The organism is Domibacillus mangrovi, from assembly GCF_001906925.1.
Taxonomy (GTDB): Bacteria; Bacillota; Bacilli; order Bacillales; family Domibacillaceae; genus Domibacillus; species Domibacillus mangrovi.
In genome coordinates this window covers 288,358-345,163 of record NZ_MRWQ01000006.1, presented here as the reverse complement: position 1 = coordinate 345,163, position 56,806 = coordinate 288,358, and the positions used below count along the sequence as shown (strand labels likewise).

63 protein-coding genes and 2 pseudogenes (2 of these 65 running past the window's edge) are annotated in these 56,806 nt (G+C 38.8%); 42 read left to right on the top strand and 23 right to left on the bottom strand.

Annotated elements, in window-relative coordinates; all coding sequences use genetic code 11:
- Together BLL40_RS08985 and BLL40_RS18210 are read right to left on the bottom strand one after the other, a co-directional pair.
- Positions 1–9: the 5' portion of a LysR family transcriptional regulator gene (locus BLL40_RS08985; RefSeq protein WP_073711571.1), read on the bottom strand. It extends 318 nt beyond the left edge of the window; only the first 9 of its 327 coding nucleotides appear in the window; it begins with the start codon at positions 7–9; the stop codon falls past the left edge of the window.
- A complete protein-coding gene (locus BLL40_RS18210; protein ID WP_159434214.1) occupies positions 3–128 on the bottom strand; it encodes a LysR family transcriptional regulator in 126 nt (41 codons plus the stop codon). The genes BLL40_RS08985 and BLL40_RS18210 overlap by 7 nt, the downstream gene beginning before the upstream one ends.
- A gap of 156 nt (positions 129–284) precedes the next feature.
- Between BLL40_RS18210 and BLL40_RS08975 the strand changes: the two genes are divergently transcribed.
- Positions 285–1,052 (top strand): TSUP family transporter, encoded by a 768-nt coding sequence (locus BLL40_RS08975; RefSeq protein ID WP_073711570.1) that lies wholly within the window; start codon positions 285–287, stop codon positions 1,050–1,052.
- Positions 1,053–1,450: 398 nt separating this feature from the next.
- Positions 1,451–1,774 (top strand): ImmA/IrrE family metallo-endopeptidase, encoded by a 324-nt coding sequence (locus BLL40_RS08970; protein ID WP_073711569.1) that lies wholly within the window; start codon positions 1,451–1,453, stop codon positions 1,772–1,774.
- A 412-nt stretch (positions 1,775–2,186) separates the two neighbouring features.
- Here BLL40_RS08970 and BLL40_RS08965 read toward each other — a convergent pair whose 3' ends face one another.
- Both BLL40_RS08965 and BLL40_RS08960 read right to left on the bottom strand, forming a co-directional pair.
- Positions 2,187–3,509 (bottom strand): ATP-binding protein, encoded by a 1,323-nt coding sequence (locus tag BLL40_RS08965; protein WP_073711568.1) that lies wholly within the window; start codon positions 3,507–3,509, stop codon positions 2,187–2,189.
- Between the two features lie 957 nt (positions 3,510–4,466).
- A complete protein-coding gene (locus tag BLL40_RS08960) occupies positions 4,467–4,592 on the bottom strand; it encodes a YjcZ family sporulation protein (protein WP_073711567.1) in 126 nt (41 codons plus the stop codon).
- Positions 4,593–5,404: 812 nt separating this feature from the next.
- Here BLL40_RS08960 and BLL40_RS08950 point away from each other — a divergent pair.
- Complete coding sequence (locus BLL40_RS08950) at positions 5,405–5,932, top strand: dUTP diphosphatase (RefSeq protein ID WP_073711565.1); 528 nt, start codon at positions 5,405–5,407, stop codon at positions 5,930–5,932.
- A 285-nt stretch (positions 5,933–6,217) separates the two neighbouring features.
- Here BLL40_RS08950 and BLL40_RS08945 read toward each other — a convergent pair whose 3' ends face one another.
- Positions 6,218–6,652 (bottom strand): hypothetical protein, encoded by a 435-nt coding sequence (locus BLL40_RS08945; RefSeq protein ID WP_073711564.1) that lies wholly within the window; start codon positions 6,650–6,652, stop codon positions 6,218–6,220.
- Between the two features lie 261 nt (positions 6,653–6,913).
- Positions 6,914–7,600 carry a C40 family peptidase gene (locus BLL40_RS08940; protein WP_073711563.1) on the bottom strand — a complete coding sequence of 229 codons (687 nt, stop codon included), beginning with the start codon at positions 7,598–7,600 and terminating at the stop codon, positions 6,914–6,916.
- A 571-nt stretch (positions 7,601–8,171) separates the two neighbouring features.
- Between BLL40_RS08940 and BLL40_RS08930 the strand changes: the two genes are divergently transcribed.
- Positions 8,172–8,765, top strand: coding sequence for a YiiX/YebB-like N1pC/P60 family cysteine hydrolase (locus BLL40_RS08930; protein ID WP_073711562.1), 594 nt, complete (start codon positions 8,172–8,174; stop codon positions 8,763–8,765).
- Positions 8,766–9,078: 313 nt separating this feature from the next.
- Here the strand turns inward: BLL40_RS08930 and BLL40_RS17550 are convergent, their stop codons facing one another.
- The gene (locus BLL40_RS17550) at positions 9,079–9,219 is read right to left on the bottom strand and encodes a hypothetical protein (protein ID WP_173799912.1); all 141 of its coding nucleotides are present in this window, start codon (positions 9,217–9,219) and stop codon (positions 9,079–9,081) included.
- 82 nt (positions 9,220–9,301) lie between these two features.
- On the opposite strand from BLL40_RS17550, the pseudogene BLL40_RS08925 reads away from it, so the two are divergent.
- The 3 genes and pseudogenes from BLL40_RS08925 to BLL40_RS08915 all read left to right on the top strand — a co-directional run.
- Positions 9,302–9,538, top strand: a pseudogene (locus tag BLL40_RS08925) (helix-turn-helix domain-containing protein); the annotation flags it as partial.
- 251 nt (positions 9,539–9,789) lie between these two features.
- Positions 9,790–10,776, top strand: a complete 987-nt coding sequence (locus BLL40_RS08920; RefSeq protein WP_073711561.1) for a diaminopimelate dehydrogenase — start codon at positions 9,790–9,792, stop codon at positions 10,774–10,776.
- Between the two features lie 335 nt (positions 10,777–11,111).
- Entirely contained in the window at positions 11,112–11,504 is a 393-nt protein-coding gene (locus BLL40_RS08915) for a hypothetical protein (protein ID WP_073711560.1), read from the top strand.
- Between the two features lie 28 nt (positions 11,505–11,532).
- Here the strand turns inward: BLL40_RS08915 and BLL40_RS17545 are convergent, their stop codons facing one another.
- Positions 11,533–11,676 (bottom strand): hypothetical protein, encoded by a 144-nt coding sequence (locus tag BLL40_RS17545; RefSeq protein WP_173799911.1) that lies wholly within the window; start codon positions 11,674–11,676, stop codon positions 11,533–11,535.
- A 369-nt stretch (positions 11,677–12,045) separates the two neighbouring features.
- Positions 12,046–12,345 carry a hypothetical protein gene (locus BLL40_RS08910; RefSeq protein WP_073711559.1) on the bottom strand — a complete coding sequence of 100 codons (300 nt, stop codon included), beginning with the start codon at positions 12,343–12,345 and terminating at the stop codon, positions 12,046–12,048.
- Between the two features lie 658 nt (positions 12,346–13,003).
- On the opposite strand from BLL40_RS08910, the gene BLL40_RS08905 reads away from it, so the two are divergent.
- Positions 13,004–13,210 (top strand): hypothetical protein, encoded by a 207-nt coding sequence (locus tag BLL40_RS08905; RefSeq protein ID WP_073711558.1) that lies wholly within the window; start codon positions 13,004–13,006, stop codon positions 13,208–13,210.
- 404 nt (positions 13,211–13,614) lie between these two features.
- A complete protein-coding gene (locus BLL40_RS08900; RefSeq protein ID WP_073711557.1) occupies positions 13,615–14,532 on the top strand; it encodes a DnaD domain-containing protein in 918 nt (305 codons plus the stop codon).
- 186 nt (positions 14,533–14,718) lie between these two features.
- On the opposite strand, the gene BLL40_RS08895 is transcribed toward BLL40_RS08900, so the two are convergent.
- Positions 14,719–14,994: a hypothetical protein gene (locus BLL40_RS08895; protein ID WP_073711556.1), complete on the bottom strand. Its 276-nt coding sequence runs from the start codon at positions 14,992–14,994 to the stop codon at positions 14,719–14,721.
- Between the two features lie 279 nt (positions 14,995–15,273).
- Between BLL40_RS08895 and BLL40_RS08890 the strand changes: the two genes are divergently transcribed.
- Positions 15,274–15,570: an IDEAL domain-containing protein gene (locus tag BLL40_RS08890; RefSeq protein ID WP_073711555.1), complete on the top strand. Its 297-nt coding sequence runs from the start codon at positions 15,274–15,276 to the stop codon at positions 15,568–15,570.
- Between the two features lie 91 nt (positions 15,571–15,661).
- Here BLL40_RS08890 and BLL40_RS08885 read toward each other — a convergent pair whose 3' ends face one another.
- Positions 15,662–15,925 (bottom strand): hypothetical protein, encoded by a 264-nt coding sequence (locus BLL40_RS08885; protein WP_159434213.1) that lies wholly within the window; start codon positions 15,923–15,925, stop codon positions 15,662–15,664.
- 172 nt (positions 15,926–16,097) lie between these two features.
- The gene (locus BLL40_RS08880; protein WP_073711553.1) at positions 16,098–16,298 is read right to left on the bottom strand and encodes an alpha/beta-type small acid-soluble spore protein; all 201 of its coding nucleotides are present in this window, start codon (positions 16,296–16,298) and stop codon (positions 16,098–16,100) included.
- Positions 16,299–16,517: 219 nt separating this feature from the next.
- Here BLL40_RS08880 and BLL40_RS08875 point away from each other — a divergent pair, with 219 nt between their 5' ends.
- The gene (locus BLL40_RS08875) at positions 16,518–17,456 is read left to right on the top strand and encodes a DUF2971 domain-containing protein (RefSeq protein ID WP_073711552.1); all 939 of its coding nucleotides are present in this window, start codon (positions 16,518–16,520) and stop codon (positions 17,454–17,456) included.
- Positions 17,457–17,562: 106 nt separating this feature from the next.
- On the opposite strand, the gene BLL40_RS08870 is transcribed toward BLL40_RS08875, so the two are convergent.
- Entirely contained in the window at positions 17,563–17,667 is a 105-nt protein-coding gene (locus BLL40_RS08870) for a YjcZ family sporulation protein (RefSeq protein WP_073711551.1), read from the bottom strand.
- Positions 17,668–18,009: 342 nt separating this feature from the next.
- Here BLL40_RS08870 and sigH point away from each other — a divergent pair, with 342 nt between their 5' ends.
- The 8 genes from sigH (at position 18,010) to BLL40_RS08830 (ending at position 25,813) form a co-directional block, all read left to right on the top strand.
- Positions 18,010–18,660, top strand: coding sequence for an RNA polymerase sporulation sigma factor SigH (gene sigH, locus BLL40_RS08865; RefSeq protein ID WP_073711550.1), 651 nt, complete (start codon positions 18,010–18,012; stop codon positions 18,658–18,660).
- A gap of 365 nt (positions 18,661–19,025) precedes the next feature.
- A complete protein-coding gene (locus BLL40_RS08860; RefSeq protein ID WP_073711549.1) occupies positions 19,026–19,322 on the top strand; it encodes a hypothetical protein in 297 nt (98 codons plus the stop codon).
- 84 nt (positions 19,323–19,406) lie between these two features.
- Positions 19,407–19,700, top strand: a complete 294-nt coding sequence (locus BLL40_RS08855; RefSeq protein WP_073711548.1) for a Dabb family protein — start codon at positions 19,407–19,409, stop codon at positions 19,698–19,700.
- A gap of 809 nt (positions 19,701–20,509) precedes the next feature.
- Positions 20,510–20,815 (top strand): hypothetical protein, encoded by a 306-nt coding sequence (locus BLL40_RS08850; RefSeq protein ID WP_073711547.1) that lies wholly within the window; start codon positions 20,510–20,512, stop codon positions 20,813–20,815.
- A 207-nt stretch (positions 20,816–21,022) separates the two neighbouring features.
- Positions 21,023–22,999 carry a methyl-accepting chemotaxis protein gene (locus tag BLL40_RS08845; RefSeq protein ID WP_073711546.1) on the top strand — a complete coding sequence of 659 codons (1,977 nt, stop codon included), beginning with the start codon at positions 21,023–21,025 and terminating at the stop codon, positions 22,997–22,999.
- Between the two features lie 224 nt (positions 23,000–23,223).
- Entirely contained in the window at positions 23,224–24,240 is a 1,017-nt protein-coding gene (locus BLL40_RS08840) for an ABC transporter ATP-binding protein (protein WP_073711545.1), read from the top strand.
- Positions 24,233–25,024 carry an ABC transporter permease gene (locus tag BLL40_RS08835; protein ID WP_073711544.1) on the top strand — a complete coding sequence of 264 codons (792 nt, stop codon included), beginning with the start codon at positions 24,233–24,235 and terminating at the stop codon, positions 25,022–25,024. The genes BLL40_RS08840 and BLL40_RS08835 overlap by 8 nt, the downstream gene beginning before the upstream one ends.
- 3 nt (positions 25,025–25,027) lie before the next feature.
- Positions 25,028–25,813 carry an ABC transporter permease gene (locus tag BLL40_RS08830; protein ID WP_073711543.1) on the top strand — a complete coding sequence of 262 codons (786 nt, stop codon included), beginning with the start codon at positions 25,028–25,030 and terminating at the stop codon, positions 25,811–25,813.
- A gap of 81 nt (positions 25,814–25,894) precedes the next feature.
- On the opposite strand, the gene BLL40_RS08825 is transcribed toward BLL40_RS08830, so the two are convergent.
- The 3 genes from BLL40_RS08825 to lexA form a co-directional block, all read right to left on the bottom strand.
- The gene (locus BLL40_RS08825) at positions 25,895–26,125 is read right to left on the bottom strand and encodes a hypothetical protein (RefSeq protein WP_073711542.1); all 231 of its coding nucleotides are present in this window, start codon (positions 26,123–26,125) and stop codon (positions 25,895–25,897) included.
- A gap of 169 nt (positions 26,126–26,294) precedes the next feature.
- Positions 26,295–26,471 carry a hypothetical protein gene (locus tag BLL40_RS17400; RefSeq protein WP_159434212.1) on the bottom strand — a complete coding sequence of 59 codons (177 nt, stop codon included), beginning with the start codon at positions 26,469–26,471 and terminating at the stop codon, positions 26,295–26,297.
- Positions 26,472–26,759: 288 nt separating this feature from the next.
- Positions 26,760–27,377, bottom strand: coding sequence for a transcriptional repressor LexA (lexA, locus tag BLL40_RS08820; RefSeq protein WP_073711541.1), 618 nt, complete (start codon positions 27,375–27,377; stop codon positions 26,760–26,762).
- A 154-nt stretch (positions 27,378–27,531) separates the two neighbouring features.
- Between lexA and yneA the strand changes: the two genes are divergently transcribed.
- From yneA to BLL40_RS08790, 6 genes are all read left to right on the top strand, one after another.
- Positions 27,532–27,843, top strand: coding sequence for a cell division suppressor protein YneA (gene yneA / locus BLL40_RS08815; RefSeq protein ID WP_073711540.1), 312 nt, complete (start codon positions 27,532–27,534; stop codon positions 27,841–27,843).
- Between the two features lie 6 nt (positions 27,844–27,849).
- Positions 27,850–28,503: a YneB family resolvase-like protein gene (locus BLL40_RS08810; protein WP_073711539.1), complete on the top strand. Its 654-nt coding sequence runs from the start codon at positions 27,850–27,852 to the stop codon at positions 28,501–28,503.
- 72 nt (positions 28,504–28,575) lie between these two features.
- Entirely contained in the window at positions 28,576–28,809 is a 234-nt protein-coding gene (locus BLL40_RS08805) for a DUF896 domain-containing protein (RefSeq protein ID WP_073711538.1), read from the top strand.
- A gap of 129 nt (positions 28,810–28,938) precedes the next feature.
- Positions 28,939–30,942, top strand: a complete 2,004-nt coding sequence (gene tkt / locus BLL40_RS08800) for a transketolase (RefSeq protein WP_073711537.1) — start codon at positions 28,939–28,941, stop codon at positions 30,940–30,942.
- 132 nt (positions 30,943–31,074) lie between these two features.
- The gene (locus tag BLL40_RS08795) at positions 31,075–31,290 is read left to right on the top strand and encodes a YneF family protein (RefSeq protein ID WP_073711536.1); all 216 of its coding nucleotides are present in this window, start codon (positions 31,075–31,077) and stop codon (positions 31,288–31,290) included.
- A 172-nt stretch (positions 31,291–31,462) separates the two neighbouring features.
- On the top strand, positions 31,463–31,696 hold the full coding sequence (locus tag BLL40_RS08790; protein ID WP_073711535.1) for a hypothetical protein: 234 nt from the start codon (positions 31,463–31,465) through the stop codon (positions 31,694–31,696).
- Between the two features lie 311 nt (positions 31,697–32,007).
- On the opposite strand, the gene BLL40_RS08785 is transcribed toward BLL40_RS08790, so the two are convergent.
- Both BLL40_RS08785 and BLL40_RS08780 read right to left on the bottom strand, forming a co-directional pair.
- Complete coding sequence (locus BLL40_RS08785; RefSeq protein ID WP_073711534.1) at positions 32,008–33,642, bottom strand: Na/Pi cotransporter family protein; 1,635 nt, start codon at positions 33,640–33,642, stop codon at positions 32,008–32,010.
- 733 nt (positions 33,643–34,375) lie between these two features.
- Positions 34,376–34,720, bottom strand: coding sequence for a hypothetical protein (locus BLL40_RS08780; RefSeq protein ID WP_073711533.1), 345 nt, complete (start codon positions 34,718–34,720; stop codon positions 34,376–34,378).
- 327 nt (positions 34,721–35,047) lie between these two features.
- On the opposite strand from BLL40_RS08780, the gene BLL40_RS08775 reads away from it, so the two are divergent.
- Positions 35,048–35,227: a YjzC family protein gene (locus BLL40_RS08775; protein WP_073711532.1), complete on the top strand. Its 180-nt coding sequence runs from the start codon at positions 35,048–35,050 to the stop codon at positions 35,225–35,227.
- 157 nt (positions 35,228–35,384) lie between these two features.
- A complete protein-coding gene (locus tag BLL40_RS08770; RefSeq protein ID WP_073711531.1) occupies positions 35,385–35,903 on the top strand; it encodes a hypothetical protein in 519 nt (172 codons plus the stop codon).
- A gap of 45 nt (positions 35,904–35,948) precedes the next feature.
- On the opposite strand, the gene BLL40_RS08765 is transcribed toward BLL40_RS08770, so the two are convergent.
- The gene (locus BLL40_RS08765; protein ID WP_073711530.1) at positions 35,949–36,128 is read right to left on the bottom strand and encodes an aspartyl-phosphate phosphatase Spo0E family protein; all 180 of its coding nucleotides are present in this window, start codon (positions 36,126–36,128) and stop codon (positions 35,949–35,951) included.
- A 157-nt stretch (positions 36,129–36,285) separates the two neighbouring features.
- Between BLL40_RS08765 and BLL40_RS08760 the strand changes: the two genes are divergently transcribed.
- The gene (locus BLL40_RS08760; protein WP_073711674.1) at positions 36,286–36,993 is read left to right on the top strand and encodes a cytochrome c biogenesis CcdA family protein; all 708 of its coding nucleotides are present in this window, start codon (positions 36,286–36,288) and stop codon (positions 36,991–36,993) included.
- 13 nt (positions 36,994–37,006) lie between these two features.
- Positions 37,007–37,519: a CcdC family protein gene (locus tag BLL40_RS08755; protein WP_425429407.1), complete on the top strand. Its 513-nt coding sequence runs from the start codon at positions 37,007–37,009 to the stop codon at positions 37,517–37,519.
- Between the two features lie 16 nt (positions 37,520–37,535).
- On the opposite strand, the gene BLL40_RS08750 is transcribed toward BLL40_RS08755, so the two are convergent.
- On the bottom strand, positions 37,536–37,961 hold the full coding sequence (locus BLL40_RS08750) for a DUF2621 domain-containing protein (protein ID WP_073711529.1): 426 nt from the start codon (positions 37,959–37,961) through the stop codon (positions 37,536–37,538).
- A gap of 401 nt (positions 37,962–38,362) precedes the next feature.
- Between BLL40_RS08750 and BLL40_RS08745 the strand changes: the two genes are divergently transcribed.
- From BLL40_RS08745 to ald, 6 genes are all read left to right on the top strand, one after another.
- Positions 38,363–39,478 (top strand): exonuclease SbcCD subunit D, encoded by a 1,116-nt coding sequence (locus tag BLL40_RS08745; protein WP_073711528.1) that lies wholly within the window; start codon positions 38,363–38,365, stop codon positions 39,476–39,478.
- Between the two features lie 2 nt (positions 39,479–39,480).
- On the top strand, positions 39,481–42,594 hold the full coding sequence (locus BLL40_RS08740; protein WP_073711527.1) for an AAA family ATPase: 3,114 nt from the start codon (positions 39,481–39,483) through the stop codon (positions 42,592–42,594).
- A 101-nt stretch (positions 42,595–42,695) separates the two neighbouring features.
- Positions 42,696–43,283: an SCO family protein gene (locus tag BLL40_RS08735; protein ID WP_083566440.1), complete on the top strand. Its 588-nt coding sequence runs from the start codon at positions 42,696–42,698 to the stop codon at positions 43,281–43,283.
- A 183-nt stretch (positions 43,284–43,466) separates the two neighbouring features.
- Positions 43,467–43,646 carry a hypothetical protein gene (locus BLL40_RS08730; RefSeq protein WP_073711526.1) on the top strand — a complete coding sequence of 60 codons (180 nt, stop codon included), beginning with the start codon at positions 43,467–43,469 and terminating at the stop codon, positions 43,644–43,646.
- Positions 43,647–43,832: 186 nt separating this feature from the next.
- Entirely contained in the window at positions 43,833–45,059 is a 1,227-nt protein-coding gene (locus BLL40_RS08725; protein WP_073711525.1) for a PucR family transcriptional regulator, read from the top strand.
- A gap of 249 nt (positions 45,060–45,308) precedes the next feature.
- Entirely contained in the window at positions 45,309–46,421 is a 1,113-nt protein-coding gene (gene ald / locus BLL40_RS08720) for an alanine dehydrogenase (RefSeq protein ID WP_073711524.1), read from the top strand.
- 50 nt (positions 46,422–46,471) lie between these two features.
- Here the strand turns inward: ald and BLL40_RS08715 are convergent, their stop codons facing one another.
- Entirely contained in the window at positions 46,472–47,164 is a 693-nt protein-coding gene (locus BLL40_RS08715) for a L,D-transpeptidase family protein (RefSeq protein WP_245797927.1), read from the bottom strand.
- 352 nt (positions 47,165–47,516) lie between these two features.
- Here BLL40_RS08715 and BLL40_RS08710 point away from each other — a divergent pair, with 352 nt between their 5' ends.
- The 3 genes from BLL40_RS08710 to BLL40_RS08700 all read left to right on the top strand — a co-directional run bounded on the left by BLL40_RS08710 (position 47,517) and on the right by BLL40_RS08700 (position 51,352).
- A complete protein-coding gene (locus BLL40_RS08710) occupies positions 47,517–49,022 on the top strand; it encodes a hypothetical protein (RefSeq protein WP_073711523.1) in 1,506 nt (501 codons plus the stop codon).
- A gap of 106 nt (positions 49,023–49,128) precedes the next feature.
- Positions 49,129–50,640 carry a glycine betaine uptake BCCT transporter gene (locus BLL40_RS08705; protein ID WP_073711522.1) on the top strand — a complete coding sequence of 504 codons (1,512 nt, stop codon included), beginning with the start codon at positions 49,129–49,131 and terminating at the stop codon, positions 50,638–50,640.
- A gap of 118 nt (positions 50,641–50,758) precedes the next feature.
- Positions 50,759–51,352: a lytic transglycosylase domain-containing protein gene (locus BLL40_RS08700; protein WP_095532837.1), complete on the top strand. Its 594-nt coding sequence runs from the start codon at positions 50,759–50,761 to the stop codon at positions 51,350–51,352.
- A gap of 68 nt (positions 51,353–51,420) precedes the next feature.
- Here the strand turns inward: BLL40_RS08700 and BLL40_RS08695 are convergent, their stop codons facing one another.
- A complete protein-coding gene (locus BLL40_RS08695) occupies positions 51,421–51,705 on the bottom strand; it encodes a hypothetical protein (RefSeq protein WP_083566435.1) in 285 nt (94 codons plus the stop codon).
- Positions 51,706–52,064: 359 nt separating this feature from the next.
- Here BLL40_RS08695 and BLL40_RS08690 point away from each other — a divergent pair.
- The 4 genes and pseudogenes from BLL40_RS08690 to cobT form a co-directional block, all read left to right on the top strand.
- Positions 52,065–52,256 (top strand): annotated as a pseudogene (locus BLL40_RS08690) (RNA-guided endonuclease TnpB family protein); the annotation flags it as partial.
- Positions 52,257–52,549: 293 nt separating this feature from the next.
- Entirely contained in the window at positions 52,550–55,276 is a 2,727-nt protein-coding gene (gene acnA / locus BLL40_RS08685; RefSeq protein WP_073711520.1) for an aconitate hydratase AcnA, read from the top strand.
- 133 nt (positions 55,277–55,409) lie between these two features.
- Positions 55,410–55,550 carry an FbpB family small basic protein gene (locus BLL40_RS08680; protein WP_073711519.1) on the top strand — a complete coding sequence of 47 codons (141 nt, stop codon included), beginning with the start codon at positions 55,410–55,412 and terminating at the stop codon, positions 55,548–55,550.
- A gap of 169 nt (positions 55,551–55,719) precedes the next feature.
- On the top strand, positions 55,720–56,772 hold the full coding sequence (gene cobT / locus BLL40_RS08675; RefSeq protein ID WP_073711518.1) for a nicotinate-nucleotide--dimethylbenzimidazole phosphoribosyltransferase: 1,053 nt from the start codon (positions 55,720–55,722) through the stop codon (positions 56,770–56,772).
- 15 nt (positions 56,773–56,787) lie between these two features.
- Here the strand turns inward: cobT and BLL40_RS18005 are convergent, their stop codons facing one another.
- Positions 56,788–56,806: the 3' end of a hypothetical protein gene (locus tag BLL40_RS18005; RefSeq protein WP_281247245.1), read on the bottom strand. It continues 104 nt past the right edge of the window; only the last 19 of its 123 coding nucleotides appear in the window; the start codon falls outside the window, past its right edge — the gene reads right to left on this strand; the stop codon is at positions 56,788–56,790.

The window sequence follows — 56,806 nt, the reverse complement described above, 5'->3', positions numbered from 1 at the left end:
AATCAGCAAAGGAAACCCAAGTTCGGATTCGAGATAGAATAACTAATAGCAGACTGAGTTAAATTTAAAGCCTCCGCCGCTCTCGTTAGACTAACAGTGTTGAAAACCTCATATTTTGTAAGGCTCATTTTTGTCATCCCTATCCATAAATTTTATTCATGTTATGTATTTAAAATTTTGATTTTATTTATATATATTTTACCTTTATAATTTGAGGGAACAAAACTACATGGAGATGAAAAGATGAAACAAAGTAATTTTATTAAATTGAAAGGCTGATTGGAATGCATCTTGAAATAGACTCAACGTTATTAATTATTTTGATTATTTTAGGCTTTTTAGCTGCCTTTATAGACTCGGTTGTAGGTGGTGGCGGCCTCATTACATTGCCTGCGTTATTATTTACAGGGATGACTCCATCAGCAGCAATTGCTACCAATAAATTAGTGGGAACAATAGGCTCTTTGACAAGTACATTAATGTTTTATCGTTCTGGCAAAATCGATTTAACATCAGTGTATAAGTTATTTCCACTTGTTTTTATTGGCTCGATGATCGGTGCATGGACTGTTCATTTAATGAATCCGGAAGTACTAAAGCCATTAATGCTGATCATGCTCGCGGCTGTTGCGATTTATACCATTTTCAAGAAAAATTGGGGTAGTGTTTCAACTTATAAAAAATTATCTGTCCACCGCTTTATTCTATTTACAGCACTAATTTTTGCGATTGGTTTTTATGATGGATTTCTCGGACCTGGAACTGGTTCGTTTTTAATGTTTGCTTTTTTAATGATTGGATTTGATTTCATCAAGGCAGCTGGAAACGCAAAATTTTTAAACTTTGGAAGTAATATTGCTGGATTATTAATGTTTATGTATTTGGGACAAGTCAATTATGTTTATGGTTTACCAATGGGACTTGCCGGAATTGCTGGCGCGATTTGCGGTTCGAAATTTGCGATTAGAAAAGGAAGCAGCTATGTTCGTTTATTGTTTATTACAGTAACCTTTTTACTCATAGCGAAAAATATTTATGATTATATTCATTAATATTTCAAGTATATGTTTCTAAAGGTTCGTAATTCTATTAAAGAGTAAGGATCCATTATTTGAAATACAATATTGCGATCTTGTTTTTCTGCATTCAACTAACGTGTACAAAACCTTGAAGAAAAATGAACAGGCGGTCTAAACCGCCCGTTCATTTTAAAAACCTCTATTCCGTAACCTAGAGCTCACGGAACAGGGGTTTTTTAACACACTGAAGACTAATTAATTAGTTTTGGCTCTTATTTTCAAAAAAACGTACTAAAGCTTTTGAATGTATTTAGCGTGAAAAATAGCACTTAAAACATGCGCAAATTAGCATTCAAAGTGACACACAAAAGCAGGTGACAGGGCTTCGTGTCTTTTCATAATATGTTAAAAACCGGAGGGGTGGAAAGCACATGTTGCCAAACAAGGTGAAGATCGGTGGGATTAAATATAAGATCGAGGAAGTGGAAGGAATGGAAAATGAATTTGACATTTTAGGACAGATCTTATATACAAGAGGAACCATCAAAGTGGATGCTAACTTAGCGGCGGATAGAAAAGAACAGGTGCTGGTACATGAAATCCTACATGGGGTTTTCTTTGAAGCCGGGATTGAAGAGCAGGATGAAGATATGATCAACCGTGTCGCGATGATTTTATACCAAGTATTGAAGGATAACGATTTACGGTTTAATGATAGAAAGAATAAAACCCTGTCACATGACAGGGATAAATAATCTTCTTCATTCCGCATTTACGGTACTCACGTAAGAAGATTGCACTCTTGATTGAACGTTTAAATTGTATTTTTCTTCTATGCTGAATCCTCCTTTGAAGTCACTTGAACATGTTCAATAGGAATGAGTGCATAAAAAAAGCTAGGTTGCCCTAGCTATACTAAAGAAAAGACTAATGGGGTTTGGGTATGACGGGAAATCATCGTACAAAAACAGTATATCCATTTTAAAACAGTTTATACAAAAAAGCCGGGGAAAGTCCCCGGCTGCAAGTATTGGAAGGAACATACTCAAGGGGAGAGTTGGACATTTAGAGTGATACTGTCAATTATCCTGTAAAAAGAGGGGATTCCAAATAATTCATTCGATAAATACTAACAGTTATAATATCCTCGCTAGCCCTGCACTCTTTCTATAGAGAGGGGCTGGATAACTTACCTAACAGATTATCCTCTGCGGGAGACAGCGAGTTTTCAGCTATAGGAAGAAGAATAGAGAAGCTAGTTCCTTTGCCTATTTCGCTTTTTACTACAACTTCCCCTCGCATCGTTTTAATGATACTATATGCAACCATTGTACCAAGCCCAGTGCCAATATCTTTTGTTGTGAAAAAGGGACTTCCTAAACGTTCGAGTTGTTCCTCATCCATCCCGATCCCTGTATCTGTCACAGTGATCATGGCATTGTCTACAACACGTCGCAACTCAATTAGTAATTTTCCTCCTTGAGGCATTGATTCAATGCCATTTTTTACGACATTTATAAGACACTGGTGAAGCTTTTGATCTTCACCAGCAATATAGATATCTTCTTGAAGATGCACTTCAATTTGTACATTGTTCATAGCTGCATAAGGATCAATGAAATTCTCGATGTATATTAGTTCTTTGTGTAGATCCAATAACTTTATGTTTTCTAATGAAGGTTTTGCAAAGGTGAGGTAATCAGTAATCGTAGATTCTGCCTGATCTAAAGCATCAACTGCAATATCTATGTAACCAATCTTCTTTTCATCTGTGAGATCGGGATCTTTTAATAATTGAAGAAATCCCTTTGTTACAGTCAATGGATTGCGTACTTCGTGAGAAATACTTGCGGCAAGTTCGCTGACTGTTTTTAGTTTTTCAAGCTTGCCTATTTCATTCTCGAGGGTGACATCCCTTCTTGCTTTTTCGTTAAAAATCACAAAAAATGTGCTCCCTATTGATTGAAGGAATAAGGTGAAAATGAAAAACTCGATGTATTCTGTAACAGTTTCTTCTGATAAAAATAGAAACATCATGGCCATTATAGATAATACTCCAAATAGAGAAGCTAACACGGCAAGGTATACTTTTTTTCTTAAGTTAACGGCATTTTTAAAAAAGGGAATAATAAAACATAATAAAATGAGGAACAGAAAATAGATAAATAGGGCTATATGAAAGTTATGCGTATCTAAATAAAATCGATATGTCAGTGTAGTCAACACTAATATAACAGCAACCCTACGCCCCCCATATAAGGCTCCCACAATTAAAGGAACTGAGGAGAAATCAATGGCCCGTTCTTCAAAATATGTCAAAGGAAAGCTCATACAAAAGATAATTGATATCCCAGAGGCAAGAGTAATGATGGTTTTATTTGTTAATCGATTCTTTTTTCTTTCGATGAACTTGAAATATAGAGTGAAACAAATATAAACTAAGAAAATATTTAACAAAAAGGTCTGAGTGTTATCAAATATGGCATTCATTTATTATCTCCATTCTCATTTAATATCACCTTTGTAACATCTTTGTCTGTTCCCAGTGCCTAAAAGAGAAGGCTTCATACAGTCCCTCGTTCTCAGAAATCGGAAAAAGTTCGACTAGAGAAAGGCTACTGCGGAGAGGAAAGTGATCCTTTAGTTTTTATAAGCCCAATGATTTTTATGATGGTTATGTTTCATTCGATATGCAAAACAACTTACTCACAGACAATTTATTATGATTGATCCTCCAGAAAACCATCATTCCTTTTTAATCTTGTTTGAGCAATCATGGTACCCGGTGTACAAGAAGCACCTCCTTTTTCAACAACTTTCACAACAGATGGGGTTATATTGCTGATCTAACTTCTTCCATTTTATCCTGTCGCGCGGTAATGGCTGACCTTATCATACTAATATACATGTATAATGAAAAAAACTTGGTATGTTGGTAGAGTAGATACACGCCGCAGCATGCTCCTAATGTATAATGAATATTTCTTTCTATCTTCCTACAAAAAAAAAGAGAATTCTACACTTTTCCTTCGACAAATAATTACAAATGGAGGAAGTTAAGGAAAAAATAGAATGTTTTTCTTTTATCCTTAATTACCATAGCGTGTAGTATTAGCTAATACTCCAGACGTTCTTCAGCAAACAAGATTTGTGACCGTTGAAATTCTACATAAAAAGAAAACCCTTTTTCAGAGCAGCCTATTAACAAATGATTCAAAGTCAGAGGAAATGATATCATTGTTGTTTGTTAGTCCTTTCGATCTCATTGCTCTTAAGTAATAATAGGCGATTGTGTAATGTAATGTGATTCTTAAGAATGCGTGAAAAATTTTTATAAGACGCAAATATTGAATGAAAAAAGCGGCTGTATTTACTACATACAGTCGCTCAATTAGATTGGTGGTTAAGGAGAGAGAGGGTACATTTAAAAGGATCATAGGCTACATCCTAGCAGCATCCGCCGCCTCCATATCCACTACTTAAGTAAGATGCTCCAACGATGATTAAAAGAATGAACAAAACCACAACTAGCGCAAAGCCAGAACCATATCCACCACAGCTTTCGGAACTCATAAATATCACCTCTTTGCAAATATAGTATGAAAAAATTCAATAAAATCTTGTACATATGCTCATATAAAAAAACAAAAAGTATTATCTGCAGCGAGGACGAGGGCAACAATCCATCGGATAACCAGGATCTACAACGACGTTTCTTGTCATCGGCTGATAAATATGACGGGGAACATTGACAATATGTTGGCGATTGATATTTACGATTGGATGAATAACAGGGACTTCGCGTGTAGTGTAGAAATCATGAAATACACACTTTGGGGGACAGATAATTGGTCTAACAGGACGATACATCAAAATCACCTCCTTGTTTACTCTATTAGATGCACCTCGTCGTAACTTGGAGACGGACAAACATCATAGGTGAGATTTTAAATTTTTTTATCCCGCATTAACGGGCAGTAAGACCCCCGCTTCAAGACGTCGCAAAGACAAGAAGGATAAGCGGGGGATCAACTGCCCGTAAAAGCCCGATTGGTTCGGGCCGGCCGAAGCCGGTCACTCCGGTATTGTCGCAGGACGCGGCGCTCTTTACCTGAGTTCCTTTTTATTCAGTGGGGGATGAAGAAAACCCCCACTGAATGAAGTTTCACTTTATATGAATTAAAAGTGGAAATGTGGAAAGAATGGAAGACACAAACATGATTCTATAACTTATCGTTTGTGTTGTTCTGGCAAAGCGAGATCGCTATTGACGAAATAACAGAATGGCGGCATGATAAAAGAAAATGACGAATATCGTCGAACCGAACTGCGGGAGAAAAAAATCGGAATAGAGAATTTTTAAATAACATGGGGAGTGAAGCGCAATGAAGCTTGAAAAATTATTTAATATGCAAAGGATATTAGATGAAAGAATCGAGATAGAACATCCACCGATGGACGGGGAAGATCGATTTCAAAAGAAAATACTCGCACTGCAGGTAGAATTAGCGGAGACAGCAAATGAATGGCGCGGATTTAAATTTTGGAGTAACAACCAGAAACCAAACGTTATCCAATATGATTATGATGGAACACCGCACTATCCGCTCTTAGAAGAATTCGTAGACGGTTTACATTTTATTTTAGGTATTGGGGCAGATCACCATAACGAACATATAGAAAATTATGATTACCAACCGGTTAAAAGAACTGATGTGGATACAATTGAAGAAAGGTTCTCCTATCTCATGTCGGATGTACATGCAGTAAATAATAGTTATGATTACATCTGCTACTTCAATAATTTCATTGAACTTGGACAAGCACTTGGGTTTACGTGGGAGCAGGTAATAGAAGTGTATATGAGTAAGAACTCGGTTAATCACGCTAGACAGGATTCAAGCACGTACTAATAGATAGAGAAACAAAGATCTAGGCGGTACTTAAATACAAAATATGCCTCGAAAGTACAATGATCATTAGCGAAGTAAATAGTCCAGCGTTCAAGGTGAACTTACAGTTGAAAAGAAACAAGAATTACTAAATATGCTTGAAAGTAAATTAACTGAAGAAGAGATATTCGTCTTAAAAGTTCTAGCTTATAAGGAACTGAATAAATAAGCGCACCAGATGAATAAGGTGAAATAAAATAAATAAGAAAAAGCCCCGGTACTCATGAGAGAACGGGGCGATGAGTTTTATTTCATAGAAAAGTATAGTTCATTTCCTATATCGGCTGCAAATCTAGCAGCGGCTTTTTCATTTACATACTTCAAGTTAGAGTACAAGCTAATGATAAATGAATATTTTTCACGAGAAGTAGTAAGCAGACATAGCATAACGTTTAAAGAGATGAGAAAATCCAGATAATCATTTGCAGTTCCTTTATAAATTACTTGGAAAGGGAGCCCAACAGACCGTTCTCTCGTATAAAATTTTATACAGCCTGCGGGTGTTTCAGAAATGATCGTTCTATACTCTTGCGGATTATGTTTTGGCCCATCTACTATGCAGAGTTCTTTAGCAGACTGAGTTAACTCCTCAAGAGACTTGTTATAAAATAACTTCTTGTATTCTTCTACGTCTAATACATCATCATGGAGATGTCTCCAAAAAATAATTAAATGACTCAACAGACCACCCCTTTAACTATCTTTGTGTATGAAATATGTTCGACGTGCAGTAGCTTATTCCTTTTAATATATTCGAAATAATATGAAAATTAAAAAAATAATAAAGAATTAGATAGATAGTTTTGTATCAATGAAATTTTTAGTGTCATGCCTAAGTATATTAAAAGCCCGTTCTTAAACAGATGCTTTTTAAGAACGGGCTTTTTGATGAAATACTTGTTTAAAAGCGAGGTTTTAATGATCGCAAACGCTTTTACCTGTTTAATTTATAATTCTTTTTGCACCAAGATAACGTTGTGACCAGTATGAATTATCTAGTGATGTAGTCGTTACTCCTTTTGAGGAAGAGCTATGTATAAATTTATTTCCACCAATATAAATACCGGCATGTGAAGCACCTTTTTTATAGGTTTGGAAGAAAACAATATCGCCGACTTGCGGAGATGAAACCTTTGTCCCTTTATTATAAATATCAGCTACGGTTCTTGGAATGCTAGTTTCCGCACCTTCCTTGAATACATATTTTAAAAAACCGCTACAATCGAACCCTTTAGGTGTGTTGCCTCCCCATACATATGGAACACCCGTATATTTCTTTGCCACGCTTACAAGAGTAGAAGGAGTTTTAGAAGAAGCAGCCTTAACTTGTGAACTTGTTTTTTTTGTTAAACTTAATGCTTTGTATGTATTAGCCCCAACAATTCCATCGGCCCGTAAACCGTTTTTCTTTTGAAAATTCATCACGGCTCTCTTCGTACTTGCACCAAAATAGGTACTTCGATGATTTGAATTAAAGAAGCCTTTCTTTTGAAGTACTCCTTGCAATTCCACTACATCTTGATGTTTCATATTTGCTTTTAATGTCTGATCGCCTAAAGCAGCCTCACTATTGATTGGTCCGCTAAGTAAAATGCCTGTGACTGCCAGTGCCGCTATAACCTTTTTCATCTTCGTTATCCTCCTGAAATACATTTAAGGCTTTTTTATCCCGCATTAACGGGCAGTAAGACCTCGCTTCAAGCCGTCGAAAAGAAAAGGAGGATAAGCGGGGGATCAACTGCCCGTAAAAGCCCGATTGGTTCAACTAACATTCAGTAGGGGATGAAGAAAACCCCCACTGAATGAAGTTTCACTTTATGAGTTTAGCATGTAAACATCACAATTATATTTTAGGAAGATAACAATTCAATGACGAAACATTGCAGTTATGCAACAAATAAAAAAAACGTAGAAAAAGCTTTTTTGCAGAAACTTGTTTCATTTGTGAATAGTAATTAGCTATAGTATCGAGGATAAGTGGAACGATTTAATTTAAGCGTTCATCATACTCCGCAATAGCACTCTCCCTTTAATGTTGTCTTTACGATTTTATTATAAGTGAAAAAATGCACAATCATATAATTGTATGAAAAATGGATGAAAAGCATAATTTAACTTACTTCTTTGTCAATTAGACATATAATTTAATATGGTCGACAGGTGAATAGTCTTTGGATTCATGTTGAAGGGGTGAATGGAAATGGGAACACGTAAATTTCAGGGGATCTATCAGCTTCATTATGAAGAAGCAATGGGTAAAATTCAAACAGGCGATCTTTTGTTTTGCAGTGGCAGCTACCTAGTTAGTGAACTCATTAAAAAAGCATCCAACTCGTTCATGAGCCATGTGGCCTTTTTATTTGAATGGTACGACCGGGTACTTGTTTTTGAAAGCGTAGAGAGTATGGGCGTCCGTATTGTTCCTCTTCTGCATTACATGACGAATTATAAAAATACGGGAAAAAAGTATAATGGCGGGCTTTTCATTGCACGTCATGAAAAACTGATTGATTCTTATTTTGACCAAACACTACTGAAAAATATGATTAGAACAGGGATCGATTCACTCAACCGTAACTATGATCAAACGGAAATTATTCGGATTTTGACGAGGATCAAGCTGGGGGTTGGCAAACACAAAGAAGATAATTACGAATACATTTGTTCTGAATTCGTTGACTATTGTTTTCAGCAAATAGGCGTCCGTTTTCCACGCACGATGGAAGGCTTTATTTATCCGGAGCATATCGCGGCTGATTCCAACGTATATCCGATGTTTGAAATTGTTTCATGACAGGGAACCAGGGTCCATTTTAAGGAAGGGCGATCGTAAATATGAAGAAACAGCATTATTCAGTAAAAGGTTTTGAACATAATAAATTAGTTATGTTCAAAAAAGTAAATCAATAATGAACAAATGCCGTCCTAGGTAAGGGTGGCATTTTTCTTTATTTAGGAATGATAAAGTTGCAAAGAATGTGAATACGTTATCGATATTTAGCTCCGGTACTTTTATTCTTTGTCATACGAAATTTTTCGTCGCTAGTGCCATATCGACAAAATCTACTAAACATTAGACAGGGACAGGAATGTCGGTAGGCGTTAGCCTAAAGTTGTTTTTGAAGACCTTTGCGGATTAACTCATAAACAGCGCCAGAAAAACTGGAGAGGTAGTTTTCTTTTTGATACTTTTCAATTTCTGCTACTAGATCAGCAGGGAATTTAATTAATTTTGAAATACGTTCCATATGATCACGCCCCTTTTGGTATATACTTGATATATATTGTGACATATAATTAGTATATACATAAAAGAAGGTGAAATCAATGATGGTTCATAAAGCGTATAAGTTCCGTATCTATCCAAATCAAGAACAAGAAATTCTCATCGCTAAAACCATTGGATGCAGCCGTTTTGTATTCAACCATTTTCTTGAAAAATGGCATGAAGCCTACAAAGAGACAGGGAAGGGGCTGACCTATGCGACATGTTCAGCAAAACTTCCGTCTCTTAAAAAAGAACTCGTGTGGCTGAAAGAAGTGGACAGTATTGCCATTCAGTCATCTTAAAAATGAAGCGATCAGACTTCTAACCGCAGGGACTGCGGGGCTAGCCTACTAAATAACTGACGGGTACGTTGGTGATCTTAGGAATCCCCCACTTCAAACAGTTTGTAAGAGTGTTAAGTGGTCGGTAGTTCAATATTAAAACTAGCATTTGTACACTTTGCTAAAAAAAGTTATTATAAACTATAATGGTATTGAAAGAATTTTAAAAATACCACGCGTGAAAAAATACAACTGATGAGGAGAAAATGATGAGTAATCAAATTAGAGTAGGAATTGCAGGATACGGAAACCTTGGTAGAGGAACTGTAGAAGCAATCAAACAATGCCCGGATATGGAGCTTGTCGCTATTTTTACAAGAAGAGCTCCTGAAAATCTAGTACTTAATGAACCAAATGTAGAGGTTTTACATATTGCTAGAGCAGAGGATTATCAAGACAAAATTGACGTGATGATTTTGTGTGGTGGCTCAGCAACGGATCTTCCTGATCAAGCTCCTTATTTTGCAAGGATGTTTAACACGATTGACAGCTATGATACACATGCTAAGATACCTGAATATTTCAGTATTGTTGATAATGCAGCGAAGGAAAGCGGAAAGACAAGCATTATTTCTGTCGGCTGGGATCCAGGTCTGTTCTCTATTAATCGTTTAATGGCAGAGGCTATTTTGCCGAATGGTGAAAATTACACTTTTTGGGGGAAAGGACTCAGTCAGGGACACTCAGATGCAATTCGCAAGGTCGAGGGTGTGGCAGGCGGTGTTCAATACACTGAACCAATTGCTGAAGCGATAGAAAAGGTAAAAGGTGGAGCAAATCCAGAATTAACAACTGCAGAAAAACATCGTCGTGTTTGTTATGTAGTTGCTGAAGAAGGATATGATAAAGCAAAAATTGAACAGGACATTGTCACAATGCCCAACTACTTTGCTGACTATCACACAGAAGTAAACTTTATTTCAGAAGAAGAATTAAAAGAGAATCACTCGAAATTGCCACATGGTGGATTTGTCATTCGAGGCGGGCAAACAGGACAAAATCATAAACAAATTATTGAATTCTCACTCAATCTCGAAAGCAATCCGGAATTTACAGCAAGTGTACTCGTAGCCTATGCGCGAGCTGCTTATCGATTAAATAAAGAGGGACAAGTTGGTGCAAAAACGGTTTTTGAAATTGCGCCTGTTTATTTGTCACCGAGGTCTGCAGAAGATTTGAGAAGAGATTTATTATAGAATCTGCCCAAAATAGTTATAACAGTTTGTTATAGGTCTTACCAAGCAATTGGTAAGGCCTTTTTCTAGTTTGAAATAAAAATAAGGATGTCCTTAATCAGTTCTCATTGACTTTTGAAACATCTTTTCCTTTGACTGCAGGAAAATAATGAGAGAAGGCGACTTTTTTTAAAAAATTCCGACATGTAGAGGCTTTACAAACGTATGAGCTTAATGAAGGTATGAATAATGGATGGAAGTCTGGGCATAATAGGGACCAAAATGCTGTTAGCCAGTCAGAAATAGATCGGCGTGTTAATAAGCATAAGCAGGTATATAATGGAGGCACAGGTTAAATGAACGATAGAAACGATCAATTGCAAGAGTGGATTCGTCAGTTAGACCAGGCTCATGAATACGGAATGTTCTTTGACCAGCAAACAGTGGCTGAAATGTTGTTCATAATGGAACGCCAGCAGCAAGATTTGAAGAGGATGGATGCGGTCATTAAGGCAATGGACAAGCAAAAAGTGAAAATGGTTCAGCGTCATAGCGCGACAATAGAAAACAGCTTTTCGTTGTTAAAAGAACTGCAGAAGATGCAGTCGAAAATAGCGCGGTATGAAGATGAGTTGGATTTTTGTGCGAACGCAATTAAAGCCATCGCAAACGATGCTTGTTCAGGCAAGTTAATTATAAGAAAGGAGGAGAACAAAATGGCAGGAAAAGAATTGGAGAGAAAACGGTGACAAATAAGGAATGGATTGGTGGGATGTTTTATGCTGAACAAATCATCATAGCTTCACTTAAAAGCTGGATATCACTTTGAATTTGCTTTTTAACAATCCAATCTTTGCATCTGTAATAATCATCAATTAAGCGTTCAAGTTCTTTAAGAAGATAAATAATTAAATCATTCAAAGTAGACTCTCCTCTGTAGGTAATGTATGCATCATTAACATAACGATAAGTGTTAGAACAATTTTATACAAAATATGTTTTAAAAGAATGGGAAAATAACATGAAAAGACAAAAATATAACATGTAATCCTTTTCCCCTCGACGAAACGATAAATTAAAAAAGCCGAGGGAAAACCCCCGGCTACAAGGAGTGGAAGGAGCGTACTGACGGGAAAGTCTCACGCAATAACATTTTAACCAATTCAGATAAATTTATACAAAAGATCGGGACGATTCCCGGTTGGATACATATTTATCCTAAATGAAAGGTATTTAACCTTTGTTATGCATTTGTATCTGATTAATTTGAATGTTTCGTTCACTCAATGCTTAGCTTGAATATGTCCAGTTCGTGCTTGGCTGTTTTTTAGAAAGTGAATTCATCTTCACTTTCATAACTGCGACCGCCTCCTTCACTGTGACGATTTCACTGTGTGTGTGGTGAAGATTAATCGCTATACTTTTCAGTTTAGCGTCTTTTTTTTCTAGGCGGTCGCAAATGACATTGACTAATTCTATGTTTTCCTTTAGTTGAGATTGCATCTTGTCCATTTTTGTTTCTAAATGGTTCAAATGAGAGTCCATACTGTCTAACTTAGATAAAACTTGTTGCAGCAGTTGCTCACTCATAAGAGTTTTCCTCCTCTTCAAATAATAGTGAATCTTCCATTTGTTTTATCCCGCATTAACGGGCAGTAAGACCCCCGCTTCAAGACATCGAAAAGAAGGAGAAGCGGGGGATCAACTGCCCGTAAAAGCCCGATTGGTTCAACTAACATTCAGTGGGGGATGAAGAAAACCCCCACTGAATGAAGTTTCACTTTATTTGTTCCTCAGCTAGTAGAGCGCTTACAAAGAAAAATATCTACATGTCTAGCAAAGCTGATTAATTGAACGGTTTCTTTTTTAACGGCGTTTTCCTTTCAAAAATACAAGTTGATCCCTATGAACCTTTTTTTCGTAAGGATTGTCACCTTATCTGTTTCTATTATAAATAAAAAATGATAATAATTGTATTAATGATAGAAAATGTTAGAAAAAGTGTTTATGATCAATCATTGATAAAAAAACAAAATGGTTTTATATGAAAAAAATAAAAGCATTTTAATAAAAAAATGTAATGTCTGCCTTTCAATTGTGCTTGAATAATGAATTGATCTAGCTCTAAGACCAGGCATCAACTTTACTCACGTCTATTTTTACTATTATATGAAAGAAAAAGCGATAAAAAAGGGAAATTGTCTACTTTTGTCGAAGTATTGAAATATTAAAGAAGGGGATGGTATTTTTGAAAGCTATAGTTAAGCTTAAGAATGGTAAGATGTTTGCGTATAATTCTATTGAGAATTATGATCCGAGCGAAGCAGAAGGACCCTTTATCGATGTTCTAATAGAGGGGATTAAGAATAAATCAGAGGATACTACATTTGAAAACACGACCGGAGAACGGACATTTACATCATCTGATATTTATTCAGTAGAACTTATCCTATAATAATAAAAAAGTGAACAGTACCCACCATTCGGAGTACTGTTCAAAGCATCCTGTAGGGTGCTTTTTTTTGATCAATAAAAAACCTCTCCTACTAGCGTAGGAAAGGCGCCGTGAAAAGTACGACTATAGGCGCTATTTCTAGTGTCAATTAGGTCGTTAATTCCACAGCCATTATCCTTTCTGACCATCCATTCTTGGGCGTAATCCGCAAGAATAGAAAACAGAATAGGTGATTTCAGTATAATACAACATAATGGAATATATGAGAATGAATATTTCTATATTAGGGATATCAATACAGATGTTTCAGATGATTGATGTACCTTGTTAGGATGAAAAAAAGGCTCTTGAGCAGACTAAATAGACGAAAAAGAAGAAATAAATAAGGAGTGTGTTTGTACATCATGGCGAAATTCAGAATGGTTCACACAGCGTTTTGGGATGATTCAAAGGTGAATGAAAAAATGACGCCGGAGGACAGATACTTTTTTCTTTATCTTTTAACTAATGGGAACACAACTGAGGTTGGTATTTACCAGATCACTAAAGAGCAAATGGCTTGTGAGACGGGCTATTCCATCGAAAGCATTCATTCACTATTACAGCGGTTTACGGAACATTATAAATTGATCAAATACAGTGAAGAAACATGTGAAATGGCAATTCGGAACTGGGGACGATATCACTTCAACGAAGGTGGAAAACTGATAATGGATTGTATACAGAGTGAGTTGAAATTAGTGAAAGAGTTATCGCTTATTCAGTTCGTTGCAGAGAGAATTAAGAAGCCAGAAATAAAAAAAATGTACACTTTGTACTATGACTCGTTATATGATGCGCCCATGGTACAAGGACAAGGACAAGGACAAGAACAAAATCGTGCTAGTCGTTTATATTTTCAATATAAAAATGTTTCTTCTTTTTACCAAAATAATTTCGGTGTAGAGTCACCTTTCATAACAGATAAGTTGACCCATGCTGTAAACGAATTTGGTGAAATCATCGTCATGGAAGCGATGAAAAAGACGCTATCGGGCAACAAACGTAATTGGAATTACGTAAATGGCATTTTAAAGAAATGGCGGGATCATAAAGTGAAGACATTGGACGACATAAAGGCACTAGATATAGAAATCGAAAACAGCCGCAGCCAATCCAGTGGCCACCGACGATCGATTAGGATAGAAAATCCTCCTGCATGGTTTGGGAAACATGAAACGGCTGAACAGTCAAATGAAATTGATGCAGATTTTGAACGGGAAAAACAGGAGCTGCTTGCTTTATTAAAGAAGAGAGAACAGAAGATAAACAAATATGGCTAACGAGATGTGGAGACATAAACAATCTAAAATGCGCTTTGATGCTTCTTAAAATAAAAAAAGCCGAGGAAACCTCGGTTAAAAATGGGGGATAATCGAACCACAAAAGTATGTCCAATATAAAAAGATAAACAAAAAAACGAGATTTTTGAGCATGGTCTCAACTGGATATAATGGCAAAACAAAATCCTAATTGTTTTTAGGACTTTGCTTTTTTAAGTTCACAGCAATGTAGATCAAAGATAATGCAAGAATGAGGGGTTTTTCCCATCCGCCGTTATTTTTCTTATACATACTTTTTGAAGCGCGAAAACTTTGCTGATTCATTTGAATTTGCTGTTTCTGCCTTCTCCCTTGAATTTGAGCAGAGTGTTTTTGACTGATTAACGCTAAATCTGCTGCGAATTCGGTTTCAAATGCTTTTTTCGCATCTTCAATGATATCTTTTTCACTCTGTTCGCTCATAAATATTTCCTCCTTGAAAAAGTTAAGTGATGAACAGCATTAGAGTACCTCATTAAGAGAATTAAATACCCAAAAATAATACGATTTACCGATTTAGAGCGATTGAACAATTCTTAGCTTGAAATGATAATGCTGATTAAAGAGCATGATAAAAGTGGACTGGATGTATTGATCTTTTCAATTCCTCAAAAATTGCTAAAAAAGGCGATTAAAATAAGGGTTACTAACATAGGATTTAATAATGGGATTTGGAAGAGAAAATAATAAGGGGTGAAAGCCTTGTATGTAGGAGAGTGGGTAAACGTTGCAAGCGGTGATTATAAAGATGTTGGTTACGTGAGTAATATTGGATGTTATAGCGGCCAAATTGAGATCATAAAAGTGGCCAGGATTAGAGATGGCATTATTGAATGGTCAAAGCCAAAACAGAAATCATACGATGCAGGCCTGCTCAAACCGATCGGCACGTTATTGGATCAGTTGCAGGATAAATCAGCGTTAATCAATATGTCGCTCGATACGAAGGATAAGGAATGGTTTGAGGAACTTACCAAGAGGGATTTGCCTGAAGAGTGAGTGTCTAATTAGCTTCAAAATAGTTTAAAAAACAGGAAGAAATGAGAGAAGGGGACAGGTGCCTAAGCCCGTCCCTAAAAAAGCATTGGGTTTAAATTATTAATCCACGACGTCCCCTGCTGTAACCACCGTAAGCCCCGTATGGATTGTCGTCACCATAGATGCCGTAGGAACTGTAATCATAGCTGCCAAAGTGATCATAACCGCTTTCGCAACACCCTCCACCATGGCCGGATCGGCGTCCTGCGTAAAACGCTCCGCCAATGATGAGAAGGATAAATAAAACAATTAGCACTTTAGAGCCATAGCCGTATTTGCTGCCGGCTGGTCCTCCAAATGAATAACCCATAAACATTTCCACCTCCCTTTGCTACATATTATATGGAAACTGTTACTAGGTGATTGGACGGAAAATAAATTAAATTGGGTTGAAAGCTGTTAAGCGTTTGTCAGAAAGAAGATGGCTTAAAAAGTATCAGGGCAAAAATAAAATCCATCCGTGGGAGGGATGGATTTTAAAAAGAAAATTAACGATTAAGTTCTTGTTGAGCCAGACGAATTAAACGCTTTGTGATTTCACCACCGGTTGAACCATTTGCGCGAGCAGATGTATCAGCTCCTAGGCTGACACCGAATTCGTTGGCGATTTCGTATTTGAATTGCTCCAAAACACGTTCTGCACCAGGGACTAAAAGTTGATTTTGATTTCCACGATTATTAGAGGGCATCTTTTTCACCACCTTTTTTGTATGAAATTAATATGGGTCGTAGGAGATATAATCATTCAAAAAAAACGATAGTAAATTCTAGCGGTTTTGGTGAGAAGATGTTTATCGGATAACGTGTCCATTTTATTCAGCACTAGATATAGGAATATTTAAAAATGAATAACAATAAATACAATCCTATTGGCACATAATAGGGAAAAGTTCGGAGGAGAGGAGAGAATGGAAAAGAAATTTTCTGAAATACAGCAGATTAATGACCTTAAAGAGTTTCTTTACGCGCTTGAAGCTGACCAGATGCCTTTATTGGAAGGGTCAACTTCTCTTTTTCACTACAGCAATGGACAAGGGTTAAAAAGTATTATTGAAAATGGTGAAATATGGTTGTCTAAAAGTGGGTTTCTGAATGATAAGTTAGAAATAAAATATACACTTGAATTGGTGTTATCCATTATTAAAGAGTTTTTAGCTGATGAACCGTCTAAAGAAGAGATCTTATTTAATGAATGGTTTAAACAGATGATTGAACAGAATTTGTTTTCTTTTGAAATCTTTACATTGTCGTTTAGCAAGCACGGCGACTCTAATCTTCTTTGGTCCAACTATTCAAATAATGAAGGATATAATATCGAGTTTAGTTATCCAGAAATAGCTAAAATACTCATTAAAAACTTAGAAAGTACCTATCCAACTAGAAAATTTACCTTTTATCCGTATTTTGTTGTATATGATAAAGAACAGCAAATACAGTTGTTGAAAAGAGAAATCATTAATTTGTATAAACTGTTTCTCTACGATTATCATCGTGGGGCAGAACGATTTCATTTTCAAAAAGGGAAAAGAATTTTAGCGAATATTATGTGCTATTCCACTTTCTTCAAAGACGGTAGTTTTCATCAAGAAGAAGAGTTCAGAATCGCTGTTTTCAATCCGAAAAAAAACGAAAAACCAGTTTATCATTGCAGATTAAGCAATGGAGTGTTTATTCCTTATATGGGCATTCGAATATCAAATGACTCAAATAATATACCGATAAAAGGAATAACGATTGGTCCGAAAAATAGTCTGGACATTGCAGAAGAAGGATTAAAGCACTTTTTAGACCTTAATGGGCTATCGGACGTCTCCATAAGTAAATCGAAAATACCATATAGATATTAGCGACAGAAAATAGAGAAAAGGACTTGCGGCCGCAAGTCCTTTTCTCATACTATTGCATTGGCAACAGCGTTTAGATTCACGATACCAACTTAAACATAGCAGTAGATTAATAACCGCCGTACCCGCCAGCGTAAGATGCACCGATGATGATTAAAAGAATAAACAAAACAACGAGTAGCGCAAAACCAGAGCCATTATATGAGTTGCCCATAAGTTTTTCACCTCCTTTAATACATGATATGAACCAACTTTCATAACGTATGGACGAAGGTATAGAGGAAAAAAATAAAGATTATCGACAAATTTCTTCATAAAAGGCTGTTATTCAGCATAGATAGAAAGATCTGCATATAATAACTCACTGTTTATGACGGAGGTTGTAGGGATTAGTCGGTATTTGGAAATATCTTTCATAGCTTAAATAAGTTAAAATAAAAGACATGATCATCAGAAGAGAGTGGGTTATGTAATTATTATGGAAACCCTTTCGTTAAAGTGCATAGCTGAAAAGCCAGTTAGCTATAAAACAGCAAAACTCAACGGAGGTATACGAGTGAGTGTAAACGTCGAAGAAAAGCTGATTCAACCGTATGATATGTTAAAAGACGAAGATTTGATAGAACGGGTTCATAATGGAGACAGCGAATCATCGGATTTTTTAATTAATAAGTACCGGAACTTTGTACGAGCAAAAGCGAACAGATACTTTTTGATTGGAGGGGATAAAGACGATATTGTTCAAGAAGGAATGATAGGCCTTTATAAAGCGATACGCGATTTCAAAGAAGATAAACTGATTTCATTTGTCGCTTTTGCTGAACTTTGTATTACGAGACAAATAATAACGGCAATCAAAACTGCTACCCGCCAAAAACATGGACCGCTCAATTCATATATTTCTTTGGACAAGCCTATTTATGATGAAGGATCGGACCAAACGATGATGGACGTTATTGCTGGATCGAAAACGATGGATCCGGCAATCGTCATTGTTCATAGAGAAGAAGCAAAAGATATTGAAATGAAAATAGCAGAATTACTTAGTGAATTTGAAAGGAAAGTATGGGATTTATACGTGGAAGGTCAATCCTATCGAGAAATATCCGTTGAACTGGACGCACATGTAAAATCGATTGATAATGCCATTCAGCGGGTAAAAAGAAAATTGGATCAATATTTAAGCAGGAGAGAAGTCACTTCGTAAGGCATAAGAAAGAAATGATAAAACGTCTTGCTCACATGGGCAAGGCGTTTTATTTTAATATAAAGTATACAATATTTGATTTGATGATTGGACAAAAGCTTCAAAAAAATAAAATACTTCATTTTTGTAGCAAAATCGTAAATTATTCGGAATGATAAAACAAAAATCAAAATGTGCAAAATTCAAAAATAAATAAAATCGTTATCGAGAAAATCATATTGTCATTTCCTATATTGTTTAACGATCCAGTGGCACAAGAGCGCTTACGAGCATCTACTATTAATAGCAATGTTCCAATGCCAAAGATAAAAAAGTGAAATTACGGCAGTTGAGGAGGTTCCATCTGAAGTGTAGGAGGAAATACAATGCTAAAAATAGGGGATTGGGTGCTTGTCGCCCACGGATCGGAGCGGATCATCGGCTATATAAGGGATTTTTCCCGGTTGCGTAATGAAGTGTACATTATACAAGTCTCCACCTATTTCAATAAACGAATCAGTCGAATGAAACCCGTTCTTAGCGTAATAGACGTTCAATACATCGTGCCGCTTGGTTTAACATTAGCTAAAGAAGATTGGGATTCAATGATCGATATGGCCGTTTCAACAGATGATCAAAAATGGTTCCTTGAATTATCAAGAAGGATGACGGGTAATCCATAAGCAAAGGAAAAGACTATAATCTTTCTCACCTCATGTAAAAAATGGTATAGTTATGTATATCAAAAAGAGAAAAGAGGAAGTCAAATGATCGATCATATTGTACTCGTTAAATTTGAAGAAACGACAACAGAAGCACAGTTAAGAGAAGTGGTAACTCGGTTTAAAGCTTTACGGAATCATCTTGAAGGACTTATTGATATTCAAGCAGGCCTGAATTTTTCTGATAAAAATCAAGGTTATCAAGTGGTCTTGACAACTCGATTCGAAAATCAAGCAGCTCTAGAAGCATATATGCCACATCCGGAACATCAGGCAGTTGCTGCTTATATTCGCGAAGTCGGCAGAGTGGATAGTATCGTCGTTGATATCGAAATTTAATAGTAGTGCATCCCTTGAGCTAAAGGTCCAAGGGATTTTTTCTGTGAATTGATTTTGCTATGAATTATAATGGAAAAATTTTTGTCGAATTATCTCTTTAATTAACGTGATTTAATAAAGATTTTGTCGATGAAAAAGTGTTAAGAAAATGATGTATATGTTTTATAATTGAAATATATACATAAGATTATTTTGAAATGCAACATCATTGAAATAAGGAGGAAACAAAATTATATAAGCTTTGTTTCAAGAATCATAATTATTTAGTCATTGAAGTACGAGAACCTATCCATAATTATAAAGAGAGGAAGATCTGTATGCTGATACATCAGATGAAAGAAGTTTGGACTCCATTAAAATTGATAGGAATTAAACTTTTTAAATTCCCGATATCGGGGGACTATTACATTAAAATTCGGAAAAATCCTAGAAAGAAAATAGAATTCTTAGCGAACAATTAAAGTATGTATCTAGTTATATTTTTTGATGAAGGAGTTTTTTAATTGAATAAGCAGCAGACAAAAAACACCTCTTGCAGGTGTTTTTTATTTGGGTGACTGCCCGGACTAGTTTTTAAAAGAACTATGTGATCATTTTTGTTGAGGAAATCGAGCAGGCAATCCTCTTGTATACTGAATTTATAGGTTTTTAGGAGAGACAATTGGAGTAAAGAGAATAGAGAACATGAAGCATCGCTGATGGGGAAAGTTTCAAGTGTTATTGAGCGCTATCCTGATACGCGATAGGTTTTTATAAAACGTATCACTTCGATCACTATGGAACATGGGCTTATTACAGAAGAACTGATTATGATCAATAGATGTATGAATTATATGTCCGATATTAGTATTACTAAGACGGTTCGTGTATTTGAACGCTTTATAGCGAATATCATTAAAGAGCGGACACGAGAAATAAATGAATTATCAGCTCTTGTTATACCGAGTCAGGATGGGAAGGCTGTTCTTCCACAGATTAGTTCAATTGATTCTGACAGGATAGAGTATTTTTTAAACAATGTAGTGCTAAAGATTTATGAAGAATATCTGATCATGGGTTTTGCAACGATTAAAACATATGCTACTGTTAAGCAAGTGACAGAGAGCATCGTTTGACCTTCAATAATAAATAACATGGACTTGCCCGCTACTTTATTAGCATTCGGGCAAGTCTTTTTGATTGAAAAAAAATAAAGTGAGGTAATGAAAGAAGAGAACTTTTTGTAAAAAAAGTCGAAATATGCCGAAGGAACTGTATAATTAGTTCGTTAGGTGTATTTTTGCCTAAACTACATCAAGAGAAGAGAGAAAGAGGACGGGAGCATGAGTTTAAAAACAAAGCTTGTTAGCTGGTTAGTTATGATTGCAGTTTTATCGATAACACCGGTTATGATCATTAGTCTGCACAGTATTGAAAAACAAGCGCAGCAGGCAGTGGAAAGTAAAATGTCAGGAACAGTGACCAGCGTTGCGAACGAGTTAAACGGTTGGCTAGAAAAAAACACAAAAGTTGTGGAAACCATCAGCTATGTGATTGAAGATGCGGTGGCAGAGAAAGATGTGAATGTTGATTATTTATTATCTTTAAAAAGAGAGCATAATGCAGAAAATATTTCCGATATTTATGCCGGTTTTGAAGACGGCCGCTTTCTAGATGGAGCTGGCTGGGTGCCGGAAGCAGACTTCGATGCGCGTGAAAGACCGTGGTACACAGATGTAAAAGAATCGGGAGAATTAAACTTTTCTGACCCGTATTTAAATCTTGTTACGAATGAATATGCGGTATCAGTCGGAATGCCACTTCGAAATCAAAAAGGTGAATTCATCGGAGTCGTTGCGGAAGACCTTTTATTAGCGACGCTTACCGATACGGTCAAATCAATTAATATGGATGACATTGGTTATGCGTTTCTCATTGATAGTAACGGAATGGCTGTCGCACATCCGGATGAACAACTTTTAAATACAAATTTAAACGCGAATGCGGAATGGGGGAAAGCAACGAAAAAAATGCTGGCAGACGGAACAGGTCAAAGCACTTTTACCATTAATAATGAAGAAAGCATCATTGCGTACAAAAAAATACGGTCTACTGGCTGGGTGCTTGGAACAGTCGTACCGGAAAAAGCAATATATGCTGATTTCTATGATCTTCGTAATCGTTTTGGCTTGATTTTTATTTTGACATTGGTGGCGATCGTGGCTGTGGCGTACTTTATCGCTAAGCAAATGACGAAGCCGTTGGTACAATTAATTCACATATCTCAAAAAATGTCAAATGGTGACTTAACTGATCACGTCAACGTAAAAGGAAAAGATGAACTTGCTCGATTAGGGTCTTCTGTTAACATAATGGCGGGAAGCTTACGGAATCTTATTCAAAAAGTATCTAATGCTGCAGATACGGTCAATACGACGACAAAAGAAGTCTCACAATACGCGGATAATACGGGTTTCATTGCAGAACAAATATCTGCAGGGATTGAAGAACTGGCAAAAGGAGCAGCTGATCAAGCAGACTCCATTTATTCTGGTGCGGAAATGACAGAGGGAATGATGCAGTCCTCTACTCACATTTCCCGGAATGTAGAAGAAACGGTCCTGCAAATTGAAGAGGCTAACAATGCTATGCAGCGTGGAATGTCAACGGTCGCCAATCAAGTTATACTCGCCGGTGAAAGCAAGCAGAAAACCGCAAACGTAGGGAATACAATTGAACTTCTTGCGGATAAATCAGTCCAAATCGGTGAGATTGTCAACATCATTCATGGTATTGCGGATCAGACGAATTTACTTGCACTTAATGCTGCTATTGAGGCAGCGCGTGCAGGTGATCACGGAAAAGGTTTTGCTGTTGTCGCTGGGGAAGTGCGAAAGTTAGCTGAACAGTCAGCTGCATCAACGCAAAGCATCGGTACATTACTTAATGAGATACAGGAAATAAGCAAACAAAGTGTTCAAGAAGTCGCCATGACCATTGAAGCGGCCGATAAACAGGAGGAAGCCGTTACTGAAACAAAACGCTCCTTTGAAGAAATTAAACGGTCAATCGAAAGTATAATCATTAAAATGGATGCCGTCTCAACAGCTGCTTCGGAACTTGGCATAAGTGCAGGCGATGTATCAAGAACGATTTCAGACATAGCTGCTGTATCAGAAGAAAGCGCCGCAGCAACTGAAGAAGTCGCTTCATCTACGGAAGAACAGACGACATCTATCTTGAAAATTTCCGAACTGACAGAGGAACTAACGGAACAAGCAGAACAACTTATTATTGAAGTGAATAAGTTTAAAATATAATGAAGAAAGCACGGATCTCAGACCGACCAGTGCTTTTATATAAAAATCACATTTATTTTTAAAAAATGTAAAGGTAAATGAATATAGATTGAATGACAAAAACTGATTAGGTGCTCAAAGCCTAGTCAGTTTTTCTAAATGAGGAGAAAAGTAAATTGCGTTGTCACTCTCTTAACTCTTCGGTAAACTAGATAAGGTATGCAAAGAAAGAGGAGTCGTTTAAGGTGGAAAATATGATTGAAGTAAAAGAGTTACGTAAAGAATTTAAGTCGCATTCGAGCCGTTCTGGGTTGAAAGGGGCTTTTCGCGATTTGTTTACGCGCAATTATAAGGTTGTCCCGGCGGTGAATGATATTTCATTTACTGTGAAAAGCGGCGAGATGGTCGGCTATATCGGCGAAAATGGAGCAGGCAAGTCAACGAGTATTAAAATGCTGACGGGGATTTTAACACCGACTTCTGGCATGGTGAAAGTCAATGGGATGGATCCGCATAAAGAGCGGGAGCAATTTGTTCGGTCGATCGGAGTTGTATTTGGGCAGCGGTCACAGTTATGGTGGGACATTGCTGTTCAAGAATCGTTCCGTTTGTTAAAGAAAGTGTACAATGTGCCGGATGATGTGTACAACGTTCATATGAATCATGTCATTGAATCATTAGACATTGCACCGCTTTTAGATAAACCAGTTCGAAAACTTTCACTCGGTCAGCGGATGCGGTGCGAGCTGGCGGCAGCACTTCTTCACAATCCGCCACTGTTATTTTTAGATGAACCGACAATCGGGCTGGATGTGCTTGTGAAATTGAAAATTCGTGCGTTTTTAAAAGAAATGAACGAAAAATACAATACGACCATTTTGCTGACGACACATGATTTAACCGATATTGAGGCGCTTTGCGAACGGGTTATCATGCTGGATAAAGGGAAAATCATTTACGATGGGAAGCTTGTCAACCTGCGTTCTAATTGGGGAGAAGGAAAGCAAATTGAATTTCAGTTTGCGGATCTTACTATGACAAAAGAGCGATTGATGCCACTATTGGCAGAGTTTGAAGCTGTATGGACGCCAGGAGATCGGAACAATGTATGGGTCGCCAACGTAAGAAATGATGAACAGATCATTTCAAATGTAATTGGCCGCGTCCTCGCTGCGTATAAAATAATAGATTTAAAAGTACATGAAATGTCGATTGAGGATATTATTCGAAATATTTATGAAGAAGGCATCACGAATGGGTAAGTATATTGAGATGATCCGGATCCGTTTTCTTATGATGCTTGCCTACCGAACGAATTATTACAGCGGCATCTTGATTTACAGCATTAATATCGGAGCCTATTACTTTCTTTGGACAGCAATATACGGAAACAAAGGAGCGATTGAAGGAATGACCGTTCTTCAAATGACCTCATATATTGCGATAGCATGGATGGCCCGAGCCTTTTATTTCAATAATATTGACCGGGAAATCGCACAAGAAATTAAAGAAGGTAAAGTGGCGGTTGAATTGATTCGTCCTTACAATTATTTACTTATGAAAACAATGCAAGGGTTTGGAGAAGGTATTTTTCGATTATCGTTTTTCTCGATTCCTGGAATGATCATTGTTGCGCTTATATTTCCGATCACATTTTCAGCTGATCTGACTGTGTGGCTTTTATTTGCGCTTGCACTCGTGTTCAGCTTTTTGATCAATATGCAAATTAACTTGTTAACAGGTATTTTGACATTTTTCTTTTTTAATAATGCAGGTTTGATTCGAGCAAAACGTGTTATGATTGATCTCTTTTCAGGATTATTGCTGCCGATTAGTTTTTTCCCCGAATGGGCGCAGCGGGTAATGGGCTTTCTGCCTTTTCAAGGAATCAGCTATGTTCCCAGCATGATTTTCACGGAAAGTTTGACCGGATCAGCAGTCATGAATGCACTATTGTTTCAATTTATCTGGGTGTTGGTTTTGATTGTGCCCATTCAAGTACTATGGCTTATTGCGAGAAAGCAATTAGTCGTTCAGGGGGGATAAGAGATGAAATACACAGCGATCTTTTTTCAATATGCCGCCCAGTATTTGAAGACGAGGTTTACATATCGCGTTGATACCGTCATTGAAATTATCTCGGATTTGTTATCTCAAACGGTTAATTTTATTTTTATTTTACTCGTTTTTAATCATACCTCTTTTATTAGCGGCTGGTCGCGGGACGAAATTATTTTTATTTATGGTTTTTTTCTCGTGCCATTTGCAATCTTTGGTGCATTTTTTAACATTTGGGATTTCAATGAACGGTATATCGTAAAAGGAGAGATGGATCGCATTTTAACGCGGCCCATTCATAGTCTTTTTCAAATTGTACTTGAGCGGATGGAACTTGAATCACTCTTTGGTGTGATCACCGGCATAGGTGTCATGTTCTATGCAGGAAGCAGGTTAGGGTTAAGTTTTTCATGGTATGACCCGTTTATCTTTGTCGCGATGGTACTAGGCGGCACGCTTGTATATTCTGGGATTTTTGTCCTCATTGCGAGCATTAGTTTTTGGTCCGACAGCCCGACAAGCATTATGCCGATGATATACAATATCGGCAACTACGGTCGTTATCCGGTTGATATTTATAATCATGTGATCCGTTTTGTCCTTACATGGATTTTGCCATTTGCATTTGTCGGCGTCTATCCAGCGGCCTACTTTTTAGGGCGAGAAGATTGGTATGTGTACGCCTTTATGACACCTATAGTCGGAAGCTCTTTCTTTATGCTTTCTGTTATTATGTGGAACATCGGTGTAACAAAGTATAGAGGAGCAGGGAATTAATGGAACCGTAATATTCGAATTGTTTTTCAATGCTTAATTGAGTACAAAGTAATAGCCGATTCTATTAAACGGAATTGGCTATTACTTTATGAACAAATTAGATTCATCTTTTACATCGTGTATTTCAATTTGTTTCAATTCGAGTTTTAATCTTTCTGTTTCAATTACATAGTTTTCGTGTTTTAGTTTTTCCAGTTCCAATTGATCTTTGACAATATCGCGTTGGATTTTCGATTGTTTTTGGAAATGATCTGTGACTATTGCTACAATAGGTATCGTAAAAACCATAATGACTGCGACTAAACCTGTCATGCGTCTCACCTCTTTTTTGAAATATTCTGATTATAAAAAAGTATATAGTAATTTTAGAAATAAATAAAGCCAACAGAATGAGTAAATCTGAAGAGGTGTATTATAGTAATGTTGGATATTGATAAAAGGAATAGCCTGCCGAACAATGATCCGGAAGGCTGCACCCAGGTTATTTTTTGATCGATTGTTGTTTTTTAATCATCCGTAATCCGGCGAAAACATTGGCCAGTGCAACAACAATAAATAAAATAAACAGTGTTTGTCCATAAACGCTTACAGCTGCAAGCAGCCAGACAGCGGCCAGTATAAAATAAACAATGCTCATTTTTGGGATGGGTGTCTTCATTAATAAATCGTTCCTTTCATACTATGACGAATTATGTTGACAATGAGTAAAAAATTTTATATATTTATGTATGCGATGAGCTCATTTGCGTAAGACGGACAGACATTCCTTTTAGGAGCATGTTGTGGAGCATGGTCTGGACGCCGCAAATTTCGAGAAAACACTCTGTCTTCTGACAGGGTGTTTTTTATTTGATTGAAAAATCCCCTTGGGACCGAGGGGATTTTTTGTGTTGTCATATGCCTGGCTAATCCATCATAACGTGGAGTATACGGACAGGCAGTCATTTTAAATAACTTCTCGATACACGCCGGTGACGATTCCTAAAATAGTGACTGTTGGAAGCAAAATGGGCTCCATCGATGCGTTTTCAGGCTGAAGACGGATGTGATCCGCTTCTTTAAAGAAACGTTTAACCGTTGCTTCATCCTCCTCTGTCATAGCAACAACAATATCACCGTTTTTCGCTGTTTGCTGCTGTTTAACAACAACGTAGTCACCATTTAAAATGCCAGCTTCTTTCATGCTTTCACCGACGATCTCAAGCATAAATACGTTCTCATCTGGTGGAGCGAGTCGTTCAGGAAGCGGAAAATACTCTTCAATGTTTTCAATAGCTGTAATCGGTATGCCGGCCGTCACTTTTCCAATAACTGGTACGTTGACGGGGTGTTGTTTTGGTACAGAACTATCTGTGTCTAAAATTTCAATTGCACGCGGTTTTGTTGGATCACGGCGAATATAGTTTTTACTTTCAAGTCTTGCTAGATGTCCATGAACAGTTGAGCTTGAAGCGAGTCCAACTGCTTCACCAATTTCACGAACGGAAGGTGGATACCCTTTTCTTCGTACTTCATCCTTAATGAAATCAAGGATGTCTTGCTGACGTTTTGATAGTTTTGTCATTTCTTACACCTCTCTTATTATGTGTTTGCCTACAGTATAACATGTGTTCTGAAAAATAACAAACGTAAGTTCGGAATTCCTCTTGACTGAAACGAGCGTTCGTTTTATTATGAAAATATATAACGAACGAGTATTCGAAGAAAGGGTGTTCTTAATGGAAAAAGCCAAAAATTATGCATTTATGTTAACATTAGCCGTGATGATTATATTAGCAGCCATTTATTTTACTTTTAATGGAGTAGAGGCCCCGTCTTATTCAGAAATAAAAGTGGAAAAAGGAGATTCGCTCTGGAGTTTGGCAGAAGAGTACAAAACATTTCATGACATGGATGAGATAGAATTCATTAAGTGGGTACAGGATGAAAATGGTTTGATCACAACGAAAATATTGCCAGGTGAACAGCTTGTCATTCCGGTACTATCTGTAAAAAATGACGGTGGGCTGCAACTGGCGGATGGAGACTGATAATAGATGAAAAAAGCGGTTATATATTGCCGAGTGAGTACAGAAAAGGAAGAGCAGGTAACATCGCTTGAGAGACAGGAGGAAGAACTAAAAGCACTAGCAAAAGCAAAAGGATTTCAAACGGCAGCTGTTATTAAAGACCAGGCGAGTGGATATGACCTTGACCGGCCAGGCATGCTTGAACTGCTCGATTTAGTAAAAAGTGCTGATATTAAAGCTGTGTTAATTCAAGATGAAACGAGAATTGGACGCGGCAATGCTAAAATTGCGCTGATCCATTGTTTATTTAAAGAAGGTGCAGTTGTTTACAGCATTGCAGATGACGGTGAACTGCACATGTCTGATTCAGATTCAATGATTTTACAGATTGTTAGTATGGTAGAAGAATACCAACGAAAAATTCATAATTTGAAGATTAAACGGGGGATGAAGCGGGCAGTAGCTAAAGGATATCGACCTGAAAAGAATTTAAAAAATCGTGGCAATGATCAAGGGCGCAGTCGGAAAGAAATCCCGGTGAAAGAGATTGTTAGACTTCGTGAAAATGGCTTAACTTACGAGGAAATCGCCGCAACATTGCGCGGATTCGGGTACAATATTTCGCGCGCGACGGTTCACCGGCGTTACATAGAATATAAAGAAAGTGAATCCATCAACTAGGAAGCTTTTTTCTTGTCATGTTTCGTTCCGTTGTGTACGATAACGGGATAAATAGAAAGGAGCATGATCCCATTGTTATCATCTGAAAAGATTGCACGCATAAATGAACTAGCGAAAAAAGCGAAAGAAACGTCTTTGACGGATGCCGAATTAAAAGAGCAATCCGCGCTACGTAAAGAATATTTAACAACATTCCGCTCATCAATGCGTCAGACAGTCGAATCTGTCCGCATTTTTGATCCGACCGGCGAAGAAGTGACGCCAAAAAAAGTGCGGGACATTCAAAAAAGAAAAGAATTAAATTAAGGAATGTGAAAAAAAGAGAAAATCCGATGATTTTCTCTTTTTTTTCACATTATTCTGCTTTATTGTTGTGTAATCTTCAAAAGACATTTAATATAGAGAAATAAATGACCTTTTGAAAGGATGGATCTCATGTTTGATAAAACAGACCAACTAGCGGTCACAACAATCCGTACACTATCTATTGATGCAATTGAAAAAGCGAATTCCGGCCATCCGGGTTTGCCGATGGGTGCTGCTCCGATGGCGTATGCACTCTGGACGAAAGTGATGAACCACAATCCGAAAAATCCACAATGGTTTAACCGGGATCGGTTCGTATTGTCTGCAGGTCACGGTTCCATGCTTTTATATAGCTTGCTTCACCTTGCTGGCTATAATTTGCCGCTTGACGAGCTTAAAAATTTCCGGCAGTGGGGAAGTAAAACACCGGGTCATCCGGAATATAAACATACAGACGGCGTTGAAGCAACAACAGGTCCACTTGGACAAGGGATTGCAATGGCTGTCGGTATGGCAATGGCGGAACGCCATCTAGCATCTGTTTATAACAAAGATGGCCACGAAGTCATCGGCCACCATACATACGCACTTTGTGGTGATGGTGATTTAATGGAAGGTGTTGCATCAGAAGCAGCGTCACTTGCGGCGCATTTGAAATTAAATCGTCTCGTTCTTCTTTATGATTCAAATGACATTTCACTTGATGGTGATTTAGATAAATCATTCTCTGAAAGTGTAGAAGGACGTTTTGAAGCATACGGCTGGAACTATATCCGTGTAGAAGATGGAAACGATCTTGAAGCTGTGACAAACGCGCTTGAATCTGCGAAAAAAGAAAATGATCGTCCAACAATCATTGAAGTAAAAACAGTGATTGGATACGGTTCTCCAAACAAATCAGGCAAATCTGATTCACATGGTGCTCCACTTGGCGAAGCTGAAATGAAGTTAACAAAAGAATATTACAAGTGGACATTTGATGAAGATTTCCACGTGCCAGACGAAGTATACAACCGTTTCGAAGAAGCAGCTGTTAGCCGAGGTGCAGAGGCGCAAGCTGAATGGGAAAAATCATTTGCATTATATAAAGAAAGCTATCCTGAATTAGCAGCACAGCTTGAAAAAGCGATTAGCGGAGAACTTCCTAACGGATGGGATGCTGATCTGCCTGTTTATAAAGAAGGAACAGCTTCTGCAACGCGTGCAACGTCAGGCGATGCATTAAATGCAATCGCGAAAAACGTACCGACATTCATCGGCGGTTCAGCTGACCTAGCCGGTTCAAACAAAACGACAATTAAAAACGTTGGCGATTTCATGCCAGGACAGTATGAAGGACGCAACATCTGGTTTGGTGTACGTGAATTCGCAATGGGTGCGGCGATGAATGGGATGGCCTTACATGGTGGCTTACAAGTATTTGGCGGGACATTCTTTGTGTTCTCTGACTATCTTCGTCCAGCCATTCGATTAGCAGCATTAATGGGTCTTCCTGTCACATATGTATTCACACATGACAGCATTGCGGTTGGGGAAGATGGCCCGACACATGAGCCGATTGAACAGTTGTCTTCATTACGTGCAATGCCGAACCTGTCTGTGATTCGTCCAGCTGATGGAAACGAAACAGCAGCTGCATGGAAACAAGCGCTGACAAGTAAATCAACGCCGACCGCGCTCATCTTGACACGTCAAGACTTGCCGGTTCTGCCATCGTCAGAGCAGCAGTCGCATACAGGGGTTGAAAAAGGTGCTTACACAGTTGTGAAAGCAGAAAAAACACCAGATGTTCTTCTTCTTGCGAGCGGTTCTGAAGTTGGCATCGCCGTTGAAGCGCAAGAAGCACTTCTTAGCGAGGGGATTCATGCAAATGTGGTTAGCATGCCATCATTTGACCGTTTTGAACAACAGGATGCAGCCTACAAAGAGTCTGTTATTCCAAAGTCAGTGAAGAAACGCCTTGGTATTGAGATGGGTTCTTCATATGGATGGCACCGATACACAGGAGAAGAAGGCGACGTACTGGCGATTGATCAATTTGGTGCTTCTGCTCCAGGTGAAACCGTAATGAAAGAATATGGCTTTACAGCTGAAAATATTGTGGCACGAGTGAAAGCTCTTCTAGAAAAATAAGAATTGAAAAGTCTGGGACCTTTGTTCCGGACTTTTTTTGTCATGAATCAACAAAAATTCACCTGCCCTTATTGTATAATCATCAATGGTTTAGTACACTTTGAATAGACAACTTGAAGGAGGAACACGTTTATGTTTTGGTATGTACTTACGGCTGTACTGGCACTCGCTGCCGGCGTTGCCATCGGTTTTTTCATTGCACGCCGTTACATGATGGATTATTTGAAGAAAAATCCACCAATTAACGAGCAAATGCTGCGAATGATGATGATGCAAATGGGTCAAAAACCATCGCAAAAGAAAATCAATCAAATGATGGCGCAAATGAATAAACAACAGGATAAATAATTCCTTGTTGTATAAGGGATAGAAGGATTTTTATTTGCTTATTTATTTAAACAGAAGGTCGAAAGGTTAATCTTTCTTCACTGTTGTTGCGTTCATATGGTTTATTTTCCTTGTAAATAACAATAACCACCTTTTCTGGTTGAAAGATTAACCAAGAAAGGTGGTTTTTATTATGAAATTAGAAGATGCGTTTAATGAGTATATCTACTATTTTTTGCCGAAAGGATTTATAAACAAGACATTGCTTAACAAATGGAAGGAATTAAAGAACGTCAAAGTGTTCCTGAAAGATAAGAGTGGAATTACTCAATGGGAAAGAATTTATCCCGCATTAACGGGCAGTAAGACCCTCGCTTCAAGACTTCGAAAAGAAAAGAAGGATGAGCGGGGAATCAATTGTCCGTAAAAGCCCGATTGGTTCGGGCCAGTCAGAGCCTGGTCACTCAGGTATTGCCGCAGGACGCGGCGTTCTTTACCTGAGTTCCTGTTTATTCAGTGGGGGATGAAGAAAACCCCCACTGAATGAAGTATCACTTTATCTCAATTTCTAATTGTTCAATATACATGCTGAACAACAATCCATTTTTCCAGTGGTTAAGGGCAAGAATTTTGTATGAATATTTAGATCTATACAAAAAAAGCTTGTAGACAGAGTCTAATAAAGTGAAGACTCTGTCTACAAGCTAGAAGCAGCTGTTACAGACAGCTGCTTGCCTTTTAAATATCTCGAATGCCAAGCACTGCTTCTGAGATATTAACTGCATGATCACCCATGCGTTCAAGGTTAGAGATAATATCAACAAATACAATTCCTGCCTGTCCTGTACACTGTCCTTCGTTCATACGGAAAATATGCTGCTTGCGAAGCTTCCGTTCCATTTTGTCGATAAGATCTTCCTGATTAGCCACTTCGCGGGCAAGATCCAAGTCATTTAAATCAAGAGAACGAATTGCTTTTGAAACTGTTTCAGTAGTCAGTTTAAACATTTTATCTAAATCAGCCATCGCGTCTTCTGAAATCAGTACTTTGTTTGCCTGCTGATATTCAACAAGTTCACAAATATTCTCAGCATGATCTCCAATACGTTCAATGTCCCGGATGGCGTCCATTAGTGTTGAATGACGTTCAGATTCAGTACCGCTCAGCTGTTGTGAACCAACCTTTACAAGATAATCGGTAATTTTCTGATCAAGATTGTCGATCGCTTCTTCGAGTTTCTCAGCTGTTGAAGCATGTTTTTGATGTCTAGTCTTTAAGTATTTATGCGTTTCTTCCATTCCTTTAATCGCATATTCACCCATGCGAATCACTTCTTCTTTTGCCTGACTTAAGGCGATTGAAGAAGATTGTTCAATAAAAATTGGATCAAGATGCTTAGGCTTGTACTCAATAAAGGCATCTTCACCAGGGATTAGCTTAGTCACAATCACGGCTAGCACCGCAACAAATGGCAATTGAATCAACGTATTGGTCACGTTAAATGTCCCATGCGCAAAGGCAATCGTCAGTTCAGGGTTTAAATTTAAGGACGCTTGCAGATAAATAACAAATCGCGTGAAATACGGCAAAATAATTAAGAAAATGACGCTTCCAATAATGTTAAATAAAACATGTGTTGCCGCTGCCCGTCTCGCCGCAACAGAGGCCCCAATGGAAGCCAGAACAGCTGTAATAGTCGTCCCGATATTATCCCCAAATAACACTGGTAGTGCGGCATGAATATCAAGCAATCCTTCTGAAAAAAGCCCCTGTAAAATCCCGATCGTAGCACTGGAACTTTGTACAATTACTGTAAAGAGCGTTCCGATAATTACACCGAGCACCGGATTTGAAGCCATACTAACTGTTAATTCATGAAATGTTTCAAGCTCCCGAAGTGGCTTCATTCCTCCGCTCATTAATTCTAATCCGTAAAAAAGCAATCCAAAACCAAAAGCGATTCGCCCTAGATTATTTACCTTTTTATTTTTAAAGAAGAAAATCAATAAAGATCCAAGAGCAATAATTGGAAGAGCGTATTCACCAACATCGATGCCGATAATAAATGCTGTAACAGTTGTTCCAATATTGGCTCCCATAATGACACCAATGGCTTGTCTAAGCGTCATAAACCCGGCGCTTACTAGACCCACTGTAATAACCGTTGTACCAGAACTGCTTTGAATTAACACCGTTACGAGTATACCCGCAAGCACGCCCATTAGCGGATTTGTCGTAAATCGATCTAAAATTTCACGAAGGCGTTCGCCGGCAGATGCTTGTAGGCCATCCCCCATTTGTTTAATCCCGTACAAAAAAATTCCAAGTCCGCCTAAAAATTGAAATAGTACTTCTTGGAAATTAATTTCCATAACTTCAGCTCCAGTCCCTAATTTTCGACAAAATTCTATCCAATTATGAAGAAAAGGTATAGTAAAAGTAAAGGGTATACAATCTAAATTTACATTATATTAATATTATCCCCTTAATATTAAAATTAGATTACAAATTATAATAATTATAATGGATATACCTTGAATAGTTTTCACTGGCTGACTACAATATAAAAGATCTATTTAGGAAAGGGCCGATGAAATGTCCCTATTCAAGAAATTTATAAAAGTCTTCACTTTCAAGTAATGGAAAATACGAGGACAAACATTATGCAGCGAACTTTGAAGGGAAAGAGGATACACAAGAAAACGATGATAAAAAACGGTAAGAATATAACCAATCAAAAATATATATAAAGAAAATGCGTTTGTGAAATAACAACATTCGTTTTGTGGAACTCTCTTTTTTAATGAATCGTATGCCTTAAATATAGAAATGTCTTTTATGAAGAAACGTACTCAGATGATCATCCTTATATAGACTATAAAGATGATCATCGTAAGTAAAGTGCAAATGAGTTGTTCTGTTCTCTGAATGCAGCGGAACGAAGACTAGAATAAGAATGTTACGTTCTGTGACAACGTCTGCATGACCACCGTTCTGTAGGCCTAGCCCCCAGATGGAAGACGTTATTCATAACACTTACGGGGAGCGGTTCGTTTACATGAGTCGCTCTTTTTTTAATGTAGGTTGATGCAAAAGACCTCTTCATTAAGAGAGCTTTTTTTCTCGTTTCGCTGCATGATCGATCATAAATATCAGTGTTAGAGAAAAACCGATAAAAGAAAAGACCCAAAAAACACCTGTAAAACCGTTAATCCCAGCAGACAGTATGGCAATGAGAACAAGATAAATAGTGAAGAAGCTCTGCACGATAATGCTTAACCCGATTTTTTTCATGAGAATCGCCTTTTTTACAAAACCGATGTATCGATGTACTTGCCAGACAAAGACTGCAAGTGTAATAAAAAAAAACGTATATGCAGCAAAATCGACTATATCCTTCACGGTCAACGATTCTATAGCCGCTAAAAGACTGATGATGACTTCCTTCATGATTTCCCGCCCCTTTCATACTTATTTGAAAAATTCGTTTAATCCATTTTCCAGAATAAGAGGTTATATCCCTCATTGTAATCAAAAAATTCAAATTAAAAACCATTCTTCTTCATGTTTATAAAGTCGGCAAAAAACTTTTTCCAACGAACCCTTTTAGATAGATGATTACCTATTCTGTTTATATAGCTAGGGGGCTGATGAAATCTATGAACCATTCACCATTTTCATATTATTCTGATGTTCAATCTTTTCCTTAAAATTATTCATAAACGAGTTTGGATTTGGAAAGGCTAAAAAAGCAACCATTAAAAAGGAGTGAACAATATGGGACAAAATCATCAATTTAAGCCGGGACAAAAAGTGCCGAATAATGGATCTTATGTGGAAATCGGCGAAACAGGGAGCACAGTAAACAATCCCAAAAAAGTCAAACTAGAAGCAGGCGATACTTTCCCGGATACAACAAATCATAATCGTGTTTGGATGTACCAGCGCAAACCATAATCACTTAAAAATATTTTCCTAATTTTCACAGAGTGAATAAACCGAGATCGATAGAAGGCCGTTTTTTATTTGAAAAAACGGTTTTTTTTATTTTTTGATGAATAAGTACGCTGAGTAATGAGTAAAATGAATTAATGAAGGAAAAGGAGTGTTTGCCATGAAAAAATGGTACTTGTCTTTATTTATAACGATTTTTATTATACTTGGTGTAAATGCCCTCGTATATGCTTACGAAGATGAGCCGACAGGTACAGCGTTTGAACAGCTCGAAAAAGAAGGTATTTCCTTAAAACATTATATTGTGACATTTAAATCACAAGATATCGAAAAAGGGTATTACCGGGCTGTTTCTAGTAATGGTGAGACCCTTCGCTTTAAACAATCTGATGTTGAAATTGAACTATTTGTCGGTAATCGCATCCGTTCATACTGGGAAGACGGCGGTTTTAATATAGCAGAATATGTAAAACCAAAACGGATTGATTATAAAATAACACGTGTATGGAATGAACATAATGAAACGTATTACGGAGGAACAAGTGCTTTAGATGGTGATATTATCTTTACAGAAGAAAATGTAATAGGCCAGAAAGTAAAAGCCGGTCACTATGTTACAGCCGAGTTTGACCAAATGTTTATTGAAAGCGGTTTAATCTGTGTATATAAAAAGAAATAGAAAAAAGGGCGATCTTATTTAATTGGATCGCCCTTTTACTTTAATTCAATATTTTTTGGTTTTAGGAGTTTTAGGAATATGTAAATCTTCATATAAATTTAAAAGCTGGTCCAATTCCTGGCTATACTCGATTGCAAGCGGTGAAGTTAGTCCATTATCAATCGCGATGTTGAAAAGTTCCGTCCGTTTTTCTTCAATTGCGGACAGCAACATGTCTTTATCCATAGAGGACATCCCTTTCTTATTCTACCTGTAATAGTATACCCAATCATTTAATTATTTTCAAAAAGAACTTTCGACTGGTAGTTTTCTTCTGTTCACAATTTATTCGGAGTACGAATGAGGCCAGTTCTGTTACAATGGGGAGGAAAGGATGTTGATGATGGCTGATTTAAATATTTTTCTGGCATTCGGAGCAGGGTTTTTAAGTTTTATTTCACCGTGCTGTCTGCCGCTTTATCCTGCCTTTTTATCGTATATTACCGGCATGAGCGTGAATGAATTAAAAAACGATAATGCGATGCTTCAGCGTCGCAGTATGCTACACACACTATTTTTTTTAATGGGGTTTTCCCTCGTCTTTATGTTACTCGGATTCGGTTCGTCGTTTATCGGTCAGTTTTTAAAAGAATGGGATGATTTAATCCGTCAGCTTGGCGCAATTTTTATTATTTTCTTTGGTCTTATTGTAACAGGTATATTGCAGCCTAAGTTTATGATGTCGGAGAAACGGATGGCATTTAAAAACCGTCCGGTCGGCTATTTAGGATCTGTACTCATAGGTCTTGCGTTTGGTGCGGGATGGACACCATGTACCGGCCCTATCTTGCTTGCTGTTATTTATATGGCGGGGACGCATCCTGATTCAGCGATGCTGTATATGATGGCGTATACGCTTGGGTTCGCTATTCCATTTTTCGTACTTTCATTCTTTATCGGCCGGATGAAGTGGATTCGGACGAATAGCGCTAAGATTGTAAAAATCGGCGGTTATGTTATGATCATCATGGGCATTGTGCTGTTTTTTGACTGGATGACGAAAATTATTATGATTCTCACTCCATTGTTTGGAGGATTCACCGGCTTTTAACACGTTTGAAGGAATGATTGACATGGATTGGATGATTGCGGCATCATCAGTAGCTGCTGTTATGATGGGGATCCTTGCATTCTTTGTTAGAATGCGGGCAGCGAAAAAGCCGACAACAGCGAAGAAAATCATTATGCCGCCGCTTTTTATGAGTACCGGGGCTCTTATGTTTTTATTTCCGGAGTTCCGGGTGACGTTGTTGGAGATGCTCGAAGCAATAGCAGTTGGAATGGTCTTCTCTCTTTTATTAATGAAAACAACAAATTTTGAAATACGAGATGCTGCGATTTATTTGAAACGATCCAAAGCATTTCCAATTATTTTAATGACTCTTTTAGTCGTGCGCCTTATTAGTAAACTTGTTTTATCGACGAAGATTGATATCGGCGAACTAGGTGGTATGTTTTTCATTTTAGCGTTTGCGATGATCGTTCCGTGGCGATTGGCGATGTATAGTCAATATATGAAATTAAAACGGCAACAGATTATAGATGCCACAGAAAAAAGCACCATTCGTCCAATTTGACGAATGGTGCTTTTTTCTAAAATAGATGCTGATATGGCGAAGCATCAATCTGCATTTCATCCAGTTTTTTGCGCAAAAATTTATGGTCGCGCTTCGGTGTAGCCATAATGTAGCCGCGTACGATAAGATCAGTTGATATGTGGCGCGCTTTTTCTTTTAATGCAAGTTCACCGATTTTGCCGGCGATTTTGTGACGGGCGACGTCACGAAACAATTCAGGCACTGGACTAACGAGTTCTTCAAGCATTGCTTTTTCATTTTTCCCCCAGATTTTCCTTGTCTGATCAACATAATACTCTTCCCAATCCATATCTGATCGGCCATCTTGTTTAGGCATTTTTTTCAAAAACTTGCGGAACATAAAAAATCCACCGATTGCAAACAATGAGACAAGGACGACTGTCCATATCATAATAAAATAAGAAAACCAACCTTCAAGCATGATCAAACCCCCGTAAGATTATCTTCTTCTGTTTATCCCGCATTAACGGGCAGTAAGTCCCCTTCTTCAAGACTTCGAAAAGAAAAGAAGGATAAGCAGGGGATCAAATGCCCGTAAAAGCCCGATTGGTTCGGGCCGGCTGAAGCCGGTCACTCAAGTATTGCCGCAGGACGCGGCGCTCTTTACTTGAGTTCCTGTTTCATTCAGTGGGGGGATAGTGGAACGCAGACTAAGATCGTCACGTCCTGTGACAACGTCTGCATGATTCACATTCTGTGAACCTAACCCTCACTGAATGAAGTTTCACTTTATTATAGCAAGAAAAGCATGCTAATTCATCCTTTTCATTCTCTGAATATTTCGTTATGATAAGAACATACATACGACTAGAGGTGAATCATGTGAAATTTATACATACAGCTGACTGGCACCTTGGCAAAATTGTACACGGCGTCTCGATGACAGAGGATCAGCGTTTCGTTTTACAAAAACTGATCTTGCTTATTGAACGCGAAAAACCGGATGCGCTTGTAATCGCAGGTGATTTATACGACCGATCGGTTCCACCGGCTTCTGCTGTGAATCTATTAAACGAAGTACTGTATCACATTAATGTGGAAATGAATGTGCCGATTGTGGCGATATCAGGCAATCATGATAGTGCGGATCGGCTGGCATTCGGCTCGACATGGTTCCGTCAAAGCCGCTTTTATCTGGCTGGGAAAATCGAGAATGGGATGTATTGTCCTGTAATCGACGGTGTTCACTTTCACTGCATACCATTTGCGGAACCGGGAATCGTCCGTCACGTGTATGAAGATGAATCGATTCATTCTCATCATGATGCGATGAAGGTGATTACGGGGCGGTTAAGCGAAAAAATGGATCGTGATGCCATTCATATTGCCGTTGGTCACGCTTTTGTGACCGGCGGGGAGACGAGTGACTCCGAACGTATTTTATCCGTTGGTGGAACAGGAAATGTCGGAGCAGAGCTGTTTAGTCCTTTTCACTACACGGCGCTTGGCCATCTGCATAATCCGAACGCCATCCGCCATGATACAGTACAATATTCTGGCTCACTCTTGAAATATTCGTTTTCAGAAGCGGCACACACGAAAAGTGTATCCATAGTAGAACTGAACGAAAAAGGAACATTAAGCGTGCGGAGAGAAGCGTTAACACCGATTCGTGATATGAAAGAAGTGAAAGGACTACTTGATGAAGTAATGGAAATGAATGAAACAGATGACTACATGAAAGTAACGCTGGAGGATGAAGGTGCGTTAATTGATCCGATGGCAAAGTTGAAGCGGAAATTTCCGAACATATTACATATGGAAAGGGCATCGGCAAAAATCCATTCATTTGAAATTGCTTCTACTAGGCGAAAGCAAAAAAATGAATTGGAATTGTTTAATGAATTTTACAAGGCCATGACAAGCCTCGATTTTACGGATGAAAAAGAAGCTTATATGGCAGCGGTGATGGATGATGTGAAAAAAGGAGGTGATTAAACGTGAAGCCGGTAAAATTAACAATGACCGCATTTGGTCCATATGCAGGACGAGAAGAAATTGATTTTTCACTGCTTGAAAACCGGAAAATGTTTGTTATTTCGGGAAAGACCGGTTCTGGCAAAACGACCATTTTTGATGCAATTAGCTTTGCAATGTATGGCAGGCCGAGTGGTGATAACCGGAGTGCACAAGAAATGAGAAGCCAGTTTGCGCAAGCGGGACAGTTGACGGAGGTGGAATTGTTATTTGAACTGAAAGGTTGTCAATATGTGATCCGCCGTACACCACAGCAAGAAAAAGTGAAAGCGCGCGGAACGGGTACGACGATTGCAAGTGCGACGGCTGAACTAAGTGAAATAACGGATGAAGGAAAGAAAGTGCTGTTGGCGGCCAATGTACGTGATACAGATGAAAAAATAAATGAACTAATCGGTTTAGAAGCAAATCAATTTCGGCAAATTTTAATGATTCCACAAGGTGAATTTCAAAAACTGCTTATGGCAAGCAGTCAAGATAAAGAAAAAATTTTGCAGAAACTGTTTCAAACAGTTTTTTATAAACAAGTAGAGGAACGATTGAAAGAAAAAGCAGATATATTGAAGAAAGAAGCAGGAAAAACAGTAGCTGAACAAATGACGATGCTAAAAAGTTTGCCTCTGTATTCACATGAAATGAGCATTCTTCTGAACGAGGAGGACGTGATGACAGATGTAGTCTTTAAGCAGTTAGATATCGATATGGACATGATGCAACGAGAGCATCAATCGATGAAGGAAAACATTGTGAAGGTTGGAAAAAAACGCGATGAACACGTCGCAGAACGTGAGCGGGGTACGACGCTGAACAGGCAGTTTGATGCTCTGACACAGTCAATTGAAGTAAAAAGACAGCTCGACGACCGACAGGAACAAATGCAATTGATTACTGTAAATATCGTTCGTGCCGAAAGAGCAGAAAAGTTGCTTTCGTATGAAGACCATGTTCAAAAAGCTGAGAAAGCATTGGTATTGGCACACGAGCGAAAAAAGGAAGCGATGCAAAACGAAACATTGGCACGTGTGCAATTTGATCAAGCAGAGAAAGTGTTGAAGCGAGAAGAGAGCCGGCAGCCGGAGCGTGATAAAGCGATCAGACACTATCAACAGTTGGAATCAATGAAAGAATCTGTTTATGCTTTTAAAGAAGCAGTGCAGAATGAATCAATATGCAGGGAAAAACTGGTAAATGCAGTGGCTAGCGGTGTACGATTGCATGAAACACTTCAAGAAATGGAACAAAAAATAAGTGAGGCCGAACATACGATTAAGCCGCTTGAATTAGCGGGTGAACGGTTTATCAAAGCGGACCGGCTCGTTGAAAAAGCAGATCAGATGCTTGAGCTGCATAAAGAAGCAAGAGCTGCAGCATCTCAATTATCGACGCTCGAAGCCGAGAAAAAAGAAGCGGAGCAACGGGTTGCGGAGGCTATGCAAAAAGCGGTTGAAAGTAAGAAACAAGTACTTGCTTTACGGCAGAAATTAAAACACGAACAAGCGGCTCTTCTCGCATTACATTTGACAGAAGGCGAACCATGCGCCGTTTGTGGCTCCATTCATCATCCTAAACCGGCTTATTCCGGTGATGACGACCCGTTAATTCGCGATGAGGATGTCGAACAAGCAGAGAAACACGCATCATTGATTGAGCAAAAGAGTTATGATGAAGAACGAAAACTGTCTTCCATCCAGTTTGCCGTAAACACCTTAAAAAAAGAAATTGAAAAAATGAAAGCCAAATTGTCTGAAGATCAAACGATTGAAGATGTTCAAGAAATGCTTCAAGGGGCAAAAATGGACAGGCAGAAAGCTGAACATGATCGAGAGAAAAAACAGCAACTGGCTGAACAGCTTCACATGTTCAATCAGCAGAAAGAAATGATCGTGCAAAATATAGAGCAAAACCGGCAAATAGAAGCAGCTGAACAGCGCGCACATATTGAGGCGAATAGCGTTCTTGCGCAAATGGAAAAAAGCGTACCGGATCAGATGCGGAATGTAGCTCAATTTATCGAAGTTTTTGATCAAGTAAAACAGCAAGTAGAACAGGATAAACAGCAAGTAGAACAGGCCCGTACTGTGTACCATGAATGGCATGTGGCACTCCAGTCAGCGGTCTCCATTCTCAATGAACGAGAGCAGGCGATGGTAGAAGCAGAAGCGTCATACAAAGACACGGCAGCCATCTTTTCCGAAAAGCTTCTGGAAAATGAATTCATCGATGAGCAGTCTTATCAAGATGCAAAACCGTTTGTCGATCATCTTCTTCCGATGAAGGAATCAGTGGAGCTGTATAACGAAGAGCAACGTGCGATTCACATGAAAATTCGTGAATTGGAAAAGACAACAAACGGTCTCGAGCGGATGGATCTTAATAAATTGAGCGATACAATTGATATGTTGAACGATGAAATGAACGAATGGACACATAAGGCGGGTATGCTTGCGGCACAGATGAGTGAGTCGATGCGGACAAAAGAGGCCGTCATGCGTCTGTCCGAGCAAATCGCCCGCGTTGAGGAAGAGTATCGTCTTGCTGGGCATATGTATGATATTGCACATGGAAAAAATGAATTGAAAGTGACGTTTGAGCGTTACGTACTCGCGTCTTTTCTAGAAGATATTTTAATCGCTGCCAATACGCGGCTTGTTGGTATGACAAATGGACGATTCCAGCTGGAACGGCAGACGGAGCGTGCAAAAGGAAATGCCCAGAGCGGACTTGATCTATTAGCCTTTGATCAATATACGGGGGCAAGCCGTCATGTAAAGACATTGTCGGGTGGTGAAAGTTTTAAAGCGGCGCTCGCCCTTGCACTTGGTCTTGCGGAGGTTGTACAAAATTATGCGGGTGGTGTGTCACTAGAAACGATGTTCGTAGATGAAGGATTTGGCACGCTTGACCCAGAATCGCTGGATCAAGCGATTGAAACGCTAATGGATATTCAATCAGATGGCCGGCTTGTCGGGATTATATCGCATGTACCAGAGTTGAAAGAGCGAATTGATGCTCGTTTAGAAGTGAAGCAGTCAGAGAGGGGAAGCGAAGCGATATTTGTGTTTTCAGGTGAAATATAAGCAATATTCATAAATAGTTCACGGGAAAGCGAGTTTGTTCATTGAGAAATGAATGAATATCCTTTACGATAAATATACAAAAGCTGTTTGGAGGGGATTTTTTGAAATTATTTCGTTATATGATAATTGTCGGGATTGTGATGATTGTGCTGTCTGCATGCAGCAACAGCGATTTTCAAGGAAATATGGATGTAGAAGTGAAGGATTTCAAGAATACGAACCAAGATGGGAAAGAAGTTAATTTGTCCGATTTGAAAGGGAAAGTGTGGATTGCTGACTTTGTCTTCACAAATTGTACGACTGTTTGTCCACCGATGACGAAAAACATGAGTGATCTTCAAGACATGTTAAATGAAGAAGGCGTAAAAGACTATCGCATTGTATCATTTAGTGTTGACCCGGAGCGTGATACACCGGAAGCATTGAAAGAATATATTTCCCATTATGAAGCAGATGAATCGAATTGGGATTTGTTGACGGGTTATGACGGCAAATATATTCGCGAATTCGCGGAAAAGAGCTTTCAAACATTAGCGATTCCAGATCCAAATTCTGACCAGATCATGCATGGAACGAGCTTTTATTTAGTCGATAAAGAAGGCACTGTTGTCAAGAGTTATGCAGGTAATATGGACGTGCCATTCGATGAAATTGTGTTGGATGTGAAGCAATTAACAGAACAACCTTAAGAATAGCACCCCGAATCACGTATTCGGGGCTTTTGCATATAAATAAATGAGCATAAAATAAATAAGACTTGACATTCACATAATTCACAAAAAATTAATAATTTTTTAGTTGCGATAATTTGGGTTTTTGTGTAAGATAAATGTACAGCTTTTTCTGAATATTGTGTTAAGGAGAGTGACTGTATGAACTATGGATTATACAAATTTGGCTCTATGAACAGCGTAAAATGTGAATGTGGTTGGGAAGGGCAGCGTGCTGAACTCCGAAGTGCGCTCGTCGTGCTTGAACAAACAAAGTGTGGTTCCATTTATGATGCTGAAGATGTTTATATTTGCCCTCGCTGTGGATCTAGAAAGTATTAATACCTCTCTACTTTTTCTTTCTGCGCCTTTACATGACCTTTTTCTATGATAACTTCGATGACCGCCAAGAGCCATTTGCTATCATGTTTTGAAGTGGAATCACCCTCATGATTCCACTTTTTTATTTTTTTACAACGACTCTCTCGCCATTTATAATAGAAATAGTTAAATGAGCGGAGGAATAAAATGTCGAATGTAGTCAATCAGTATTTTGCCAATGAATATGAATCGATTGAAATGCTTGCTGATCGCATTAGTGATGCCCTTCACTGTCCTATTACAATTGAAGATGCAAATCATCAAATTATTGCGTACAGCCGCCATGAAGGAGAAATAGATCCGGTGCGGATTGCAACGATTATGCGCCGTCGTGTACCGGAGCATGTGATTAATAGTTTATGGAAAAGCGGAGCTATTCCAAAATTATTTGAAACAGAAGAACCGGTCATTATCCCGGCCATTGATCAAGTTGAGCTTGGTGAACGTGTCGCTATTTCAGTTAGAAAGCAAGGGAAAGTGATCGGTTTTATTTGGGCGCAATCAAAGGCGCATTTTTCGAATGAGCAAATGTTTATTTTAAAGGAAGCTGCAAAAGCGGTGAAAAGCCAGCTTCTACAGCACGAGAAGCGAAAACGTGCGGCTGAAGAAAGCCACCAGGAGTTTTTTTGGAAGCTGTTAACCGGACACTTCAACGGACGTAATGAAGTGGAACAAGTGAATAAAAGCTATGGAATGCCGTTGTCGGCTGAACTGCTGGCAGTAGTATTTGACTTTCAACAGACAATTGACCGTACGCTTGAGCGGCAAATAGACTATCTTGTTGAAACACTCCAGCAATTATCATGTATAGCGAGAACGTATGATGGAAATCAGCTTATTTTACTGATTCGGTTTCCAGATAAAGGTAAAACAAATGCGGTACAGCATTATATTCAAGACTTTATTGCGAAAGCATCAGAAAGGCTGCAAATACAGACAGCAGGGGCAGCGGGAAGTATTGTGAAAAATCCAATCGATGTGCAGACAAGCTATCAAGAAGCATTATATGTGCTGCGCATGAAAGAACTGTTTTCGACAATACAAATGCCGCACTGCTACGAAAAAATAGGTGTTTTTAAATCGATTGATGATTTTCGCACGGTCCGGCAAGGGAAGAGAAATCCGATTATTGAAAAACTGCAAGCTTATGATCAAATGCATCGTGCGAATATGATTGAAACGATTTATACGTTTTTAGCTCACGATGGTAATATGAACGAGGCAGCGGGGGTTTTGCATGTTCATCCGAATACGCTTGCATACCGGTTGAAACGGATGACAGAAATTACAGGATTTGATTTGAAAGATATGAATGAAAAAACATTGCTTTATATTGATTTATTGATTCGTCAAATGGATGATTCATTTTTGTGAAAATGAACAAAAATACTTCTATTGACTTTTTATCCCGCATTAACGGGCAGTAAGACCCCTTCTTCAAGACTTCGAAAAAAGAAGGGTAAGCAAGGGGATCAATTGCCTGTAAAAGCCCGATTGGTTCGGGCCGGCTGAAGTCGGTCACTCAGGTATTGCCGCAGGCCGCGGTGCTCTTTACCTGAGTTCATTTTTATTCAGTGGGGCTATGATGATAAGGAAAATAATCAACTAGGGGGATGAATTGTCATGATTATTGGCGTACCAGGAGAAATTAAAAACAATGAAAATCGGGTTGCTATTACACCAGCTGGCGTTAATTCATTTGTACAAGCAGGACATCATGTACTTGTACAAAGCGGGGCTGGGATGGGAAGTGGCTTCTCTGATGAAGAATATAAAAAAACAGGGGCGGAAATTTTGAACGTGGCAACTGAGGTATGGAAACGTTCAGATATGGTCATGAAAGTAAAGGAGCCGCTCGCATCGGAATACAAATATTTCCACAAAGGGCTTATACTTTTTGCGTATCTTCATCTTGCAGCAGAGCCGGAGTTAACGAAGGCACTTGTTGAACATGAAGTGATAGGCATCGCATATGAAACGGTTAGTGTGAACCAAACGCTGCCGCTTTTATCACCGATGAGTGAAGTAGCGGGTCGGATGGCCGCACAAATTGGCGCGCAGTTTTTAGAAAAGCAAGAAGGGGGAAAGGGTGTTCTGCTTGGAGGTGTACCGGGTGTGAAAAAAAGCAAGGTGACGGTCATCGGGGGTGGAATGGTCGGAAAGAATGCAGCAAAAATTGCGATAGGTCTTGGTGCCGACGTTACAATTATTGATTTAAGCGCAGATCGTCTCCGGCACTTGGAAGATGTATTCGGCTCATCGATTCAAACGTTAATATCAAACCCATTTAATGTTGCAGAAGCCGTGAAAGAGTCTGATCTTGTGATTGGTGCGGTATTAATTCCAGGAGCTAAAGCACCAAGACTAGTAACAGAAGAAATGGTGAAATCGATGTCAGAGGGCTCAGTTATTGTGGACGTAGCGGTGGATCAGGGCGGTATTTTTGAAACAGTAGACCGCATTACGACACATGACAATCCAACATATGTAAAGCATGGTGTTGTTCATTATGCTGTGGCCAATATGCCAGGTGCTGTGCCACGGACATCGACTGTTGCATTGACAAATGTAACCATTCCGTATGCGCTTCAAATCGCGGATAAAGGGTTTGAGAAAGCGGTAGCCGAAAATGCAGCTTTAAAATGCGGTATTAATACGCTAAAAGGATTCGTCACATACAAAGCGGTCGCCGATGATCTTGGTTATGCGTATAAGCAGCTGGATGAACTAATGTAACAGTGTAAAACTAAAACCGGTCATCAGCTGATGACCGGTTTTTTGTGACATTAAAGAGCAATCAGTTCTTTTTGGATCGAATCCGGTGTACCAATGACGATTTTGGGCGTTTTTGCTGGGTCAATCCATTTCATTAGAACTGTTAAATGTGATTCACTGAGGGCAATACATCCTGCTGTCGGGGTTGTACCGCTGCGCCATAGGTGAATAAAGATCGCACTGCCGGCATTTTTCACGACAGGATTTTCATTATAGCGAATAATAATTGCGTGTTTGTAGAGCGTATGATTCAGCCGTTCAAACGATTTCCAGCGTGTGAATGGATTGCCGCGGTAGTATATCCATTTGTTGTAGTCTTTTGACGTAGCGTCATCTACCCAATAATGAAATTTGTTTGTAACTGTATAACGTGATTTTACGCCGACTGGTTTTGCTGCAAAGCCAAACATTTCACCGATGGCATACATCCCTGTTGGTGTAGCTCCATTTCCTTCTTTCTTCGTAAAAGACAGTCCATTTTTACCAGTGACAGCCGGTGAGACACGTTTTAACACCCAGTTGCTCCCGACTTTTTCATATAGTTTCACTGTTGCTATACTAGAAGATGTCTGTCCTTCTGCAATGATTACCTGTTTGCTGTCAATTACGTTGGATAATGCAGCGACGTATGGATCAGGGGCTGCTTCTGGTGACTGAGGAGAAATAGAAATAAGTAAAAGAATCACTAAACACATATAAATCATATGCTTCACTATAAAGCCTCCTTTTTCTTTCTAACTAGCGACTTGAACTTCTGTCTAGCCGCAATTGCTGCGTAATCAAGTTTCGTTTGCGGCGATTCGATGCGTCTTGCTTCCTGTTGCATATAAAGACCTCCCCTAGTAGTTTATAATTATGAAATCACTTCCAATCAACAAAAATTGTAACTTTATTCTAAGGAATTTATTTCCATAAAACAACTCTTTTTGACAAAAAAACAAACTTTTTCAAAAATTACTTGTTTTCCTTATTTATTTAGTAAAAACTCTCATTCATTTTCTTTCCAGCTGATTTCGTGTACAATCAAAAAAAAGACAACAAATGGAGCGGATGGTTATGACGGTAAATAAATCGATAGGTGCAGCTGTTTCATCATTGACAGGTATGAGGCTGCGCGTCGTTCATTCAATCTTGCATCAAATTAATGCGCGCGATTTAATAGCGTTAAAAGCAAAAAGCCAGTTTTCAAAGGAAGAGATGACACCGTTTTTCACTGCTATTACAGCAGAAGCGAACAAACGAAATGAGCAAATGGATGCTGAGCTGCAGCTCGATGTGTTTATTACTTTAACGAAGATGTTAAAGCTACCAGCTGCTCGTTTAAATGAAAAAGAAAAAGTAGCTGCACGCTCTGATGAAATCGTTCATAAATGGTTTGAAAAAACGGTGAAACAAGATAAATTATTGAAGGAGAAATTTGATCAGTCTCTTATCACAGACAAACTCGAATTTTTGCTTCACTATGAAAGTGTGAAAAGAGTGGAGCGTGTGCTCAAAAATGAAAAAGTAGACGAAGAGAAAGAACCGCTTCAAGAAAAGATCCGCCGTTATTGGGAAGAAATGCCGGAATACAAACAAGTACAAATTTATGAGCATCTCCATTTAAATCATGGACTATTATTTACAGAGATCTTGGAGGAAAAAGGCCTTGCTTCTTTTCTATTTGAAATGGGAACGAGAAGCGGTTTATCAATGTATGAAGTGATGCTGTCTGATATTTGTGCGGATCTGCCAAAAGGGGATCCTCATTATTTATGGGTGCTTCATCCAGGTGCGTTGTTTACAGCAGATGTCGCATTGAAAAGTCTCGTATCAGGGAGTTGGATGTTGCCTTCCGCATTGCTTTTAATGTATATGCCGCCGGAAGATGATTTGAAAGAAACAGATTTGGCCGTGATTGCAGCAGAGTGGGTTAGAAGAGAGTCAAGTTACCAGTTGTTAATCCGGCAAATTAATGAATTGAAAGTAGATCAGCAGGAGGCGAAGCAGCACATTGCATCGGTGCGGTTGGAACTTGAAAATGCGATCAGTGCCGAAAAGAGAGCTCAATCGGTCTATCGCAATCTGCAAGAACGTCTCATTGTCATTTTAAAAACAGATCCAGCACGCCCTTATTTAGGAGATATTAGCGTATCTAATACACGAATTCGCGAAAAATTAAGCCGTGTGCAGTCTAAAATGAAATCAAATGAGACGAAAAAAGGGCTTCTTCAGTCTGTTGGGGCTTGGATGTCAAATACGTATTGGCAGACAGAAAAAAACAGTTTAGAAAAAAAACTGCGCGTGTCATTTGAAAAAATGGCTGATGAAGTCATGCGAAAGTATCCGTATTATGAAACGGATTTAATTTCAGAGATGAACACTGCTTTTATTACAGCGAACCAGTGGCAGTTTGAAAAGGAGCGTTTGCAGAAAAAAGAAGCTGAATCCGTCAAGACACTTTCAGAGATGAAAAGCGAAGAGCTGAAACTGCGTGAGAAAGCGGCGGAATCTGCATCTAAAACACCGGGATTAAAGCAATTTGGTATTGAGGAATCACATATGGGGAGCCCTGTCACTTGATAAGGCTCTTTTTTTTATGGTAGGGTATTAAAGATGGGTTAAAGGAAATAATGCCATTATCATTTAATTTATTTTGCTAACTCGCTCAATTTGGAAGGGGAAATGTATGAAAAAAGTAACCAGTGTATTTTGGTGGACAGCGGCGCTAGTTCTGTTTGCCACAATATTTGGGGCAACGGCTCCAAAAACCATTGAAAGTGTAACAACGAATATTCAAAGTTTTATTACATCTGCATTTGGATGGTACTACTTAATTTTAGTGTCGATTATTGTATTATTTTGTCTTGTGCTTATTTTTAGCCCAATTGGTACTATTCGACTTGGTAAACTAGGGGAAAAACCGGAATACTCAACCGCCTCATGGTTCGCGATGTTGTTTAGTGCGGGCATGGGAATAGGACTTGTATTTTGGGGGGCAGCAGAGCCGCTTAGCCATTATGCGGTTTCAAGTCCGCTGTCAGAAGAAGGGACGAACAGTGCATTAAGAGAATCTCTGCGCTACACGTTTTTTCATTGGGGACTGCACGCATGGGCTATTTATGCAATCGTTGCGCTTTCGCTTGCTTACTTCCAATTCCGAAAAGGAGAACCTGGTCTTGTCAGCGCTACATTGAAGCCGGTACTCGGGAAATATACAGAAGGATGGATTGGCACGCTTATTGATATTATTGCTGTTTTTGCTACAGCTGTCGGGGTGGCGACAACTCTCGGCTTCGGCGCAGCACAAATTAACGGCGGTCTTGCGTATTTATTCGGGGTACCTGTTTCATTTGCTGTACAGTTCATTATTATTGCTATTACGACCGTGTTGTTTATCATTTCGTCGTTATCAGGTCTTGGAAAAGGAATCAAAATTTTAAGCAACGTAAACATGGTATTGGCGGTTGCTCTTTTAGTTTTAATGTTAATTCTTGGACCAAGTCTGTTTATTTTAAATATATTTACTGATACGATCGGGGCGTATTTTCAGAACCTGATGCGTATGAGTTTCCAGATTGCACCGCTTAACGAAGAACACCGTAGCTGGATTAATGGGTGGACGATTTTTTATTGGGCGTGGTGGATTTCCTGGGCGCCATTCGTTGGTATTTTTATCGCCCGTGTATCACGGGGACGTACGGTTCGCGAATTCATGATCGGTGTGTTACTTATGCCATCACTTGTCAGCTTTTTTTGGTTTGCGGTGTTTGGAGCATCAGCGATGGATTTACAAATGAGCGGCGCTGTTGATTTGACACAGTATGCAACAGAAGAAGTGCTGTTCGCTGTTTTTAATGCACTTCCGTGGTCACAGCTGTTATCTATCGTAGCTATTTTTCTTGTTACAACATTCTTCATTACATCAGCAGATTCCGCTACATTTGTTCTTGGTATGCAGACGACGAATGGTTCGCTAACACCGCCAAACAATGTGAAAGTGGCATGGGGCATTTTCCAGTCTATGATTGCCGTTGTACTTCTGTACAGTGGTGGGCTTCAAGCATTGCAAAATACCCTCATTGCAGCCGCATTTCCGTTTTCATTCATTATTATTTTAATGATGTTTTCTCTTGTTCGAGCTTTTTCAGAAGAGCGGAAAGAGATGCGCAAGCAAGGCATGCGTGGTCCCCGTACTTAAATGATAAAAAAGGGTATCAATCGATACTCTTTTTTATCATTTCATTTGTTTCACTTGAAGTTTTCTCCGGTCTTTTTTATGATGAGGAGAGCCCGTTTTAATAAAGGAGTATAACATAGTGAAACGACGAAAGTTACGAAAACGAGCAATGTCTTTTTTATCTACTTCATTTATTCTTCTAGGCCTGTTTTTATTGATCCTATTTGCTTTGAGTGATTCAACATTTAAATTAATAGATACAAAAAACATTCCGGAAGAATTTATTCCGATTTACAAAGCGGCTGCAGCAGAATATGGCGTTCCGTGGGAGCTCCTGGCAGCGCACCACCGGGTGGAAACCAAATTTTCAACAATGGATCCGATGATTTCGCCAGTAGGTGCAGAAGGTCCTATGCAGTTTATGCCATGCACATTTGTCGGATGGCAGCACCCTACCTGCAACGGACTTGGTGCAGGAGAAATTTCAAAAGAAGAAAAAATAGACCCTAAAGTCATTGCAAAATACGGCGGATACGGCGTTGATGCAAATGGAGACGGCAAAGCTGACCCATTTGATGTTGAAGATGCCATTTTTAGTGCGGCGAATTATTTGCAGTCAAATGGAGCCGCTGAAGGTGATTTAGAGCGGGCGATTTTTGCTTATAATAAAAGCGATCAGTATGTAGCGGATGTTTTGTATTATGTAGATGAGTATTCGAAACAGTCTGAATAACAAGGTGTGGCATTCCGCGCAGTGAAACGATAAAAACGTCTTTGCCTAACATGGCAAAGACGTTTTTATTACTGCTGTTTTTTATTGTAATAATTTACTGCGAATTGGGAACCTTCGTCAACCATTTTATTGTCATCAATGTCTTCTGGATGAGGATTGCCTCCTTTATGTACCGGGAACGAATCCCCTGGAGACGTTTCACCGTTTAATTTCTGTTTCGCCTGGGACATCCAGCTATCAAATTTTGTACGGTTTTCATCTTTCGACATCCACCATGCTGCGGCACCAGCACCGAGAAGAAGGTAACCAAGTCCGCCATTTTTTTGCTTCATCGTTTTTTTACTGCTATACATTGAAAGTCCTCCTTAATAATATTGTCACTTTATCGCTCGCATACTAACAAGTTTACCCACATGGTATAAATTCAAAACATTGACCATTGTTTAATGAAAAAACGAAGCGCTTTAAAAAAGGATATGAGGGTATATTATGTAAGGAATGAGTAGGGAGGAAGGATTGGATTTGAATGGAACGTATATTCTGTCTGGCGCAGTGGAAAGAGTTTAACGAATTTCCCAAAGAAGTCCCCCCTATTCAAACGTGTGAAGGGCATAGTCAGGCGGTAAGGGGGAGATGAATTTCGGTTAGGAGATATAGCTTAAAGGATTTTATTTTTTGTCCTTCTGGGATAATCAGTCTTATATAATAAACTAAAAAAGTGAAATTGAAACAACATAGAGAAGTACTTTCTGGACATGTAGTGAAGTCTTGTACGATTTCGATGACTTCATCGAGAAAATACGACATTTCGTTTTTGACTGAATATGAAAAAGAAATAAAACCAAAGGACATTCAAAACGTTGTCGGATTAGACTTTGCGATGGATGGGTTTTTCATGAAGGCAGCCGCTTATTAGCGACTGCCTAATCGAATATAAACTCTTAGAACAAGAGGATTCGCTTGGTCTATTTCGTCAGCTAGTAAAAGTGGTGAATACTTAAAAAGCCCCCACCTCCAACAACTCGTAAGGGTGGTAAGTTCATGTAATTAGTTTTTCTTATGAAAGGTGATTAACTTCTTGTTATTTACTTATATAGATCCGTATAATATGATAAAAGATGTGGGAAATTAGAAGAAAAAATGAATAACTAATTTTTCGGATGTCTTACATACTGATAGTTAAGAGGGGGAACCTAAATGGCGAAAAATGATGTATTTAACGCCCGTGCAAGCTTTGACCTTAATGGTAAGCGATATAATTACTACCGCCTGGCAGCTCTTGAAGAAGCAGGAACAGCAAAAGTTTCACGCCTGCCATATTCGATTAAAGTATTACTTGAATCTGTCCTTCGTCAATTTGATGGCTATGTCATTAAAAAAGACCACGTTGAAAACTTAGCAAAATGGGGACCAAATGTAGACAAAGAAGCAGAAGTTCCGTTTAAACCATCACGTGTTATTTTACAGGACTTTACGGGTGTTCCGGTTGTTGTTGACCTTGCGTCTCTTCGTAAAGCAATGGCAGACATCGGCGGCGATCCTCAGGTCATTAATCCTGAAATTCCGGTCGACCTCGTTATTGATCACTCTGTGCAAGTAGATGCTTATGGTACACCGGAGGCGCTTGAGCGCAATATGGTGCTTGAATTTGACCGCAATGCTGAGCGTTATGAGTTTTTAAGCTGGGCCCAAAAAGCATTTGATAATTACCGTGCAGTTCCACCAGCAACGGGAATTGTTCATCAGGTAAACCTTGAGTATCTTGCGAATGTCGTACATGCAGTTGAAACGACTGAAGGCGAGTTTGAAGCTTATCCGGATACCCTTGTTGGTACCGATTCACATACAACAATGATTAATGGAATCGGCGTTCTTGGATGGGGCGTTGGAGGTATTGAAGCAGAAGCAGGTATGCTTGGACAGCCTTCATACTTTCCTATTCCAGAAGTAGTCGGTGTTAAATTAACAGGCGAACTACCAGATGGCGCAACGGCTACTGACCTTGCGTTAAAAGTAACACAAGTTCTTCGTCAACAAGGCGTAGTCGGTAAATTCGTTGAGTTTTTCGGTGCAGGTGTAGCCTCACTTCCGCTTGCAGATCGTGCGACAATTGCGAACATGGCACCTGAATATGGCGCAACTTGTGGTTTTTTCCCCGTTGATGCAGAATCTCTTGATTACATGCGTTTAACAGGACGCGAAGAAGAGCACGTTCAAGTCGTTGAGCAGTATTTAAAAGAAAACAATATGTTCTTCACACCAGAAAATGAAGATCCTATATATACAGAAGTCGTTGAAATAAGTCTTGCTGAAATCGAACCGAATTTGTCTGGTCCGAAACGTCCACAAGATCTAATTCCACTTACTCAAATGCAAAAAGCATTCCAAGAAGCAGTCAGCGAGCCCCAAGGCAACCATGGTTTCGGCTTGACAGCAGGAGAGCTTGACAAAACAGCAACGGTTAAATTCAAAGATGGTGAAAAAGTAGAAATGAAAACGGGTGCGATTGGCATTGCTGCGATCACATCATGTACAAATACATCAAATCCGTACGTTCTTCTTGCAGCTGGTTTAGTAGCGAAAAAAGCGGTCGAACTTGGTCTTGAAGTGCCTAAATATGTAAAAACATCTCTTGCACCAGGTTCAAAAGTCGTGACAGGCTATCTTCGTGATTCCGGACTACTTCCTTATATGGAGAAACTTGGTTTCAACCTTGTCGGCTACGGCTGTACGACATGTATCGGTAACTCCGGTCCGCTAAAAGACGAAATCGAAAAAGCGATTGTTGATTCAGATCTTCTTGTTACGTCTGTTCTTTCAGGTAACCGTAACTTTGAAGGGCGTATTCATCCGCTTGTAAAAGGAAACTACCTTGCATCGCCACCACTTGTTGTTGCCTATGCACTTGCAGGTAATGTAAACGTAGACCTTCAAAACGAGCCGATCGGCAAAGGTAAAGATGGACAAGACGTCTTCTTTAAAGATATTTGGCCAGGAACGGCTGAAGTAAAAGAAGCGGTGAAACGTACCGTTACACCTGAATTGTTCCGTAAAGAATATGATCAAGTATTCAATAGCAATGCAAAGTGGAATCAAATTCAAACGAGCAATGAAGCACTTTACAGTTGGAATGAAGATTCAACGTACATTGCGAATCCAACATTCTTCCAGAACCTTTCAACAAATCCAGAGCCGATTCAAGCGCTCACAGGCTTGCGTGTAATGGGTAAATTCGGTGATTCTGTCACGACAGACCATATTTCACCAGCCGGTGCGATCGGTAAGGATACACCAGCAGGCTTATATCTACGCTCTAAAGGTGTAGAACCACGTGACTTTAACTCATACGGTTCACGCCGAGGCAACCATGAAGTGATGATGCGTGGTACGTTTGCGAATATTCGTATTCGTAACCAAATTGCGCCGGGTACAGAAGGTGGACTTACAACTTATTGGCCAACAGGCGAAGTTATGCCTATTTATGATGCATGCATGAAGTATCAAGAGCAGGGAACAGGTCTTGTCGTTCTTGCCGGTAAAGATTACGGAATGGGCTCTTCACGTGACTGGGCGGCAAAAGGGACAAACTTGCTTGGCGTTAAGACCGTTATTGCAGAAAGCTATGAGCGTATTCACCGTTCAAACCTCGTTATGATGGGTGTGCTTCCTCTTCAGTACAAACTGGGCGAAAATGCAACAACACTTGGACTTACAGGTGAAGAAACAATTGAAGTGGCTATTACAGATAGTGTGAAACCACGTGAAGTTGTAACGGTTACAGCAACAAATAAAGAAGGCAAGAAAACAGAATTCCAAGCGCTGGCCCGCTTTGATTCTGAAGTAGACGTTGATTATTACCGTCATGGTGGTATTTTGCAAATGGTTCTTCGTGGCAAATTGCAAAATGTGAATAATAACAAATAAGTGGTACTAAAAAGAAGAAGCCAGTTCCTTTTCATTGGAACAGGCTTCTTCTTTTTTAGATAGATGTTTGAATATTTTGTATAAAAATAATAGTTGCGGAAATAATAACAATAAAAGGGAAAGGAGTGACAAGATGCGTAAAATTCAGAAAAAAACATTTGCAGATCTCATAAAAGAAAACAAGGAAGAGTTACTTGCAGATACAGCAGCGATGAAAGCGCTTGAAGAAAGGCTCGAGTTAAAGTGGATTGAATACGATAAAATGGGGAAATAGTCCAGTATTTGTACTGGACTGTATACATAATTGTTAGTTGCTATTAAAAGGTGATTATAGTTTAATGGAATTTAGAACTGATTCAGTGCTTATTTAAAACCTTAACTCCGCAAGTTAAGGTTTTTTGCATAGATAAGAATTTTGTAAGAAGAAAGGATAGTATAGGGCGATGGAAAACTTATTACGAACAATACATATACCCAAACTTGATGAAAGGATAGGTGCTCATGTACAGCAATATATTAACTCATTGACAAAACCTCTTGGGAGTTTAGGCCGATTAGAGGGTTTGGCGGTTGAACTGGCAAAGATGACAGGAGATCCTTTTCCGGACGTGTCACCGCCAGGGGTTATTGTATTTGCAGCGGACCATGGTATCACTGATGAGGGGGTATCTGCTTATCCGCAGGAAGTGACAGGTCAAATGGTCCGTAATTTTTTGAATGGTGGCGCAGCCATTAATGTATTTAGTAAATCAATCAACGCCAGCTTGTACATCGTAGATATCGGGGTAGCTAGTGATATAGATGAGGAAGAGTTGATAAAGAAAAAAGTACGATATGGAACAGCTAATTTTCATAAGGAAAACGCGATGTCTCCTGATGAAGCAGTTAAAGCTATTGAAGTAGGGTATGAGCAGGCACAAAAAATGATTAACGAGGGAGTTAAATGTCTCATTCTCGGGGAGATGGGGATCGGCAATACGACCACAAGTAGTGCTATTGCGGCTGCTGTTAGCGAACAAGATATTCAAAAGCTAGTCGGAACAGGAACAGGAATTGAGAAGGACAAAATTCAGTATAAACAACAAATTATTAAAAGTGCTCTTGAAAAAAGAAATCCGAGGGCAGACGATCCTATCGACATTTTATCGAAAATTGGGGGACTTGAAATTGCCGGAATGGCAGGTGCAATGCTTGCTGCTGCAAGCAACCGGATACCTATTCTTGTCGATGGATTTATTTCTGCAACTGCTGCTTTGATCGCAAAAATGATATCCAGTCAAGTCGTCGATTATATGATTATGGGGCATCGTTCTGTAGAACCTGGGCATGACGTTCTCATTCAGTTGCTGGGAAAAAAGCCGCTTCTCGATCTCGAAATGAGACTAGGAGAAGGTAGTGGCGCTGCGGTTTCTTTTCCAATATTACAATCAGCTGTATTAATGGTGAAAGAAATGGCCACATTTGAAACGGCCCAAGTATCCAATAAGGAGCAATGAAGGAGCAATGTTTGTTTACAAATGAAGAAAAAGA

What these genes read in the sequence shown, in the direction of transcription:
- BLL40_RS18210 (WP_159434214.1), bottom strand. Translation starts at nt 128, where the DNA reads ATGAGCCTTACAAAATATGAGGTTTTCAACACTGTTAGTCTAACGAGA.
- BLL40_RS08975 (WP_073711570.1), top strand. Translation starts at nt 285, where the DNA reads ATGCATCTTGAAATAGACTCAACGTTATTAATTATTTTGATTATTTTA.
- BLL40_RS08970 (WP_073711569.1), top strand. Translation starts at nt 1,451, where the DNA reads ATGTTGCCAAACAAGGTGAAGATCGGTGGGATTAAATATAAGATCGAG.
- BLL40_RS08965 (WP_073711568.1), bottom strand. Translation starts at nt 3,509, where the DNA reads ATGAATGCCATATTTGATAACACTCAGACCTTTTTGTTAAATATTTTC.
- BLL40_RS08960 (WP_073711567.1), bottom strand. Translation starts at nt 4,592, where the DNA reads ATGAGTTCCGAAAGCTGTGGTGGATATGGTTCTGGCTTTGCGCTAGTT.
- BLL40_RS08950 (WP_073711565.1), top strand. Translation starts at nt 5,405, where the DNA reads ATGAAGCTTGAAAAATTATTTAATATGCAAAGGATATTAGATGAAAGA.
- BLL40_RS08940 (WP_073711563.1), bottom strand. Translation starts at nt 7,600, where the DNA reads ATGAAAAAGGTTATAGCGGCACTGGCAGTCACAGGCATTTTACTTAGC.
- BLL40_RS08930 (WP_073711562.1), top strand. Translation starts at nt 8,172, where the DNA reads ATGGGAACACGTAAATTTCAGGGGATCTATCAGCTTCATTATGAAGAA.
- BLL40_RS17550 (WP_173799912.1), bottom strand. Translation starts at nt 9,219, where the DNA reads ATGGAACGTATTTCAAAATTAATTAAATTCCCTGCTGATCTAGTAGCA.
- BLL40_RS08920 (WP_073711561.1), top strand. Translation starts at nt 9,790, where the DNA reads ATGAGTAATCAAATTAGAGTAGGAATTGCAGGATACGGAAACCTTGGT.
- BLL40_RS08915 (WP_073711560.1), top strand. Translation starts at nt 11,112, where the DNA reads ATGAACGATAGAAACGATCAATTGCAAGAGTGGATTCGTCAGTTAGAC.
- BLL40_RS08910 (WP_073711559.1), bottom strand. Translation starts at nt 12,345, where the DNA reads ATGAGTGAGCAACTGCTGCAACAAGTTTTATCTAAGTTAGACAGTATG.
- BLL40_RS08900 (WP_073711557.1), top strand. Translation starts at nt 13,615, where the DNA reads ATGGCGAAATTCAGAATGGTTCACACAGCGTTTTGGGATGATTCAAAG.
- BLL40_RS08895 (WP_073711556.1), bottom strand. Translation starts at nt 14,994, where the DNA reads ATGAGCGAACAGAGTGAAAAAGATATCATTGAAGATGCGAAAAAAGCA.
- BLL40_RS08885 (WP_159434213.1), bottom strand. Translation starts at nt 15,925, where the DNA reads ATGTTTATGGGTTATTCATTTGGAGGACCAGCCGGCAGCAAATACGGC.
- BLL40_RS08880 (WP_073711553.1), bottom strand. Translation starts at nt 16,298, where the DNA reads ATGCCCTCTAATAATCGTGGAAATCAAAATCAACTTTTAGTCCCTGGT.
- BLL40_RS08875 (WP_073711552.1), top strand. Translation starts at nt 16,518, where the DNA reads ATGGAAAAGAAATTTTCTGAAATACAGCAGATTAATGACCTTAAAGAG.
- BLL40_RS08870 (WP_073711551.1), bottom strand. Translation starts at nt 17,667, where the DNA reads ATGGGCAACTCATATAATGGCTCTGGTTTTGCGCTACTCGTTGTTTTG.
- BLL40_RS08860 (WP_073711549.1), top strand. Translation starts at nt 19,026, where the DNA reads ATGCTAAAAATAGGGGATTGGGTGCTTGTCGCCCACGGATCGGAGCGG.
- BLL40_RS08855 (WP_073711548.1), top strand. Translation starts at nt 19,407, where the DNA reads ATGATCGATCATATTGTACTCGTTAAATTTGAAGAAACGACAACAGAA.
- BLL40_RS08850 (WP_073711547.1), top strand. Translation starts at nt 20,510, where the DNA reads ATGATCAATAGATGTATGAATTATATGTCCGATATTAGTATTACTAAG.
- BLL40_RS08845 (WP_073711546.1), top strand. Translation starts at nt 21,023, where the DNA reads ATGAGTTTAAAAACAAAGCTTGTTAGCTGGTTAGTTATGATTGCAGTT.
- BLL40_RS08835 (WP_073711544.1), top strand. Translation starts at nt 24,233, where the DNA reads ATGGGTAAGTATATTGAGATGATCCGGATCCGTTTTCTTATGATGCTT.
- BLL40_RS08830 (WP_073711543.1), top strand. Translation starts at nt 25,028, where the DNA reads ATGAAATACACAGCGATCTTTTTTCAATATGCCGCCCAGTATTTGAAG.
- BLL40_RS08825 (WP_073711542.1), bottom strand. Translation starts at nt 26,125, where the DNA reads ATGACAGGTTTAGTCGCAGTCATTATGGTTTTTACGATACCTATTGTA.
- BLL40_RS17400 (WP_159434212.1), bottom strand. Translation starts at nt 26,471, where the DNA reads ATGAAGACACCCATCCCAAAAATGAGCATTGTTTATTTTATACTGGCC.
- lexA (WP_073711541.1), bottom strand. Translation starts at nt 27,377, where the DNA reads ATGACAAAACTATCAAAACGTCAGCAAGACATCCTTGATTTCATTAAG.
- yneA (WP_073711540.1), top strand. Translation starts at nt 27,532, where the DNA reads ATGGAAAAAGCCAAAAATTATGCATTTATGTTAACATTAGCCGTGATG.
- BLL40_RS08810 (WP_073711539.1), top strand. Translation starts at nt 27,850, where the DNA reads ATGAAAAAAGCGGTTATATATTGCCGAGTGAGTACAGAAAAGGAAGAG.
- tkt (WP_073711537.1), top strand. Translation starts at nt 28,939, where the DNA reads ATGTTTGATAAAACAGACCAACTAGCGGTCACAACAATCCGTACACTA.
- BLL40_RS08795 (WP_073711536.1), top strand. Translation starts at nt 31,075, where the DNA reads ATGTTTTGGTATGTACTTACGGCTGTACTGGCACTCGCTGCCGGCGTT.
- BLL40_RS08790 (WP_073711535.1), top strand. Translation starts at nt 31,463, where the DNA reads ATGAAATTAGAAGATGCGTTTAATGAGTATATCTACTATTTTTTGCCG.
- BLL40_RS08785 (WP_073711534.1), bottom strand. Translation starts at nt 33,642, where the DNA reads ATGGAAATTAATTTCCAAGAAGTACTATTTCAATTTTTAGGCGGACTT.
- BLL40_RS08780 (WP_073711533.1), bottom strand. Translation starts at nt 34,720, where the DNA reads ATGAAGGAAGTCATCATCAGTCTTTTAGCGGCTATAGAATCGTTGACC.
- BLL40_RS08775 (WP_073711532.1), top strand. Translation starts at nt 35,048, where the DNA reads ATGGGACAAAATCATCAATTTAAGCCGGGACAAAAAGTGCCGAATAAT.
- BLL40_RS08770 (WP_073711531.1), top strand. Translation starts at nt 35,385, where the DNA reads ATGAAAAAATGGTACTTGTCTTTATTTATAACGATTTTTATTATACTT.
- BLL40_RS08765 (WP_073711530.1), bottom strand. Translation starts at nt 36,128, where the DNA reads ATGGATAAAGACATGTTGCTGTCCGCAATTGAAGAAAAACGGACGGAA.
- BLL40_RS08760 (WP_073711674.1), top strand. Translation starts at nt 36,286, where the DNA reads ATGGCTGATTTAAATATTTTTCTGGCATTCGGAGCAGGGTTTTTAAGT.
- BLL40_RS08755 (WP_425429407.1), top strand. Translation starts at nt 37,007, where the DNA reads ATGATTGACATGGATTGGATGATTGCGGCATCATCAGTAGCTGCTGTT.
- BLL40_RS08750 (WP_073711529.1), bottom strand. Translation starts at nt 37,961, where the DNA reads ATGCTTGAAGGTTGGTTTTCTTATTTTATTATGATATGGACAGTCGTC.
- BLL40_RS08730 (WP_073711526.1), top strand. Translation starts at nt 43,467, where the DNA reads ATGAACTATGGATTATACAAATTTGGCTCTATGAACAGCGTAAAATGT.
- BLL40_RS08725 (WP_073711525.1), top strand. Translation starts at nt 43,833, where the DNA reads ATGTCGAATGTAGTCAATCAGTATTTTGCCAATGAATATGAATCGATT.
- ald (WP_073711524.1), top strand. Translation starts at nt 45,309, where the DNA reads ATGATTATTGGCGTACCAGGAGAAATTAAAAACAATGAAAATCGGGTT.
- BLL40_RS08715 (WP_245797927.1), bottom strand. Translation starts at nt 47,164, where the DNA reads ATGATTTATATGTGTTTAGTGATTCTTTTACTTATTTCTATTTCTCCT.
- BLL40_RS08710 (WP_073711523.1), top strand. Translation starts at nt 47,517, where the DNA reads ATGACGGTAAATAAATCGATAGGTGCAGCTGTTTCATCATTGACAGGT.
- BLL40_RS08705 (WP_073711522.1), top strand. Translation starts at nt 49,129, where the DNA reads ATGAAAAAAGTAACCAGTGTATTTTGGTGGACAGCGGCGCTAGTTCTG.
- BLL40_RS08695 (WP_083566435.1), bottom strand. Translation starts at nt 51,705, where the DNA reads ATGTATAGCAGTAAAAAAACGATGAAGCAAAAAAATGGCGGACTTGGT.
- acnA (WP_073711520.1), top strand. Translation starts at nt 52,550, where the DNA reads ATGGCGAAAAATGATGTATTTAACGCCCGTGCAAGCTTTGACCTTAAT.
- BLL40_RS08680 (WP_073711519.1), top strand. Translation starts at nt 55,410, where the DNA reads ATGCGTAAAATTCAGAAAAAAACATTTGCAGATCTCATAAAAGAAAAC.
- cobT (WP_073711518.1), top strand. Translation starts at nt 55,720, where the DNA reads ATGGAAAACTTATTACGAACAATACATATACCCAAACTTGATGAAAGG.